The organism is Olsenella sp. DNF00959, assembly GCF_001553055.1.
Lineage (GTDB): Bacteria > Actinomycetota > Coriobacteriia > Coriobacteriales > Atopobiaceae > Olsenella_I > Olsenella_I phocaeensis.
Window position 1 is genome coordinate 139,409 of the sequence record NZ_KQ960127.1, and the last position, 56,485, is coordinate 195,893.

The 56,485-nt window shown below is 66.6% G+C and carries 48 protein-coding genes, 1 pseudogene and 1 riboswitch; of the genes and pseudogenes, 34 read left to right on the forward strand and 15 right to left on the reverse strand.

What is annotated here, in order from left to right; translation table 11 throughout:
* Positions 1–507 precede the first annotated feature (507 nt).
* The 6 genes and pseudogenes from HMPREF1868_RS04340 to HMPREF1868_RS04360 form a co-directional block, all read right to left on the reverse strand.
* The gene (locus tag HMPREF1868_RS04340; RefSeq protein ID WP_062530759.1) at positions 508–819 is read right to left on the reverse strand and encodes a type II toxin-antitoxin system RelE/ParE family toxin; all 312 of its coding nucleotides are present in this window, start codon (positions 817–819) and stop codon (positions 508–510) included.
* Positions 816–1,112, reverse strand: a complete 297-nt coding sequence (locus HMPREF1868_RS04345; RefSeq protein ID WP_062530947.1) for a type II toxin-antitoxin system Phd/YefM family antitoxin — start codon at positions 1,110–1,112, stop codon at positions 816–818. Before HMPREF1868_RS04345 ends, HMPREF1868_RS04340 begins: the two co-directional genes overlap by 4 nt.
* Positions 1,113–1,610: 498 nt before the next feature.
* Complete coding sequence (locus tag HMPREF1868_RS04350; protein WP_369817526.1) at positions 1,611–1,994, reverse strand: helix-turn-helix domain-containing protein; 384 nt, start codon at positions 1,992–1,994, stop codon at positions 1,611–1,613.
* A gap of 90 nt (positions 1,995–2,084) precedes the next feature.
* A pseudogene (locus HMPREF1868_RS10200) lies at positions 2,085–2,141 on the reverse strand (Fic family protein); the annotation flags it as partial.
* A 204-nt stretch (positions 2,142–2,345) separates the two neighbouring features.
* Positions 2,346–2,972 (reverse strand): NAD(P)-dependent oxidoreductase, encoded by a 627-nt coding sequence (locus tag HMPREF1868_RS04355; RefSeq protein ID WP_062530763.1) that lies wholly within the window; start codon positions 2,970–2,972, stop codon positions 2,346–2,348.
* Between the two features lie 596 nt (positions 2,973–3,568).
* On the reverse strand, positions 3,569–5,332 hold the full coding sequence (locus HMPREF1868_RS04360) for a class I mannose-6-phosphate isomerase (RefSeq protein ID WP_062530764.1): 1,764 nt from the start codon (positions 5,330–5,332) through the stop codon (positions 3,569–3,571).
* A 232-nt stretch (positions 5,333–5,564) separates the two neighbouring features.
* On the opposite strand from HMPREF1868_RS04360, the gene HMPREF1868_RS10205 reads away from it, so the two are divergent.
* Positions 5,565–5,810, forward strand: a complete 246-nt coding sequence (locus tag HMPREF1868_RS10205; protein ID WP_369817527.1) for a nucleotidyl transferase AbiEii/AbiGii toxin family protein — start codon at positions 5,565–5,567, stop codon at positions 5,808–5,810.
* A 343-nt stretch (positions 5,811–6,153) separates the two neighbouring features.
* Here HMPREF1868_RS10205 and HMPREF1868_RS04370 read toward each other — a convergent pair whose 3' ends face one another.
* On the reverse strand, positions 6,154–7,587 hold the full coding sequence (locus HMPREF1868_RS04370; RefSeq protein ID WP_062530768.1) for a tetratricopeptide repeat protein: 1,434 nt from the start codon (positions 7,585–7,587) through the stop codon (positions 6,154–6,156).
* A gap of 658 nt (positions 7,588–8,245) precedes the next feature.
* On the opposite strand from HMPREF1868_RS04370, the gene HMPREF1868_RS04375 reads away from it, so the two are divergent.
* From HMPREF1868_RS04375 to HMPREF1868_RS04440, 14 genes are all read left to right on the forward strand, one after another.
* Positions 8,246–9,436: a hypothetical protein gene (locus HMPREF1868_RS04375; RefSeq protein WP_062530770.1), complete on the forward strand. Its 1,191-nt coding sequence runs from the start codon at positions 8,246–8,248 to the stop codon at positions 9,434–9,436.
* 399 nt (positions 9,437–9,835) lie between these two features.
* On the forward strand, positions 9,836–10,483 hold the full coding sequence (locus HMPREF1868_RS04380; RefSeq protein ID WP_062530772.1) for a MarR family winged helix-turn-helix transcriptional regulator: 648 nt from the start codon (positions 9,836–9,838) through the stop codon (positions 10,481–10,483).
* Between the two features lies 1 nt (position 10,484).
* The gene (locus HMPREF1868_RS04385) at positions 10,485–11,504 is read left to right on the forward strand and encodes a beta-ketoacyl-ACP synthase III (RefSeq protein ID WP_062530774.1); all 1,020 of its coding nucleotides are present in this window, start codon (positions 10,485–10,487) and stop codon (positions 11,502–11,504) included.
* Between the two features lie 147 nt (positions 11,505–11,651).
* A complete protein-coding gene (locus HMPREF1868_RS04390) occupies positions 11,652–11,891 on the forward strand; it encodes an acyl carrier protein (RefSeq protein ID WP_009278871.1) in 240 nt (79 codons plus the stop codon).
* A gap of 6 nt (positions 11,892–11,897) precedes the next feature.
* A complete protein-coding gene (locus tag HMPREF1868_RS04395; protein WP_062530776.1) occupies positions 11,898–12,842 on the forward strand; it encodes a nitronate monooxygenase in 945 nt (314 codons plus the stop codon).
* Positions 12,830–13,762: an ACP S-malonyltransferase gene (locus HMPREF1868_RS04400; protein ID WP_062530778.1), complete on the forward strand. Its 933-nt coding sequence runs from the start codon at positions 12,830–12,832 to the stop codon at positions 13,760–13,762. The genes HMPREF1868_RS04395 and HMPREF1868_RS04400 overlap by 13 nt, the downstream gene beginning before the upstream one ends.
* 59 nt (positions 13,763–13,821) lie before the next feature.
* Complete coding sequence (gene fabG / locus HMPREF1868_RS04405) at positions 13,822–14,556, forward strand: 3-oxoacyl-[acyl-carrier-protein] reductase (protein ID WP_062530950.1); 735 nt, start codon at positions 13,822–13,824, stop codon at positions 14,554–14,556.
* A gap of 24 nt (positions 14,557–14,580) precedes the next feature.
* Positions 14,581–15,825 (forward strand): beta-ketoacyl-ACP synthase II, encoded by a 1,245-nt coding sequence (gene fabF, locus HMPREF1868_RS04410; RefSeq protein WP_062530779.1) that lies wholly within the window; start codon positions 14,581–14,583, stop codon positions 15,823–15,825.
* A 9-nt stretch (positions 15,826–15,834) separates the two neighbouring features.
* Positions 15,835–16,371, forward strand: coding sequence for an acetyl-CoA carboxylase biotin carboxyl carrier protein (gene accB, locus HMPREF1868_RS04415; RefSeq protein ID WP_082719541.1), 537 nt, complete (start codon positions 15,835–15,837; stop codon positions 16,369–16,371).
* A gap of 47 nt (positions 16,372–16,418) precedes the next feature.
* Positions 16,419–16,862: a 3-hydroxyacyl-ACP dehydratase FabZ family protein gene (locus HMPREF1868_RS04420; RefSeq protein ID WP_062530783.1), complete on the forward strand. Its 444-nt coding sequence runs from the start codon at positions 16,419–16,421 to the stop codon at positions 16,860–16,862.
* Positions 16,863–18,200 (forward strand): acetyl-CoA carboxylase biotin carboxylase subunit, encoded by a 1,338-nt coding sequence (locus tag HMPREF1868_RS04425; RefSeq protein ID WP_062530786.1) that lies wholly within the window; start codon positions 16,863–16,865, stop codon positions 18,198–18,200.
* A complete protein-coding gene (gene accD, locus HMPREF1868_RS09570; RefSeq protein WP_082719525.1) occupies positions 18,187–20,151 on the forward strand; it encodes an acetyl-CoA carboxylase, carboxyltransferase subunit beta in 1,965 nt (654 codons plus the stop codon). The genes HMPREF1868_RS04425 and accD overlap by 14 nt, the downstream gene beginning before the upstream one ends.
* Complete coding sequence (locus HMPREF1868_RS04435) at positions 20,139–21,125, forward strand: DegV family protein (protein ID WP_062530788.1); 987 nt, start codon at positions 20,139–20,141, stop codon at positions 21,123–21,125. The genes accD and HMPREF1868_RS04435 overlap by 13 nt, the downstream gene beginning before the upstream one ends.
* Complete coding sequence (locus HMPREF1868_RS04440; protein WP_159430806.1) at positions 21,112–22,257, forward strand: biotin--[acetyl-CoA-carboxylase] ligase; 1,146 nt, start codon at positions 21,112–21,114, stop codon at positions 22,255–22,257. The genes HMPREF1868_RS04435 and HMPREF1868_RS04440 overlap by 14 nt, the downstream gene beginning before the upstream one ends.
* A gap of 351 nt (positions 22,258–22,608) precedes the next feature.
* Here the strand turns inward: HMPREF1868_RS04440 and HMPREF1868_RS04445 are convergent, their stop codons facing one another.
* Positions 22,609–23,508, reverse strand: a complete 900-nt coding sequence (locus HMPREF1868_RS04445; protein WP_062530792.1) for a proline iminopeptidase-family hydrolase — start codon at positions 23,506–23,508, stop codon at positions 22,609–22,611.
* A 122-nt stretch (positions 23,509–23,630) separates the two neighbouring features.
* On the opposite strand from HMPREF1868_RS04445, the gene nagA reads away from it, so the two are divergent.
* The gene (gene nagA, locus HMPREF1868_RS04450) at positions 23,631–24,806 is read left to right on the forward strand and encodes an N-acetylglucosamine-6-phosphate deacetylase (protein WP_062530794.1); all 1,176 of its coding nucleotides are present in this window, start codon (positions 23,631–23,633) and stop codon (positions 24,804–24,806) included.
* Between the two features lie 151 nt (positions 24,807–24,957).
* Here the strand turns inward: nagA and HMPREF1868_RS04455 are convergent, their stop codons facing one another.
* Both HMPREF1868_RS04455 and HMPREF1868_RS10000 read right to left on the reverse strand, forming a co-directional pair.
* Positions 24,958–25,629: a pirin family protein gene (locus HMPREF1868_RS04455; RefSeq protein WP_369817528.1), complete on the reverse strand. Its 672-nt coding sequence runs from the start codon at positions 25,627–25,629 to the stop codon at positions 24,958–24,960.
* The gene (locus HMPREF1868_RS10000; protein WP_231782257.1) at positions 25,557–25,814 is read right to left on the reverse strand and encodes a hypothetical protein; all 258 of its coding nucleotides are present in this window, start codon (positions 25,812–25,814) and stop codon (positions 25,557–25,559) included. The genes HMPREF1868_RS04455 and HMPREF1868_RS10000 overlap by 73 nt, the downstream gene beginning before the upstream one ends.
* 263 nt (positions 25,815–26,077) lie before the next feature.
* Between HMPREF1868_RS10000 and HMPREF1868_RS04460 the strand changes: the two genes are divergently transcribed.
* The 7 genes from HMPREF1868_RS04460 to HMPREF1868_RS04490 all read left to right on the forward strand — a co-directional run bounded on the left by HMPREF1868_RS04460 (position 26,078) and on the right by HMPREF1868_RS04490 (position 31,428).
* Positions 26,078–26,323 (forward strand): hypothetical protein, encoded by a 246-nt coding sequence (locus HMPREF1868_RS04460; protein ID WP_062530796.1) that lies wholly within the window; start codon positions 26,078–26,080, stop codon positions 26,321–26,323.
* A 248-nt stretch (positions 26,324–26,571) separates the two neighbouring features.
* Positions 26,572–27,039: a Fur family transcriptional regulator gene (locus HMPREF1868_RS04465; RefSeq protein WP_062530797.1), complete on the forward strand. Its 468-nt coding sequence runs from the start codon at positions 26,572–26,574 to the stop codon at positions 27,037–27,039.
* Positions 27,032–27,397 (forward strand): hypothetical protein, encoded by a 366-nt coding sequence (locus HMPREF1868_RS04470; protein WP_062530799.1) that lies wholly within the window; start codon positions 27,032–27,034, stop codon positions 27,395–27,397. Before HMPREF1868_RS04465 ends, HMPREF1868_RS04470 begins: the two co-directional genes overlap by 8 nt.
* Before the next feature lie 54 nt (positions 27,398–27,451).
* Positions 27,452–28,465: a metal ABC transporter substrate-binding protein gene (locus tag HMPREF1868_RS04475; RefSeq protein ID WP_082719527.1), complete on the forward strand. Its 1,014-nt coding sequence runs from the start codon at positions 27,452–27,454 to the stop codon at positions 28,463–28,465.
* Complete coding sequence (locus HMPREF1868_RS04480) at positions 28,465–29,199, forward strand: metal ABC transporter ATP-binding protein (RefSeq protein WP_062530801.1); 735 nt, start codon at positions 28,465–28,467, stop codon at positions 29,197–29,199. The genes HMPREF1868_RS04475 and HMPREF1868_RS04480 overlap by 1 nt, the downstream gene beginning before the upstream one ends.
* Positions 29,199–29,999 carry a metal ABC transporter permease gene (locus tag HMPREF1868_RS04485; RefSeq protein ID WP_062530803.1) on the forward strand — a complete coding sequence of 267 codons (801 nt, stop codon included), beginning with the start codon at positions 29,199–29,201 and terminating at the stop codon, positions 29,997–29,999. The genes HMPREF1868_RS04480 and HMPREF1868_RS04485 overlap by 1 nt, the downstream gene beginning before the upstream one ends.
* A gap of 460 nt (positions 30,000–30,459) precedes the next feature.
* Positions 30,460–31,428: a hypothetical protein gene (locus HMPREF1868_RS04490; protein ID WP_062530805.1), complete on the forward strand. Its 969-nt coding sequence runs from the start codon at positions 30,460–30,462 to the stop codon at positions 31,426–31,428.
* A gap of 182 nt (positions 31,429–31,610) precedes the next feature.
* Here HMPREF1868_RS04490 and HMPREF1868_RS04495 read toward each other — a convergent pair whose 3' ends face one another.
* Together HMPREF1868_RS04495 and HMPREF1868_RS04500 are read right to left on the reverse strand one after the other, a co-directional pair.
* Complete coding sequence (locus tag HMPREF1868_RS04495; RefSeq protein ID WP_062530807.1) at positions 31,611–32,624, reverse strand: dipeptidase; 1,014 nt, start codon at positions 32,622–32,624, stop codon at positions 31,611–31,613.
* 88 nt (positions 32,625–32,712) lie between these two features.
* Positions 32,713–33,342, reverse strand: a complete 630-nt coding sequence (locus tag HMPREF1868_RS04500) for an HAD family hydrolase (protein WP_062530809.1) — start codon at positions 33,340–33,342, stop codon at positions 32,713–32,715.
* Between the two features lie 226 nt (positions 33,343–33,568).
* Between HMPREF1868_RS04500 and HMPREF1868_RS04505 the strand changes: the two genes are divergently transcribed.
* Positions 33,569–34,384: an HAD family hydrolase gene (locus HMPREF1868_RS04505; protein WP_062530811.1), complete on the forward strand. Its 816-nt coding sequence runs from the start codon at positions 33,569–33,571 to the stop codon at positions 34,382–34,384.
* A 28-nt stretch (positions 34,385–34,412) separates the two neighbouring features.
* Here the strand turns inward: HMPREF1868_RS04505 and HMPREF1868_RS04510 are convergent, their stop codons facing one another.
* Complete coding sequence (locus tag HMPREF1868_RS04510) at positions 34,413–35,639, reverse strand: ATP-binding protein (protein ID WP_062530813.1); 1,227 nt, start codon at positions 35,637–35,639, stop codon at positions 34,413–34,415.
* A 317-nt stretch (positions 35,640–35,956) separates the two neighbouring features.
* Positions 35,957–37,156: a GGDEF domain-containing protein gene (locus HMPREF1868_RS04515; protein WP_062530815.1), complete on the reverse strand. Its 1,200-nt coding sequence runs from the start codon at positions 37,154–37,156 to the stop codon at positions 35,957–35,959.
* Between the two features lie 214 nt (positions 37,157–37,370).
* Positions 37,371–37,444: riboswitch (cyclic di-GMP riboswitch) on the forward strand.
* Positions 37,445–37,597: 153 nt separating this feature from the next.
* Here HMPREF1868_RS04515 and HMPREF1868_RS04520 point away from each other — a divergent pair.
* The 10 genes from HMPREF1868_RS04520 (at position 37,598) to HMPREF1868_RS04565 (ending at position 54,716) form a co-directional block, all read left to right on the forward strand.
* Entirely contained in the window at positions 37,598–39,100 is a 1,503-nt protein-coding gene (locus HMPREF1868_RS04520; protein WP_231782258.1) for a SpaH/EbpB family LPXTG-anchored major pilin, read from the forward strand.
* 164 nt (positions 39,101–39,264) lie between these two features.
* Complete coding sequence (locus HMPREF1868_RS04525; RefSeq protein ID WP_231782259.1) at positions 39,265–40,170, forward strand: class C sortase; 906 nt, start codon at positions 39,265–39,267, stop codon at positions 40,168–40,170.
* Positions 40,171–40,258: 88 nt separating this feature from the next.
* Positions 40,259–41,266: a class C sortase gene (locus tag HMPREF1868_RS04530; protein WP_062530820.1), complete on the forward strand. Its 1,008-nt coding sequence runs from the start codon at positions 40,259–40,261 to the stop codon at positions 41,264–41,266.
* 54 nt (positions 41,267–41,320) lie between these two features.
* Positions 41,321–45,652: a SpaA isopeptide-forming pilin-related protein gene (locus tag HMPREF1868_RS04535; RefSeq protein WP_156439418.1), complete on the forward strand. Its 4,332-nt coding sequence runs from the start codon at positions 41,321–41,323 to the stop codon at positions 45,650–45,652.
* A gap of 255 nt (positions 45,653–45,907) precedes the next feature.
* The gene (locus tag HMPREF1868_RS04540) at positions 45,908–47,080 is read left to right on the forward strand and encodes a hypothetical protein (RefSeq protein ID WP_062530824.1); all 1,173 of its coding nucleotides are present in this window, start codon (positions 45,908–45,910) and stop codon (positions 47,078–47,080) included.
* An 85-nt stretch (positions 47,081–47,165) separates the two neighbouring features.
* Positions 47,166–48,413, forward strand: a complete 1,248-nt coding sequence (locus tag HMPREF1868_RS04545) for a DUF4013 domain-containing protein (protein ID WP_062530826.1) — start codon at positions 47,166–47,168, stop codon at positions 48,411–48,413.
* A gap of 456 nt (positions 48,414–48,869) precedes the next feature.
* Positions 48,870–49,937 carry a phenylalanine--tRNA ligase subunit alpha gene (gene pheS, locus HMPREF1868_RS04550; RefSeq protein ID WP_062530828.1) on the forward strand — a complete coding sequence of 356 codons (1,068 nt, stop codon included), beginning with the start codon at positions 48,870–48,872 and terminating at the stop codon, positions 49,935–49,937.
* 53 nt (positions 49,938–49,990) lie between these two features.
* On the forward strand, positions 49,991–52,456 hold the full coding sequence (pheT, locus tag HMPREF1868_RS04555; protein WP_062530830.1) for a phenylalanine--tRNA ligase subunit beta: 2,466 nt from the start codon (positions 49,991–49,993) through the stop codon (positions 52,454–52,456).
* An 813-nt stretch (positions 52,457–53,269) separates the two neighbouring features.
* Positions 53,270–53,962 carry a hypothetical protein gene (locus tag HMPREF1868_RS04560; protein ID WP_231782260.1) on the forward strand — a complete coding sequence of 231 codons (693 nt, stop codon included), beginning with the start codon at positions 53,270–53,272 and terminating at the stop codon, positions 53,960–53,962.
* Positions 53,946–54,716, forward strand: coding sequence for a GntR family transcriptional regulator (locus HMPREF1868_RS04565; protein ID WP_009278906.1), 771 nt, complete (start codon positions 53,946–53,948; stop codon positions 54,714–54,716). Before HMPREF1868_RS04560 ends, HMPREF1868_RS04565 begins: the two co-directional genes overlap by 17 nt.
* Before the next feature lie 375 nt (positions 54,717–55,091).
* Here HMPREF1868_RS04565 and HMPREF1868_RS04570 read toward each other — a convergent pair whose 3' ends face one another.
* A complete protein-coding gene (locus tag HMPREF1868_RS04570) occupies positions 55,092–56,462 on the reverse strand; it encodes an alpha-amylase family glycosyl hydrolase (protein ID WP_062530834.1) in 1,371 nt (456 codons plus the stop codon).
* Between the last annotated feature and the right edge of the window lie 23 nt (positions 56,463–56,485).

Genomic DNA, 56,485 nt, shown 5'->3' on the forward strand with positions numbered 1-56,485 from the left:
CGTCTCCTCAGGCCACGGCTGGTGTAGGTAAGGTTCTGCATCTCCACTTCCTTCCACTCGGTTTCCAACAGCCGTTTCTGACCGACATTGTGACCGCCAAATGACCGCCAAATGACCGCCAAAACGAGGTTGGAGATGCAGAAGAAGCAGATTCCTACAGAACGTTGGAGACGCGAAAAAACACAAAACGCCTGCCCAGCGCAATGCGTCCAGACGAGGTAGACGAGGGAGAATTTACGGAACCTCCAGCTTGACTCGCTCATAACCCGGAGGTCGTTGGTTCAAATCCAGCCCCCGCGACCAAAAACACGTTTCCGACCTGCGGAAACAGGCCGGGAATTTTTTTGACCGACACGTGACCGATACGTGACTGACATCGCTACCGACATCTTACCGACAAGTGCGAAAGCGCGCGGCGAGGCAAGGACGCGCGTCGATATTGCTGATCTCAGGGCGTGCGGGCAAACGCATATTCGCCATCCTCGGGCAGTCGGCTGCCTCCCGGCGTTACCAGCCCATGCGCGTGAAGTCGGACGAAACGTGACGGACGCGCCAGATCTCGACGAAACCCTCGGCGTCGTTCACCCAGTAGAAGACCTTGAACCGGCCGGAGTTCGCGCTGCGGTACTCGTGCACGAGACCGTGCTCCCCGTCGAACTGGTAGACGGGGAACCACAGGGGGTGCTCAGCGATCTCGCGTATCTTTGCGTCTATGTCGTCCGACACCTCGTCGGCGGCGCCGGCCCCGCGCGTCTCCGCGACCCAGTCCTCGATGCCGCAGAGATCGTTGTCCGCGAGTTCGGTGAGCCTGAACCTCATAGCGCGGCCGACCCGGGGCGGCGGGCGTCCTTGCGCGCCTGACGGCGTCTCTCGTACTCGTCCTCCGACACGAACGTGAGCTTGCCGGCGCGCTCAAGATCCTCAGCCTCGGCTAGGGCACGCGCGACGGAGCGCTCCTGCGAGGAGGCCGCCGCATTCCACTCGTCGTAGTCGACCATGGCCCAGCGGGGGCGGCCGTTCTGGGTGAGAACGACGACCTCGCCCTCGTCGGTGTAGCGGGACACGGAGCGAATGTCGGACCTGAAGTCGCTCACGGGGACTATCTGGGGCATGCCCTTCTCCAATCAGAAGAAATTTCTTCTGTCCAAGTGTATAACACGAGCGGTCTATGGGGACGCAGGCGTTGTTGACGCGCCACTTCTCTCTGGAACAATTGACCCCAGAACGCCCCGTGCATGTCCTTCGCATGCGCGGGGTGCGTGCCATCGCCCGCAAAGACGAACGATGTGCCGGTTTGGAGCAACGGCAATGGACATGCGCCGATATGTGGCGGACGGACGCATTCGCTGACAAGGTCTTCTCGGGGAACTCCGCTGCGACCTGCTGCGCGTGCTCGGCTTGGAAGAGGAGGTCCGCCCGCTTGAGCCAGACCTTGACCGTGCAAGCGGCTCGACGGATTGCTCCAGCACGTCACGACGACGGCTTCGGAGTACGACTGTGTATCCTGCTCGTTTGCACTGAAGCGCCGTAGCCGTTGGCTCTGGGTCCTGGATGCCGCGTCCCACGCGTTCGCCTGTGTTTCTTGCATGCGCATCAATGCGCGCAAGGCCCTATAGTGGCTCGCTCCCTTGTCTCAGGATGCTGAGATACTCCTCGTACTGGAACGTGCGATAGCGGCGCCTGCCAGCCTCACGCTGCACGAGAATCCCGAGCCTTTCGAATCCCTCCACTAGCTTGCTGGCAGTGGTTCGGGCGATGTCCAGCTTTTCGGTGACGTCGCTGATGCCCATGAAGGGACTTGCCTCGAGGAGGCCCAGCAGACGCTGACCATTCTGTACAGACGCCCCCGTTGCCTTGCCCAGCCTCTCTAGGTTGCGTCGGCGAAGCTCGACGAGCCGATTCAGCGATTCGATGGCGTCATCGGCGCTTTTGGTGAGGCACTTGCATAAGAATGCGACCCACTCTTCATGGGCTCCCCTCTGCCTCACATTCATGAGTCTTGTGTAGTACTCGGACCTGTTTAGCTTCAGGTAATACGAGGGATAGAACACGGCACCTGTCAGCACTCCATCGTTAAGCAGGGAGAGCGTAAGGAGCAGCCTTCCGAGCCTGCCGTTGCCATCCAAAAAGGGGTGGATGGTCTCTCAAATAGGCTCTAACGACGTTTTTCGGTCAAAAAAAGTCGTTAGAGCGACCCGAGTGGCTCTAACGACTTTTGGGTGACGTTACACATCCTGCACAGCATTTCGAAAACTGGGATAGCCAGGTCACGTGCAATTTGGGATATGAGAGGAGCCCTCCAGGCTTCTGGGGGCTCCTGCGCCATCGCCGGCTTGTCCTTCTCGCTACGGGTGCACGACGCTTACGCGCTCGCCGACGTGCTCGCCGGACTCGGCGAGGTCGACCATCGCGATGGCGTAGTCGGCGTAGGAGATGACGGGTCCCTGGGAGCCGACCATGAGCTCCTCCCCGCCCAGCTGGTAGGTGCCGGTCTTCTCACCCCCTGCCTGGAAGTCCGCGGCGGGGGAGAGGTAGGTCCACCTGACGTCGTCGCGCTGGCGAAGCTCGTCGAGCGCCTTCTGCATGGCGGCGGCCAGCGGCTGGAAGTCTGCGGGGAAGTCGGGCGTCTGGTTGAGGGTGGTGGTATGGTCTGCGTCCACGAAGAGGCTGCCTGCGCCACCGACGACGAGCAGGCGCACGCCCGTGCCGGAGAGGGCGTCGCACAGGTGCGCGAGGCTGGTGGAGTGCTGGGGAAGGACCTCGGGTGCCCAGGCGCCGAACGCGTCGATGACGGCATCGAAGCCAGCGAGGTCCTCTGCGTTGAGGTCGAAGAGGTCCTTGGCGAGGGTGGACTGCGTGACGGTCTTGTTCTCGCCGCGAACGACTGCGGTGACGTCGTGGCCGCGCGTGACTGCCTCCTTGACGATGAGCTGGCCGGCCTTGCCGTTCGCTGCGATTACTGCGATCTTCATGATGATGTCCTTTCTCTTTGCGCGGGCCTCTCCCGCGTCGGCTTCATCTTGCTGACCCACAATCTATGTCCTATGAGATCCTTATGGAAGTAAGCACTATAAAATGCTGTAGGCAACAAAAGGATACTAATGCAGATAGACCGGCGAATGTCGGCTCTTGCGTCTCCGCTTCTTCCCCATTGCACGCATGCGCTCCCGGCGCTGTGCCGCCCTGCTCGTTCTCTATGTCGTTCTCTGAAACCGGCCCGGCAAAAGGCCAGGTCAGGGAATCTCGGCTTCAGGAAACGGCATAGAGAACGGGGGACGGGGGCGGCAGGGTCAGGAAACGGCATAGAGAAGGCATGGAGGGACGGGGGCGGCAGGGTCAGGAGGGGGCGGATTCACAGCTCGTCCGAGATGGCGGGGATTCGTCAACTCGGGCGAGTTCTGCACGACCGACCGGCACGACCGGCCGGCTGTCACGAGCCTAGGATGGTCCTGTCGTACAGGGGAAGAGCTTGAGGGGCTGCATGGGGCTCTTCCTTCCGCCGTTGTGGACGGGCAAGGGACCTGCCGGCTGGGGCCTGGTCATTCCTGGCTGGGGACTAGGCCATCGCCTAAAGGTTCCGGACGAAGGCCTGGATGACGCCGATGCGCCGCGTGCGGTCGCCGGTGTTCTCGATGCGGTAGCGTTCCACGCTCTCGGGCACGATGAAGGTCTCGCCGTAGTAGACGTCGAAGGGCTCGAAGCCGCCGTCCAAGCTTACGACGCGGGTGCTCGTGCCCTCCACGAGGTTGAGCATGTTGACGCTCTGGTGGCAGTCGACCGTGGCGGCATCCGTGAACCAGTGGCGGTGCGTCTCGATGAACTCGAGCTCGTGGAGGCCGGTTCTCTCGACCACCACGCCCTCCTGGTCAGAGAGATTCTGGTGTGGGTCATCCGCGCGGTCGAGCAGCTGCGAGAGGGCATAGTCGGTGTCGCGGTCGAGCCTGATGTTGGGCGCGCCGTGGTCGATGTGCAGGGGGCGGGGGATGCCGTCGAGCCCCACGCGGCCCCAGTCCCACAGCTTGAAGGTGAAGATGTAGGGCGTCGCGCTGATCTCGAGCACCACGGTGTCAGGGCCGGCGCAGTGCACGGTGCCGGCGGGAATCATCACGTGGTCGTGCTTCCTCACGGGGAAGCGGTTCACGAAGCTCTCGTCGTGGAAGCGATCCTCGCCACGTTCGGCGCGCTTGAGGTCTGCCACCATCTCGTCGCGGCTCACGCCGGGTTTCACGCCCAGGTACACGCAGGAGTCCTCACTCGCGTCGAGGATGTAGTAGCTCTCGTCCTGCGTGTAGTGGATGCCAAACTTGTCCTGCGCATACTCCACCAGCGGATGAACCTGCAGGGACAGGTTCTGGCCGCCCATGGTGTCGAGGTAGTCGAAGCGAATGGGGAACTCGGCCCCGAAGCGGGCGTGGACCTTGGGTCCCAGGAGTGCGTCCGGCTCGCGCAGCACTATGTTGATGGCGGGGATTTCCAGGCGCACGCCATCGTAGTCGAGAATCACGCTGTTCTCCTCGGGCACGCCGTCGAAGGCCCAGCCAAAGTTGGGTGCGTCGGGGTCGAGCCCGAAGCGTTCCTGCATCCAGTGGCCGCCCCAGACGCTCGTATCGAAGTAGGGCACCAGGCGGAAGGGCTGGCGCGCGACCTGGGCGAGGCCCGCGCGGTAGGCGTCGCCCGGCACCATCTTGGGCTCGCCGGGCACGTTGGTCTCGAGCTCGAAGTCCACGCGGTCGAAGAGCGCCCGCTTGGTGAGGTCGGCCATGCGCCACTCGAAGAAGTAGCCGCGCTTGAACTTGCGCAGGGCGTCCTCGCCGGCGTTGTTCGCCTTCCAGTTGGGCATGCCGGCGCGCAGGCGCAGCTGGATCTCCCAGCGGGTGAGGTCTGCGTACAGCAGGAGGTCGGGGTCGGGGCAGATGACGGTGGCGCCGACGCCGTAGACCACGGCGAGCCCCGACGCAGACAAGACGTCGGCCCGGGCCCGTCCCACGCGATCGGCGTCGAAGAACTCGTCCTCGGTGTAGTGCGAGAGGATGCCAAACACGCGGTCGTCGGTGATCGTGTCGGCGATGCGCCCCTGCACGCGCGATGCGTCCCACGCGAAGTCGTCGGCCAGGAGGGTAACGTCGGCACCGAGCGGCTCCACGAGCCCCTCGCGCAGCTCGTCCACGTTGGTTCCCGGATAGCACTCGATGGCCAGCACGAGCCTGCCGCCCCTCTCGCCCGCAATCTTGCTCAGCCTCTGTCTGACGGCGTCCAGGACACCCGCCCAGCCGCAGACGGCAGCGCTGGCAGCGCCTACCTTGACCTCCGGACGCAGCCTGTAGTCGCTCATGAGCTTCCTTCCCCGTCGTGGCGCATCTGCCCTTCGGAGTCCCATCCGTTGGCCCAACATTAGCACCTGCCCTGACGCACCTGCCCTGACGGCGGGGCCGTGTCTTTTGTTATAACAATGATGTCGGCGGTGGGATGGAATACGCATTCGAGCGAATTGAGCCCATTCGCACGGATGACGATTGCGCAAACTGGCGAGCGCACTTGGGCGCTTCGCGTTGGATACGGGAAGATTGACGCCCGGTAAAGACGGACATCGCCACGGGAGACAAAATAGCCCCAGGCCATATCGAGTGCCGCTGCTCATGCTCGAGGAGGGCTTCGTGCGAGTGCAGTCGCATCCTCCCAAGACGTTGCTTGCCGAGAAGTTCGAGCCCGTGGTGTCGCGAGGGATAGCCAACAAGCGCAGACGCGACCACTACGACGTCCACACGCTTGTTCGTACGATGGGTTCGCAGCGCCTCTTTGCGCTGTCCTGAGATTCGAGCCCCCATCGACGCAGGTCTCGTCGATGGGGGCGTTGATGCCCGGGCCTCTCGTCAGGACAACCGCCAGCGCGACGCACGCGGCGCCGGCCGCGGCAAGCGCGCCGGGGACGGCGGGGCCGGCGGGGTCGCCGGTGCGCGGGAGGGCGTCCCGCTTCGCGGCGGCCGGCCTGGGGGCGTCCTGCATGGCGGCGGGGGCGGCGGAGCGCCGGCAGGGGTGCCGATGCAGAACTCGGTCGAGATGACAGGAATTCGTCAACTCGACCGAGTTCTGAGCGATTATCAGCTGCCTTCGCTCGTGTCCCGCCGCCTTCCGTCGGTCCCTGCGCTCCGCCTGCTACTCCGCCTCCAGCCGCCTCAGGCCCTCGCGGGCCCGGGCCAGCTGGCCCCTGTGCCAGGGCTCGTCCTGCTCGGCCCTCTGGAGTTCCGCCTCGGCCTCGAGGTAGAGCTCGCGGGCGCGGACGTGGTCCCTCTCGCACCCCCGGCCGTACTCGTGACATCCGGCCAAGGCCAGTGCGGCGTTGCCCCAGGTGGCGCTGTCTCCCTCGTCCCTCGCGCGCTTGTAGGCCATCTGGTAGTAGAAGCGGGCCTGCCCGTCGTCCCTCTGCACGCCATGGCCCCGCCACAGCAGGTCGCCGTACTTGTAGGCCGCCTCTGCGCTGCCCAGCACGGCTGCCTTGCGGAACCACTTCGCCGCGGTGTCGTAGTCCCTCTCGCCCAGGCGGCCGTAGGAGTAGACGTAGCCCAGGTCGCATATGGCCCGGACGTTTCCGCGCTCGGCGGAGACCTGGTAGAAGTGCTCGGCCAGCTCGAAGCAGCTCGTGCGATGGGTGCCCTCGCTGACCATGCCCTCCTGGTAGTAGCGCTCCCCGATGGCAAGGGAGAGGCCCCCGTCCTCCTTGGCGTCGAGCTCGGGACGGTAGTCCTCCACGCCGATGGTCGGCGCGGCGGTCGCGTAGATGCCGATGACCTCGCCGGACTCCTCGTCGCGGGCGACGCCCAGCCAGAGCCTGCTTCCCGGCTGGAGGGTCGGGGCGGCAGGGGATGTGACGGGCGCGCCGGGCGTGACGGACGTGCCGGGCGTGCCGGGCGCGGCGGGCGAGACGGGCGCGCCGGGTGCGACCTCCCCGTCGGGGATCACCGCCGCGAGCGTCGCCTCCCAGTAGGGGACCTCCGGCTCGTCCGGGTCCAGCGCGCAGCGCTCGACCCGCGCGAAGACGCGCTGCGGACGGGTGCCGTCCGCCTGCTCCGCCGGGAAGAGGACGGCGCTCACGATGTCGGGGTACAGGGGGTCGCGCCAGGGGTCGAGCCGCTCGTCCGCCCTCGCCTCGGCCACGCCCGGCATCTCCACGAAGAGCCTGCCGAGCCACTGCGTGTGGGCCTTGAGCGGCTCGGGCATGCTGTCCCAGTCCAGGATGTCGACGAGCTCGACGTCCGGGGCGTCGTGGTCCACGACGCGCTCGAGCGTCAGGCCGAAGGCGTTGAATAGGTCGTGCTCGGTCTGGATCTGGTGCGTGGCAGTCTTGCATGGGCAGAGGGGATAGAGGCAGATGCCGTCGTCGTGGTCCACGCGCGGCCAGGCCAGGGTTGCGTCGGACGAGAAGTCCCAGTGTCCGGGCAGGGCCTCCAGTGCCTCGGGAGGGAGCTGCTGCTCGGGGGCTGCCGCGATCTGCTGCGCCAGGCCCCTGAGGTCCTGGGGCTTGATCGTGAGGTTGACGATGACGGGATGGCCCAGGTATGCGCGGAACGGCAGCTCGGACAGCTTTTGCATGGGGCCTCCTGCGTGCGTGGGGGGTGGGTGGTAGGCGAGCCGGTCCCGTGGGCGAGCGACGGCTCGGCGCGTGCACCCATTCTAGGGGAGGCGCACGGGCCGCGCGGGCTGCCGGTGGCTTGCGCTGGGCGCAGGTGGTGGGGGAGCGGGCGGTGGGCGCGTTCCCCGAGTCGGGCGCGTTCCCCGTGTCGGGCGATAGCAGCGAGCACGCGGTTGCGCACGTCCCTGGCGGCGAGCACGCGGTTGCGCACAGCGGCCCCTCTCGCCAACAGCGGAAACGCGAAGCCATCTGTGCGCAAGCGCGTGCTGGATGAGAGCGGTGTGCGCAAGCGCGTGCTGGACGCGTGGCAGGCGAGAACGGAGCGTTCCTCTCGCCCGGAACTGACGGTGGGCGCGCATTTCAATTCTGGATTGCGCGCCTCTCTTCGCTGACCAGGGGTTTTGCAGCGTTGGCGCGCATTTCAGATTTAGAATGCGCGCGTTTGCGTCGCCCCGCATCCGCCCCACCCCACCCCGCCCTGCGTCAGCTCTCTTACAGACGACTTGCTACCCCCCCGACTAGTTAGCTGCCAGCTAACGACATGCCCTTCCCGAGCTTGCAAGATGTAGCTTGCGGGCCGACGCCCGCGCTCCTGCAACCGAACGAAGGGGAAGTCTGATGAACGAGAGGGAAGAGGGATTCGAGCCGGCTTCGAGCCTCGCGCCAGGGGAGGTTCCGTCCGCCATCGCGGGGGCGACCCCGGCCGCGGGGGCTCCTTCGCCCGAGGCACTCGCCGCCGCCGACGGCTCCGTGGCGGCCGTCGTCCCCGCCAAGTCCGGCCACCTGAGCCGGCGCGTCCTGGGCATGGAGCTCGGTGGCCTGCTTATGGTCGCTGCCGCACTGGTTGCCGCCATCGTCTCGGCGACGGTGCTGGCCGACCACTTCTCGAGTCCCGACGCCTGGACTTCGCAGATTGCCTCCCTCAATGCCCGCGCCGAGACGGCGACCGGACTGGTCACGGTGGCCATGGCACTCTCGGCCGGCATCTCGCTCATCCCGGGGGACTTCGGTGCGCCCATCGCGGAGAAGCTCGTCGAGCTCAGCGTCGACCTGGGCATCGTCCTTGCTGCCATCTACCTTGAGAAGTACCTTCTCACCATCTTCAGCCTGGCAGCGTTCAGGCTGCTCATCCCACTGAGCTGCGCTCTCGCCGTCGCCGCCGTGGTCACGAGCGGACGCCTGCGCTGGAGCCAGAACGCCGGGCTGCAGACGCTGTTCCGCAGCTTCGCCCTGCGTCTGGCCGTCTTTGCGGTCGCGGGATTCCTGGTGGTCCCGGCGAGCGTGATGGTGTCCGATGTCGTGCAGGCGACGTACAAGGCGGACGTCGAGTCGGTGACCGCGGCCGTGACGTCCGCGCCGGAGGAGTCTCCCATCGAGGAGCCCCAGGTGGAGGAGGCGGCCCCGGAGCCCGAGGCGAGCGAGCAGACCCAGGAGGACAGGAACGTCCTGGATAACTTCATAAGCTGGGTACAGGACCGGGCGAACGACGCGACCACCGTCGCGACCAACGTCGTGGATGCCGCCGGCAACGCCGTCCAAGCGGTGACGGATGGCGCGAAGTCGTTCATCGAGTCCGCGAAGAACGTCCTCAACCGCATGATCGAGGCCTTTGCCGTCATGGTGGTGACCTGCTGCGTGATTCCCATCGTCACGCTGCTGTTCTTCGTGTGGCTCGCCAACACCATCCTGGGCCTGGGCATCAACATGCCTGACGCCCGCGGCCTGCGCAAGCCCGGGCAGTCTGTCGCCTCCAAGCTGCTGAGCCGCAAGGGCTCTGCTGCGGGAGAGGGGGAGCTGGCCGCGCAGTAGGTGGCCGGGATCACCTGCGAGTTGGGAGTTGGCGCCGCGTGGCCGAGGGGCTGCGCGGCACCTTCTGGTTCGGCACGTGCGTGCGGCGGGCACGGTCTTGGCTGCGAGCACGCTGTTGCGCACGCCCCTGGCGGCGGGCACGCGGTTGCGCACATCGGCGGCCCCCATTAACTGGGCAAACGCGAGCTGCGTCGTGCGTTCGCGCGTGGTGGACGAAAAGCGCGTGCGCTCGCGCGTGCTGGGCATATGGCGGGCGAGAGATGCGGGCGCAATTCTGCGCGTCCAGGTCCCATGTGTCAGTCGTGTGACGCTTTTCTCGCGCTCCCACCATTTCCAGATTAGTTAGTTAGTCTAACTAACTAAATTTCACGCCATGTGGGGGAAGGAAAGTCACCCAACATGGCCCGGACTTGGATCGGCGGTGGCTTGGTGGACGCGTTTGACGAGCTCAGAGGCGGCGGCAAGACTGGCATGGCGCCCGCTGACGGCCCTGCGGCCGATGGTCGGACCACCTTTGACGTCGCCCCCGCCGCGGGCGCGACGGCCGACGGCCAGCCCGTCACCCCCACTCCCGACGCCAAGGCCGCCGAGCGCATCACCGTCGAGATCAGCGAGCTCCTCGTCTCCATCTACAACTCGGTCGACACGGTCGAGAGCAAGATGTTCAAGCGGGTCCGCGGCCTGGGCGTGACCATGAGCGAGGCGCGCATCATCCAGATCGTGGGGGACGAGACCTTCCACACCGACAGGCAGATAAGCGTGAGCCAGATCGCCACCGAGGCGATGGTCAGGATCCCCTCGATGACCGCGGGAGTCAACCGCCTGGTCGACCGTGGCTTCCTCATCAAGGAGCGCGACGAGAGCGACGGCCGACGCGTCAACGTGGCCCTCACCAGGAAGGGCGAGGAGGTCTACCGCCTCCACACGATCTTCCACATGCGCATGGCCGCCGCGATCATGGAGGGCATGTCCCTCGAGGACATGGAGAAGTTCCATGCGGGCATAGAGCGCCTCGCCGCCTTCTACAGGGCAGAGGAGGAGAAGTAGCATGGGCCTTCGCATCCTCGGGACGGGCAGCGCCCTCCCTGCCAGGCGCGTCACCAACGAGGAGCTGTCGGGCTTCCTCGACACCTCCGACGAGTGGATCAGCCAGCGCACGGGCATCCGCGCCCGCCGGGTGTGCACCACCGAGACCCTCGACGACCTGGCGACCCAGGCGTCGCGGCGCGCCCTGGAGTCCGCGGGCGTCGACGCGTCCGAGCTCGGCGCCGTCATCTGCACCACCACCTCCCCCGACCACGTGATGCCCGCCGAGGCGAGCGTCGTGCAGGGGCGCATCGGGGCCTCCTGCCCCTCGTTCGACCTCGCCGCAGCCTGCGCGGGCTTCGTCTTCGCCCTCGACGTGGCGGACGGCCTCTTCGCGCGGGACAGGGCGCGGCGCGTGCTCGTGGTCTCGGCCGAGAGATGCACGCGCTACCTCGACTGGACCGACCGCGCCACCTGCGTGCTCTTCGGCGACGGTGCCGCGGCGGCGGTGCTCGGTGCGGAGGGGGAGGGGCTCCTCTCCCTCAGGCTGTCGACCCAGCCTGACACGGGCGCCCTGGACCTCCCCGGCATCCCGGGGAGCAGCCCCTTCGACAAGACCGTCCGCGGCCCGCAACTGCTCTCCATGCGCGGCCGCGAGATCTTCAAGTTCGGCGTCACTTCCATCGAACGAGAGGTGCGCGCCCTCGCGGCAGACGCGGGCATGGAGGTGGCGGACATCGACCACTTCGTGTTCCACCAGGCCAACGGTCGCATCCTCGACTCGGCTGCGTCGCGCCTGGGCATCGACGCCTCGCGCGTCGTGCGGACGCTGGCCGAGACGGGCAACCTCTCCAGCGCCTGCATTCCCCACGCGCTCGACCACCTCGTGAGGTCGGGCGGCCTGGCGGCAGGGCAGACCGTCGCGATCGTGGGCTTCGGGGCGGGGCTCTCCGTGGGCTCCTGCCTGATCAGGTGGGAGGAGGGGGCCGCCGGGACGGGCCCGGCCCTTCCGCACGCGGCCGCCAGGGCACCACTGACGTGACCGCCGAGAGGGGCCACGAGCCGCCGTCGGGAGCGACGGCGGGCGAACCAGGGCATCACCGGGCGGAGGCTCGCCCGTGACCATAGGGGCCATCGCCCCGCAAGGACAAGGGAAGAACAGGTCAAGACGGACAGAAGGAGGGCCATCATGGCCAAGGAGACCACGTTCGAGCACATCTGCGACATCCTCCGCGAGCAGGACGGCATCACCGGCGAGCTCACGCCCGAGACGAGCTTCGAGGAGATCGGCCTCGACTCGCTCTCCATCGTGGAGGCGGTCATGGCCTGCGAGGGCGACTTCGACATCGAGATCGACGCCGAGGCCAACCCCAAGACGATCGGCGAGTTCGTCTCGCTGGTCGACGGCCTCGTCGCCCAGAAGGGCTAGCACCAGATGATCCGCACACCCATTTGCGACGTCGTCGGCATCGAGAAGCCCGTCTTCCAGGGTGGCATGGCCTGGATTGCCGATGCCTCCCTCGCCTCGGCCGTCTCGAACGCAGGCGGCCTGGGCGTCATCTCGGCGATGAACGCCGACGCGGAGTGGCTCCGCGGTCAGATTCGCGCCTGCCGCGAGCTCACGGACAGGCCGTTCGGCGTGAACATCATGCTCCAGAGCCCCTTCGTGGACGAGGTCGCCCAGGTGGTCGTCGACGAGCACGTCCCCGTCGTCATTACGGGGGCGGGCACGCCCAACAAGTACATGAAGTCGTGGGTACCCGCCGGCATCAAGGTGATCCCCGTGGTCGCTTCCGTGGCGCTCGCGCGCCTCGTGGAGCGGGCCGGCGCCGTGGCCGTGGTCGCCGAGGGCGGCGAGTCGGGCGGGCACGTGGGCGACCTCACCACCATGACGCTGGTGCCGCAGGTGGTCGACGCGGTGGACGTCCCCGTGGTCGCCGCCGGCGGGATCGCCGACGGCAGGGGGGTGGCCGCGGCCCTCATGCTGGGCGCCGTGGGCGTCCAGGTGGGCACGCGCTTCCTCGTGGCCGACGAGTGCACGGTGAGCGAGGAGTACAAGGAGCGCATCCTCAAGGCCAACGACATCGCCACCATGGTGACGGGCCGCAGGGACGACGGCGCCGTGCGCTGCCTCAAGACGCCCTTCTCGCGCAGGTACGCGAAGCTCGAGCGGGAGGGCGCCTCCAAGGAGGAGCTCGCCGAGCTGGGCCGCGGCTCCCTGCGCAAGGCCGCCGTGGACGGCAACTACGAGGAGGGCAGCTTCATGGCCGGCCAGTCCGCCGGCCTGGTGACCAGGTGCCAGCCCGCGGCCGACATCGTCGACGACCTGCTCCGCGATGCGGAGGAAGTGCTCCGGGAGGCGACGAGATGGGTAAGGTAGCCTTCCTCTTCGCAGGCCAGGGCGCCCAGCACCCCGGCATGGCCGACGACCTCGTCGCGCGCGAGCCCGCCGCACGGCAGACCTTCGAGCTGCTCGAGGCCCGCATGCCCGGCCTGGGCAGGCTCTGCCGCGAGGGCTCCCGTGAGGAGCTCGTGCAGACGCGCAACACGCAGCCCGCCGTCTTCGCCTGCGACCTGGCGGCCGCCCGCGCGCTCGCCTCGCATGGCGTGCGGCCCGACGCCGTGGCGGGCTTCTCGCTCGGGGAGCTGTCCGCACTAGCGTTTGCGGGGGCCTTCTCGCCCGAGGACGCCTTCGACCTGGTGCTACGTCGCGCCGAGCTCATGGACTCCGCCTCGGGGAGGAATCCCGGGGGCATGAGGGCCGTGCTGAGGCTTCCGGCCGGGCGCGTGGAGGCCCTCGCCGCAAAGGCCGGCGACGCCTGGCCCGTCAACTACAACAGCGTGGAACAGACCGTGGTGGCGGGGACCGAGGAGGCCCTCGGGCGGCTTGACGCCCTGGTGCGCGAGGCGGGCGGGCGCTGCATGCGCCTGGCGGTCTCGGGCGCCTTCCACAGCCCGCTCATGGCACCCGCCTCCGACGGGCTGCGGGAGTGGCTGGCGCGCACGCTTCCCGTCCCCACGACCGTCCCCGTGTGGGCCAACGCCACGGCGCGGCCCTACCCCGACGACCCCGTCGCCATGGCTGAGCTCCTGGCGCGGCAGGCGTCGAGTCCCGTGCGCTGGCAGCAGACCGTGGAGGGTCTGGTGGGCCTCGGGGTCGACACCTTCGTCGAGGTCGGTTCGGGCAGCACGCTCACCAAGCTCGTGGGCAGGATCGCGCGGGGGGCCACCGCACTCCCCTGCGAGACGCCCGAGCAGCTCGACGCCGTGCTGGCACATCTCGAGGGGAGAGAGTCATGAGCGACGCGATTGCAGGCACGTCCGCGGCCGGAGTGTCCACGGGACCAGCCGAGGCCCCCGTGCGCAGGGTGGCCCTCGTCACGGGCGGCTCGCGCGGGATCGGCAGGGCGACGTCGATCGCCCTCGCGAGGGACGGGTTCGACGTTGCCGTGGTCTACGCCGGAAACGACGAGGCGGCCTGCAGGACGGTGGCGGAGCTCGAGTCCCTGGGCGCCACGGCGCGGAGCTACCGCTGCGACGTGGCCGACGGGGACGAGGCGACCGCTTGCGTGAAGCGGGTCCTGGCCGACTTCGGCTCCGTCTGGGCCCTCGTGAACAACGCGGGCGTCACCCGTGACGGGCTCCTGGCGCGCATGTCCGACGAGGACTTCGACACGGTCCTCTCCGTGAACCTCAAGGGCGCCTTCCACATGACGCGCGCCCTCTGCCGCACCCTCATGCGCCAGCGCGGGGGCCGCATCGTCAACGTGAGCTCCGTCGTGGGCGTCATGGGCAACGCGGGCCAGGCCAACTACGCAGCCTCGAAGGCGGGCCTCATCGGCCTCACCAAGTCCGTGGCGCGCGAGCTGGCGGGCCGTGGTGTCACCTGCAACGCCGTGGCTCCCGGCTTCGTTCGGACGGACATGACGGCGAAGCTGCCGGATGCGGTGAGGGAGAGGTACGAGGGGCAGATTCCCCTGGGCCACCTGTGCGAGCCGGAGGACGTGGCGGAGGCCATCGCCTTCCTCGCGAGCGACGCGGCGGCCTACGTCACCGGGGCCGTCCTGCCCGTCGACGGCGGAATGGGCATGTAGAGAATGGGGAGCGTGAGTTCGCACATGGAGCACAGGGTAGCCATCACCGGCCTGGGGGCCATCTCGCCCGTGGGCAACACCGCGGCCGAGACCTGGGACTCCCTCAGGGCGGGACGCGTGGGCATCGGTCCCATAAGCAAGTTCGATGCGAGCGGCAGCAAGGTCAAGGTCGCCGCGGAGGTCAAGAGCTTCGACGCCCGCGAGGCCTTCGGCGTGGCTGAGGCCCGCCGGAGCGACCCCTTCGTGCTCTATGCGCTCGTCGCGGCGGACCAGGCCATGGCGGACTCCGGCCTCGACCGCGAGGGCGCCGTGGACCACGAGCGCCTGGGCGTCTACGTGGGCTCGGGCATCGGTGGGATCCAGACCACCGTGGCGAACGAGGACGTGCTGAGGGGCTCGGGCCCCGGCAGGGTCTCTCCCTTCCTGGTGCCGGCGATGATCGCCAACATGGCATCGGGGCAGGTGGCCATCAGGCACAGGTGCTACGGCCCCACGCTTCCCGTGGTGACGGCCTGCGCCACCTCGTCCCACGCCATCGGCGAGGCGTTCCGCGCCATCAGGCACGGCTACGCCGACGCCATCCTGGCCGGCGGCTCGGAGGCGGCCATCATGGAGCTCGCCGTGGCCGGCTTCGCCAACGCCAAGGCCCTCACGCGCAACCCCGACCCCGTGACCGCCTGCCGGCCCTTCGACCGCGGGCGCGACGGCTTCGTGATGGGGGAGGGAGCCGCGGTCCTCGTGCTCGAGGAGCTCGACCACGCCCTGGCCCGCGGGGCCCACGTCTACGCCGAGGTCATGGGCTATGGCAACACCTGCGACGCCTACCACATGACGAGCCCCGACCCGGAGGCCTCGGGCATCTCGCGCGCCATTGGGCAGGCGGCTGCGGAGGCGGGCCTGGACGCCGCCGAGGGCCTCTACGTCAACGCGCACGGCACCTCGACCAAGCTCAACGACCTCTCGGAGACGCGCGGGCTCAAGGCCGCGCTCGGCGAGGGGGCGGCGCGCTCGGCCAAGGTGTCGTCGACCAAGTCGATGACGGGGCACATGCTGGGGGCCGCGGGGGCCATCGAGGCCCTGGCCTGCGCGAAGGCCCTGGAGGAGGGGGTCGTGCCGCCCACGATGGGGCTCACCGACCCCGACCCGGACTGCGACCTCGACTACACGCCGCTGGTGGCCGCCGAGTTCCGGGCGCGCTGGGCGCTCTCCACCTCGCTCGGCTTCGGCGGACACAACGCGGCCCTGGTGCTGCGCTCCTTCGAGGGATAGGTGGTCGTGATGATCGATGCGAAGAGGGTCGACGACCTGGCTCGGGTGCTCAGGTCCAACGGGCTCACGCGCCTGCGCCTCGAGGAGGCTGGCGAGGTCATAGAGCTCGAGTGCGCGCCCGTCGTCGCGGCGACGTCCGCCTCCGCGCCATTGCCGGCGGGCGTGGCGGGCGTTGCTGATGCCACGTTGCCGGGGGCACCCTCCGTCGCGGATGCGGTGGCCCTCTCGCCTGCGGACGAGGGCGCGATGGCGGCTACGATTCCGGGCGAGGACGGCCTGGACCCGGACCAGCGGCCGCTCGACCTCTCCAAGGTGGCCACGGTGACCGCCCCCATGGTGGGCGTGTTCTATGCTGCCCCCTCGCCCGGGGCGGAGCCCTTCGTGCACGTGGGATCCAAGGTGCGCAAGGGCGACACGCTCTGTGTCATCGAGGCGATGAAGCTCATGAACGAGGTCGTGGCCGAGCGCGACGGCGAGGTCATCGACGTGTGCGTGGGCGACGGCGAGCTGGTGGAGTTCGGCTGCACGCTCATGAAGCTGTGCTAGGCGGCAGCTGACGCGGACGGCCGACGGGCCTGCGAGGGAGACGAGCCATGAACAGGGAAGAGATCAAGGGGCTGCTGCCCCATCGCGAGCCCATGCTGCTCCTGGACGACGCCGAGGTCGTCGGGGACGAGGCCGTGGGGCACGTGACGGTCACGGGCGACGAGTTCTTCGTGCGGGGGCACTTCCCCGGCGACCCCGTAGTGCCCGGCGTGATCCTGTGCGAGATGCTCGCGCAGAACTGCTGCGTCCTCCTGGGTGAGGCGATGTCGGGCGAGGGGAGGGTCCCCCTCTACACGAGCCTGGACAAGGTGCGCTTCAGGCACCCCGTGAGGCCGGGCGACACCGTGGAGCTGCGCTGCCGCATCACGCGCGAGCACGGGGCCTTCCACTTCGCCCACGGCGAGGCGCTCGTGGGGGACATGCCCTGCTGTAGCGCGGACATGTCGTTCGCCCTGGTGCCAGCCGCCGGCGTGGCCGACGGGGGGCGCTAGGTGTTCGAGAAGATCCTCGTCGCCAACCGTGGCGAGGTCGCCGTCCGCGTGATACGCGCCTGCAAGGAGATGGGCGTGAAGACCGTCGCCGTCTACTCCACGGCCGACGCCGGCGCCTTCCACGCCCAGATTGCCGACGAGGCCTACTGCATAGGCGGGCCGCGCCCGCAGGAGAGCTACCTCAACGCCGATGCCATCCTCACCGTCGCTCTGGAGAGCGGGGCCACGGCCATCCATCCCGGCTACGGCTTCCTCTCGGAGTCCGCCCCCTTCGCGCGCGAGTGCCGCGACTGCGGCATCGTGTTCGTCGGTCCCTCTCCCGAGGTGATCGAGCGCATGGGCGACAAGGACGAGGCCCGCCGGACGGCGCGCGCGGCGGGGGTGCCCGTGGTGGAGGGCTCGGACCTCCTGCGCGACGAGGCGGACGCGCAGGAGCAGGCCCGCCGCATAGGCTTCCCGCTCCTGGTCAAGGCACGTGCCGGTGGCGGCGGCAGGGGCATCCGCAAGGTGACGGGCCCCGAGGGCGTCGCTTCGGCCTTCCTGGCCGCGAGCTCCGAGGCCCAGGCGGCCTTCGGCGACGGCGGCTGCTACATGGAGCGCTTCATCCATCCCGCCCACCACGTGGAGGTCCAGGTCCTGGCGGACGCGCGGGGCAACGTGGTCTCGCTGGGCGAGCGCGAGTGCTCGGTGCAGCGCCACAACCAGAAGCTCCTGGAGGAGAGCCCCAGCCCCTCGGTCACGCCCGAGGTCCGCGAGCGCATGCACGCCGCCGCGCGCGACCTCGCCCGGGCCGTGGGCTACGTGGGCGTGGGCACCATCGAGTACCTCTACTCCGACGACGGCACCTTCGCCTTCATGGAGATGAATACCCGCCTGCAGGTGGAGCATCCCGTGACCGAGATGGTCACGGGAGTGGACCTGGTGAAGTGGCAGCTGCGCGTGGCGTCCGGGGTGGAGCTGCCCTTCTCCCAGGACGACGTCCGCGTGGACGGCCACGCCATCGAGTGCCGCATCAACGCCGAGACCCCCGAGTTCCTCCCCTCGTGCGGCACGGTGTCCATGCTGCACGTCCCGGGCGGCCCCTGGGTCCGCTTCGACACGGCCCTCTTCCAGGGGGTGTCCGTGCCTCCCTACTACGACTCGATGCTGGGCAAGCTCGTCATCTCGTCCCCCTCGCGCGAGGAGGCCATACGCAAGATGCGCTCCGCCCTGGGCGAGCTGGTGATCGAGGGGGTGGCGGAGAACTCCGAGCTGCAGCTCGACATACTCTCGAACCCCGAGTTCGTCTCGGGCGTCTACCACACCGACCTCATGGAGCACCTCTATGGCGACGAATAGGAAGAAGACCAAGAGCGTGAACGTGCTCGAGGGGGCCGTGACCGAGGTCCCCGTCGAGCTGCCGTCGCGCCACGTGTTCGTGAAGTGCCCCAGCTGCCGTCGCGTGACGGACGCCGACGTCCTGGCCGACAACCTGGACGTGTGCCCGCGCTGCGGCCATCCCATGCGGCTGGGGGCCCGCCGCCGCCTCGCGATGACGGTGGACGCGGGGAGCTTCGAGGAGATGGACGCCGAGCTCAGGGTGAGGGACTTTCTCCGCTTCCCGGGATACGAGGAGAAGCTCCGCAGCGCCCGCCTGCGCACGGGCGAGAACGACGCCGTCCTCACCGGCGTGGCCTCCATCGGCGGCTGCCCCACCGGCGTCTTCGTGATGGACGGCGAGTTCATGATGGGTTCCATGGGCGCCGTGGTGGGCGAGAAGCTCTGCCGCCTCTTCGAGAGGGCCCTCGAGCTGCGCATCCCCGTGGTGGGCTTCACCGTGTCGGGCGGGGCGCGCATGCAGGAGGGGACCACGTCGCTCGTGCAGATGGCCAAGGTCTCCGCTGCGGTGCGCAGGCACTCCGAGGCGGGGCTGCTCTACGTGGTGGTGCTGACGGACCCGACCTCGGGCGGCGTCACGGCGAGCTTCGCGATGGAGGGCGACGTCACCCTGGCCGAGCCTGGGGCGCTCGTTGCCTTCGCCGGGCCGCGCGTGGTGGAGCAGACCACCCACAAGCGCCTGCCCGCGGGGTTCCAGCGCTCCGAGTTCCTCCTGGAGCACGGCTTCGTGGACCGCATCGTGGAGCGCAGGGACCTCCCCTCGATGCTGGGCAGGCTGCTGGCCCTGCACGAGGGCGGCGCCTACCGCGCGCCCGACGGGGCCGACGTGCCCGAGGTCCGCGCCGCGGCCGACGTGCTGGGGGAGCCTTCCGGCGCCGTAAGCGCGGGTGCGGACGGCGGCGACGGCGCCTCGGGCGTCGCGCTGTCGGCTGGCGGGGACGGGGGCGGTGCGGTTCGCGAGGCCGCGCGGGACCAGAAGGGCAAACGCGTGCGTCTCTCCACCGAAGGCGTCGGTGCGGCTCGCGAGGGCTCGCGAGGCCAGGAGGGCACGCCTCTCTCGCCTGATGTCGGACGGGAAGGCGTGGCGCCGACCAAGGGCTCACCATCGGCCACGCCCGCTCCCTCGGCGTACGAGCTGCTCTCGCGCGTGCGCGGCGGCGAGCGCGGGACGGTCCTCCCCCTGATGGAGCAGGTCTTCGACGGCTTCCTCGAGCTGCACGGGGATCGGCTCTTCGGCGACGACGCGGCCATCGTGGGCGGCATCGCGCTGCTGGGGAACCGGCCCGTGACGGTGATAGGCACCGAGCGCGGCCGCGACACCAAGGAACGCATCGCGCGCAACTTCGGCTCGGCCAACCCCGAGGGCTATCGCAAGGCCCAGCGCCTCATGCGCGAGGCCGAGAAGTTCGGCCGTCCCGTGGTATGCCTCGTCGACACCTCGGGCGCCTACTGCGGGGTCGGCGCGGAGGAGCGCGGCCAGGGCGAGGCCATCGCTTCGAGTCTGGTGGAGATGGGCGGGCTCAGGGTGCCCGTCGTCTCGGTCATCGTGGGCGAGGGCGGTTCTGGTGGGGCGCTCGCCCTGGCCGCAGGCGACCGGACGCTCATGCTCTCGGGTGCCGTGTACTCGGTCGTGAGCCCGGAGGGCGCTGCGTCCATCCTCTGGAAGGACACGTCGCGCGCCGCGGAGGCGGCGGAGGCCCTGCGCGTCACGGCGCGCGACCTCGTCGAGCTGGGAATCGTGGACGACGTGGTGGACGACGCGGGCCTGGGCGGCGAGGGGTTCGCCCGGTCCCTCTCCGCGCGGCTCGCCGAGGAGGTCGACGCCCTGGCTGGTCTGGACGTGGACGAGTTGCTCGAGCGCCGCTACGACCGCTTCCGCCGCATGGGAGGAGACGCGCTATGCCGGGAATAGCCATCGTCACGGACTCCACCTGCTGCCTCACGCGCCAGGAGGCGCGTGAGCTGGGGTGCACCGTGCTGCCCATGACCTACGTCGCACGCGGCGAGCGCCGGCCGGAGCTGCCCCAAGGTGAGAACGGCGACTACGAGGCGATCCTGCGCGAGGACCCCTTCGTGGGGACCGAGTCGGTCTACCAGCGCGACTTCGCGCGGGCCTTCGAGCGGTTGCTCGACTCGGGCCGGGACGTGCTGTGCGTGACGATGTCGGCGAGGCTGTCTGGCGCGCACCGCGCCGCCCGCGAGGCGGCTGCGGCCCTTGACCGGGAGTGGACCGGCGTCGGCGGGCGCGTGCAGGTCGTTGACTCGTGGGCCACGGCCTCGGGGCTCGAGCTCGTCGTGCGTCAGGCCCGGGCCCTCGCGGACGCGGGCCTCTCGCTCACGGAGGTCGCGGACGGCGTGCGCGAGTTCCGCGGACGCGTGGGCATACGCTTTGCCGTCCCGGACATGAGGCCCCTGCGCCGCAGCGGCCGGCTCGGGGCGACGCGGCGCTCCGTGGCGGGGATGCTGGGGCGCTACCCGGTCTTCTGCCTGCGTGAGGGCGCCATCGAGACGGTCGAGGTCGTCCGCGGGGGGATCTCTGCCGCGCGCGAGCTCGTGGGGCCCGTTCCCGCGGACGTGGGGACGGTCATCGTGTCCCACTTCGGGCATGCCGACGAGCTGGCGCGCTTCGCCCTCGTCGAGCTGCGTCGCCGTCGCCCCAAGGCGAGGGTGCTCGTGAAGGACGGTGGGCCCGTGCTCACGTCGAGGCTGGGGGTCGGGTCGCTGGCCCTAGGCTGGGCCGACGCGTCGGGTGGCGGTTCTGGCGTGGCGGGTGGCGAAGCGTCGGGCGGTGGCGAGGCGACGGGTGGCGCCGACGTGGCCAATGGCGTCGACGTGGCGGCAGACGGTTCCGGCGCGGGCGGGGCGGATGGCCTTGGCGGCCGTTGAGGACACCTCTGCTGCGACGGTCGTCAACGTCGACGGAGGACTTGGCCGCGACGCGGGACGCGACGCGGGTCGTGACGCAGGTCGTGACGCAGGTCGTGATGACCTCCCCCTCTCCCGACAGGCCTGCGACGAGCTGGTGCATGTCGCCACCTGCGGGTCGACCAACGATCTTGCGCGAAGGCTCTATCCCAGCCTGGGGAGCCTGCCCGTGTCCGCGGGTTTTGGAGACGCTGCGGACGGGTGGCGCGGTCGTCCCTGGCGAGGAGTAGACCGCGTTCCCGCCTGCCTCGTGGTCGCCGACGAGCAGACCCAGGGCAGAGGCAGACTTGGCCGCTCGTGGCGGAGCGGCGTGGGCGATTCGCTCACGGCATCCTTCGTGCTCGCGCTCCCCGCCTCCCTCATGCGGGGCTCGGACTCGGGACTGCTCACCCTTGCCGCGGGCCTTGCCGTGCTCGACGCCCTGCGCGATGTGGTCGTCGGTGCTGGTGGCCTCGGTGTCGCGGGTGATCTCGGTGTCGCGGGCAATGCCGGTGGCGCAGCGCACGCTGTCGATGGTGCCGGAACCGCGGTCGCCGCTAGACCCGCCCAGCTGCTCGGACTCAAGTGGCCCAATGACGTCTACCTGGCCGGACGCAAGCTTGCTGGCATCCTCTCGGAGGTGGCGTTCTCGGATGCGGACGACGTGGGGGTGGTCGTCGGCGTCGGGGCCAACCTCCTCGTCGCGGCCGACCGGCTGCCTACGCCCCTCTCCACGTCGCTTCAGCTGCACTTCGACGGGCTGCCGCCCTTCGCCGAGCTGCGCGACCGCCTGTGTGCCGGCATCGCGCGTGGCCTGCGCCGGCAGATGGGCGCGCTCGCGTTTGGCGGCGAGACAGCGCGGGACGAGCTCGTCTCTCGCGTGAACGTGGAGAACGTCCTTCGCGGGCATCCCGTCACGGTCGAGCTTGCCGCAGGTCGCAGGGTGGAGGGCGTCGCGGGGGACGTGCGCGCGGACGGATCGCTCGAGGTGCTTCCAGCGGATGGCAACGGCTCTTCCAGCGACGGCTCCTCCGGCGACGGCTCGTGGCCGGTTCGCGTGACTGCCGGCGACGTGCTTCTCCGCCGCGATTGCGCTGCACCGAGCACGCGATAGCGCGCGCCCACGGGCGTCGAGCAAGCGGCAACGCACGCGTGCGGATGCCGTGCACGCTGAAGCGCACGCGTGCGAACGCCTTGCACGCCATTGCGCACAGCTCTGGCATCGAACACGCGGTTGCGCACAACGGCCCCCCTCGCCATCTGCGGAAACGCGAAGCCTGATGTGCGCTTGCGCGTGCAGGATGAAAAGCGTGTGCGCTTACGCGTGCAAGGCGAGAGGTGCGTGCGTTTGCGCGTGCGGGATGTGCGCATTGGACGAGAACGGCGTTCGCCTGTGCGTGCGCGACGCGACGGCCTCGGGGCAGCCGTCGCGCTCGTCGTCGCCCACCGCGCCTGCCGCCGCCAGCTAGTCGTTCTCGTCCAGCCACTCCCGAAGCATGGCCAGGTAGCGCGGCGTGTCCTCCACGAAGCAGGCGTGCCGGCAGCCCTCGAAGAGCTCCCAACGCGCCCCGGGGATGCCGTCCGCGAGCTGCTTGGCGACCAGCGGGGAGCAGAGGTCCTGGGTCCCGCTCACCACCAGTGCGGGGCAGCGCACCTCTTTCAGGCGCCCCGCGTACTCGAAGCCGGCGAGTGTGCCACTCGGCATGAGCTCGTTGTCTCCCCACGCCGCGAGGTAGGACTCGCGGCCGGTGCGCTTGGGCCTCCTCAGGCACTCCGGGCTCGACTCGTCCGGCTCTCCGGCGCAGAAGAGCTCCAGGTAGCGGGCCTCGGCGGCGCGAAACTCCGGCGTGTCGAAGCGCCCACCCCTCTCCGCCTCCTCCATGGCCCTGCGCTCGTCCGCGCCCAGGTAGCGAAGCCGCCGGTGTCCCTCGCTGCCCCAGAGGCTCGCCGATGCCAGCGTGCTGCTGAGCACCATCGACCTCACGCCCACGCCCCCGCGGTCCAGGAGGTGCATGAGCGCCAGCATCCCGCCCCATGACTGCCCCAGGAGGTGGATGCGCTCCAGCCCAAGCCCCGCGCGCAGGGCGTCGAGCTCGTCCAGCCAGGTGTTCGCGCGCCAGAGCTCGTCATGTCCCGCCAGCCCGTCGTCCCACGAGAGACCGCAGCCCAGCTGGTCGTACATGACCAGCCTCCTGCCGTCGAGGTCGGCCAGGCCGTCCAGCACCTCGAAGTAGTTGTGCGTCGACCCCGGTCCGCCGTGCAGGAGCACGAGCGGCGCACGGCCGGGCAGCTCCTCGTCTGGCTCGACGACGCGCCAATGGGTCTGGTGGCCCAAGAAGGGCAGGTATCCTTCGCTGATGTGCATCTTGCCGGCCTTCTGTCGCAGCTGTGTTGGTGGCCTTTCTCCCCCAGCCTATACTCAGGGAGAAACCAAGGGGAGAGCGACCCCGCGTCCGGGGCCGTCGCTCCCGCCCAAGAGGAGGAACCATGGACCAGAACGGCTTCTTCGTCAAGTCCGACCACATCGTGCTGGCGGGCGGCGTCGTGGCTTCGGGCTACCTGCCCGTGGCGGACGGCGCGTTCAGGCCCGTAGTGCAGGAGCTGCCCGAGGGGGCAGAGGTCCTGGACTGCACGGGCAAGTGGGTGACGCCGGGCTTTGTGGACACGCACATCCACGGCTTTTTGGGACACGACGTGATGGACTGCGACCCCGAAGGCATCAACGCCGCGAGCATCGAGCTCGCGCGCCACGGCACGACCTCGTGGACGCCCACCACGCTGACCCAGCCTGCCGAGCAGATCGGCGAGGCCTGCGCGAGCATCTGGCAGGCGGACCAGCTGCGCGGCGACGACTTTGTGGGCGCACGCATCGAGGGCATATTCCTGGAGGGTCCCTTCTTCACCGCCGAGCACGCTGGCGCGCAGAATCCCGCGCACATGAGCGACCCCTCCGTGGAGCAGGTCTGCGCCTGGCAGGACGAGGCGCACGGTCTCATCTGCAGGGCGTCCCTGGCGCCCGAGCGCCCGGGCAGTGCCGAGTTCTGCGCTGAGATGTCGCTGATGGGCGTCGCGACCGCGCTCGGCCACTCCAATGCCAGCTACGAGGAGGGCATCGCCGCCGTGGGCTCGGGCGCGACCTCCTTCGTGCACACGTACAACGCGATGACCGGCCTGGGCCACCGCGCGCCTGGCCTGGTGGGCGCGGCCATGACCACGAGCGAGACCTACGCCGAGCTCATCTGCGACGGCATCCACGTGCAGGCGCCCGCCGCGCGCGCGATGATCAACGCCAAGGGCTGGCAGCACGTGGCGCTGGTGTCCGACTGCCTGCGCTGCGGGGGCATGCCCGACGGCGACTACGAGCTGGGGGACTTCCCGATCCGCCTGCAGGACGGCGTGGCGCACCTGCTGGACGCCGACGGCAGCATGGGCAACATCGCCGGCTCCGTGCTCACGCTGGCCCGTGCGGTCAAAAACGTCGTCGACTGGAACGCCGCGACGGCCGAGCAGGCCATCCGCATGGCGAGCGAGATTCCCGCGCGCATGTCCGGCGTCGACGACTGCTGCGGCGTGATCCAGGCGTGCCGTGCGGCCGACTTCAACGTGATGGGCGCCGACCTCGAGCTCGAGGCGACCTACGTGGGCGGCGTGCTGGTGAGGTAGGGAGGTCGCGGGCCCCGGCCGGTGCCAGCGTAGCAAGAAGGCCTCGGGGCCTCGGCCGGCGCGAGCGCAACTGCAGCAAGAAGGCCGCGACTCGCTTCCCTGGGGAGACGGGCCGCGGCCTTCGCCGTGCTGGAACCGGAGCCACTTGCGCCTAGTCCCTGAGCGAGCCCTCCTTGAGGAAGCTCCCGTCCTCGAGCTCGCGGAACGCGTCCATGAGCTCCTCGCGGGTGCTCATCACGATGGGTCCGCCCCAGGCCACGGGCTCGTCGAGCCTCTTGGAGCTCATGAGCAGGACCTGCGCCCGTTCGTCCTTGCCCTCGATCACGACGCGGTCGCCGCCCTCCAGACGCACGGCCGTCTTGGGGCCCACGGGCAGTCCGCCGACGCGCGCGGAGCCCTCCAGGGTGAAGGCCAGCACCGAGCGGTCCTCGTCCACGTCGATCGCCACGGTCTTGCCGGGCTCCACGCCCAGATCGTAGTAGTCGAGGGGAAGGTGCTCGCCCTGGTAGCCCACGTGGAGCCTGCCCTCGGCGTCGACGTAGCGGCCGGCGAGCAGGCGCAGCTCCCCGCCCTCGATCCTGATGGTCTCTATGTCGGCGCCCCTGATGGCGTGGTAGTGCGGTCGAGTCATCTTCTCGGCGGCGGGCATGTTGAGCCAGAGCTGCACGCCCAAGAGGCGCTTCGCGGCGGGGATGGTCTCCTCGTGCATCACGCCGGAGCCCGCGCACATCCACTGCACGCCGCCGTCGCTCACCGTGTCCTCGTAGCCCATGCTGTCGCGGTGGTGCATGCCGCCCTGGCGGACGTAGGTGATGGTCTCGATGCCGCGGTGCGGGTGGAAGGGGAAGCCGGCGGTGTAGTCGTCGGGGTCGTGCTGTCAAACGAGTCGAGCATCAGGAAGGGGTCGAAGGCGTCGGCGGTCTGGTTGCCCAGCACGCGGACGAGGCTCACCCCGCCGCCGTCGATGGTCCTGAATCCCTTCACCACGTTGGTTGCATGCCTGTCCATGCCTGCCTCCTTCTTATGGCGTCGTCGGCGGGCCCCAGAGGTGTGGACCTACAGGTCGCCGACGTCGCACGCTTTGCGATGCTGCTTGTATACCGTTCGCACGGGGTGACTAGACACACGATCCACTTGCTGTGACGATTCTATGTGCGCGATTAAATAGCGCACTATAAAATGTCGAGGCGGACCTAAGATGCGATGCGCAAGCAGGGGAGAGGGACGTAAGCGACCCAGCCGCAACGCCCCGCCACAGAGAGGAAACGACCATGGCAGTCAACAAGGACGCGGCGAAGAAGATCCTGGACCTGGTTCCTGAGGAGTACGTCAAGCGCATCCCCGCGTTTGTCCGCGCGCACGCGACTGGCAAGACCATCGAGAAGATCGCGGCCGAGCATCCCGAGCTCTATGCCATCGCCGAGCAGGACGGTCCGCTGACCGGGGAGGCCAAGGAGCAGCTCAGCGCCATCGTGAACGGAATCTTCGAGCAGAAGATGGCCAAGCACAACCTGTAGGCCCGGGCCTGGCTGCATCGATCCCGCTACGCGGCCGCCCGCCCGTCGTCGAGCCCCGCCCGGATGTGACGAAAGCGTGTGGATGCGACAGATGTCCCGGCCGCTGCTCCATCGTCCTTCTCGCTTTCTAAAATGAAATCCGAATCCAAATGTCGGATTCGCAAGGGGAGACGAGCGATGCCGCCAGCGTGCGGTGAGGCGAGACCCGCAAGGCGACGGGGTCGGGCGGCGACGGGAGGCGAGAGCGGATGCCAGCGGTCAGGCACGGCTACAACACCAGGCAGAGGCAGGCGGTCTTCGACTTCCTCTCGCGCCACGCCGACCACTACCTCAGCGTGGACGACGTCTTCGGGAGCCTGCGCGAGGAGGGCTCCAAGGTGGGCCGCACTACCGCCTACCGCACGCTCGAGGCGCTCGCGCGCGACGGGGCCGTTGCCAAGGTCGTCTCGCCGGGCGGGGGAGAGTCGCGCTATCGCCTGATTGACCCCGAGCGTCCCGACGAGGGCCAGCTGGTGTGCCTGGGCTGCGGCAAGGTGCTCACCCTGGACTGCCACATGCTGGACGACCTGCACGAGCACGTGCGTAGCGACCACGGCTTCGCGATCGAGTTCTCGCGCACCGTGCTCTATGGCTACTGCGACGACTGCCAGGCGGCCCATCCCGGTGCCTCGTCCGCCGACGCGGCTTCCGCGGGGGAGAGTGGCGCCCATGCCTAGCACCGCGTCGCGGCCCGTCCCGCACGGCCGCGCGCCTTTCGCCTCGTGGCGCGACGCCAGGCACGGCGCAGGCCGCATCGCCGCGTTCGCGCTCTGCCTCGTGCTCGCCCTGCAGCTGGGCCTCTCCGCCCTGTGGCTTGCGCGCGAGTCTCACCACGAGTGCCAGGGCGAGGGCTGCCCCATCTGCCGCACCATGGCCCAGGTGGCGCGCGTCGCCGGCAGGGGAGCGCTGCCGGCCGGCCCCGCGCCGCGACCTGTGGGGCTACCCGCTCCCGCGAGCGTCCTCGCGATCGTGGCGTGCTGCGTCACTCTCGCCCGGAAGACGCCCATCGACCTGGGGGTCCGCCTCGACATCTGAGCACCGTGCCAGAACGAGCCCACGAAGCGGAGACGAACCACAGGAGGAACAAGCATGAACCAGTCCATCAGCAAGAACTTCGGCACCAACCTGACGCGCCGCGGCCTGCTCGCCGCTGCCGCAATCGGCGCGGGCACGCTGCTCGCCGGCTGCTCGAAGCCCGCGGGCCAGGACGGCACTGCCACCGTGCCCGCCGACTCCGGCAAGCTCAAGGTCGTCGCGAGCTTCTATGCCATGTACGACTTCGCCAAGAAGGTCGCCGGCGACCGCGCCGAGGTCAGCTGCCTCGTGCCCGCCGGCACCGAGCCCCACGACTGGGAGCCCTCCACCGCCGACCTGCGCAGCCTCGAGGAGGCTGACGTGCTGGTGTACAACGGAGCCGGCATGGAGCACTGGGTGGACGACACCCTGAAGAGCCTCTCGAACTCCAAGCTGGTCACGGTCGAGGCCAGCAAGGACGTCGACCTGCTCGAGCTCAGCGCCGAGGCGCTCGAGGAGGAGAAGGCCGAGCATGCGGAGCACGGCGAGGACCCGAGCGAGGTCTCGACCACCGACCCGCACTGCTGGCTCTCGCCCACAAACGCGGCGATCCAGATGCGCGCCATCGCGGACGGCCTGATCTCTGCCGACCCCGACGGCAAGGACGCCTACGAGGCCAACTACGACAAGTGGTCGGCCGAGGCCGCCAAGCTCGACGGCGAGTTCTCGCAGGCGATCGAGAAGCTGCCCAAGCGCGACATCGTGGTGAGCCACGAGGCCTTCGGCTACCTCTGCCACCAGTACGGCCTCAACCAGATGGCCATCGAGGGCATCGAGGCCGACGCCGAGCCCGACGCCCAGACCATGGCAAAGATCGTCGAGTTCGTGAAGCAGCACGACGTGAAGTACATCTTCAGCGAGGAGCTGGTGAGTCCCAAGGTGGCGCAGGCCATCGCCGAGGCCTCCGGCGCCCAGGTGGAGGAGCTCAACCCGCTCGAGGGGCTCTCCGACGAGGAGCTGGCTGCAGGCGCGGACTACTTCTCGACCATGCGCAAGAACCTCGAGGCGCTCAAGAAGGCGCTGGCCTGATGAGCGCGGGCTCGAGGCCGGTCACGCTGCAGGACGTCCGCTTCTCGTACCGGGGCACCGAGGTGCTGCGGGGGGTCGACCTCGAGCTCGACGACGGGCAGATCTGTGCCCTCGTGGGGGACAACGGTGCGGGCAAGTCCACGATCGCGCGCCTGGTCGTGGGCGAGCTCGCGCCGGACTCCGGTTCGGTGCGGCTCTTCGGCCAGAGCCCGGCGCGCTTCCGCGACTGGGGGCTGGTGGGCTACGTGCCGCAGCTCCCCCCGGAGGCAATCTCGCGCTTCCCGGCCAGTGTGCTCGAGCTGGTGGACGCGAGTCAGTACTCGCTGGGACGTCGCGCGAGCGGACGCGAGCGGCGTGCCCGGAGCGAGGAGGCACTGGCCCGCGTGGGCCTCGCCGCCTACGGGAGGCGGATCATCCGCGAGCTCTCTGGCGGGCAGCTCCAGCGCGTGAGGCTGGCCTGCGCCCTGGTGGGGGACCCGCGTCTGCTGGTGCTGGACGAGCCCACCAACGGCCTGGACAGGGAGAGTCGCAGCATCTTCTACCAGCTGGTGGCGGACGCCCACGACGAGAGGGGCCTCGCGGTCCTGCTCGTGACCCACGACCTGGCCCCGCTCGGCGAGCTGGGCTGCCGCGTGGTGGAGATCGCCGACGGCGTGGCCGTCGAGCGCGGCGGGGGAGACGGGCGCGGTGGGGCTGGCGGCGACGTCGCCGGACGTTCGGGAGGTGCGGCCTGATGCTCGCTTACGTATTCATGCAGCGCGGCCTGGCAGTGGGCGTTCTCCTGGGAATCGTGATCCCCCTGGTGGGGGTCACGGTCGTCCTCAAGCGCCTCTCGATGATCGGCGACGCGCTCTCGCACACCTCGCTTGCCGGCGTGGCCGCGGGCCTGGTCGGCGGCCTCAGCCCGGTGGGCGGCGCCATTCTCGCCTGCCTGACGGGAGCCCTCTGCATCGAGGGAATCCGCCGGCGCTTCCGCGACCAGTCCGAGCTCGCCGTGGCCGTGGTCATGGCGGCCGGGATCGGGCTCGCCGGCGTGCTCTCGGGCTTCGTGCCCAACGCCTCGAGCTTCAACAGCTTCATGTTTGGCAGCATCCTCACCGTGAGCGCGGAGGAGACCGCGACCATCGCCGTCATCAGCGCGCTGGCCGTGCTCGTCTGCCTGCTCATGCGCCGGGAGCTCTTCCTGATGTCCTTCGACGAGCGCCACGCGCGCGCCGTGGGGGTGCCCGTCTCGGCCGCGAACTTCGCCTTCGTGGTCGTGGTCGCGCTGGTCGTGGCCGTGGCGTCGAGGACGGTCGGCTCGCTGATCGTCTCGTCGATGATGGTGGTGCCCGTGGCCTGCGCGCTGCAGCTGGCTCGGAGCTGGAGGCAGACCTGCGTCATCTCCAGCATAGTGGGCGTCGTGACCACGGTGGGCGGGCTGGTCGTCTCGTACTACTTCGGGCTCAAGCCGGGCGGCACCATCGTGCTCATGGCGGTGGCCCTGCTGCTGGTCATCCTCGCCGGGAAGAAGCTCGCCTCCCTGCTGCGCTAGGCCCGCTTCCTGCTGCGATGGGCCCGAGGATTGGACGGGGTCGTGATCGTACGACCCCGGAGTCGTACGATCACGGAGTCGGGCGGGGCTTGGGGTCATACGGGGCTGGAGTCGACAGCATTTCTCACAAAATGCTGTCGTTTTTCTCTGCCAACAGGTCAAACGCAAAATTTGACAGCAAATCTCACAGAATGCTGTTTTTTGCCATGGCCGTCTTGGCAGCCGACGCCCCGGGCGGAATTGTGGCCGACTGGTCAAGGCGCACATCACTGGCAGCTAGCTGCACGCGCGGTATTTTTGCCCTCGCTACAATCCGTCCATGGACATTGTCTTCTCGCATAGGACCTCACTTGCGCTCATCCGCGCTTGGCGCCGGAGCCATCCGACACACGACCGTCCGCGGCCGTGTCCCTTCCCCCTGAAGCGGGGTGCTGGAGAACGGATCAAGAGGCAGGACCTTATGTCCCGGCTGCGCGTCCTTGGCATTGACGGAGAGGCCTACCTGGCAAAGTGGGGCAAGCTCGACTGCCTCTGCCATCCCGATACAAGGCGTTCGAGCAATGCGTTCCTCAAGGGGAAGGCATACGCGGGCGAGCCCGAGTTCCCTGCATTCTTGTGTTTGGGAGAAGGAGTCTACGCCTGCAGTGCCGCCCTCACGCTCATGCAGCTCTCTTCCTCGCTCGAGCTTGGCCTGCTGTCAAGCGTCGCATCCGAGCTGGAGGGGACGTTCGCGCGCGACCCGGTCGACCCCGTCAGGGGGGAGGTGGCTTTTGGGCTTGCCCCCTTCGCGGAGACGGACGAGCTGCTTTGGGAGCTCGCTCGGCTTCCTTCCTCCAGTGCCACGTCACGCGTGGGGCGTGCCCTGGGGCTTTCGGGTCCGAACGCCTGGTCGCCCCTCGAGGCCGTGCTTGCGACGCTCCTTGCGCTTCCCGGCGGGGAGGGCGGCTACGACCTGGGTCCCATCATGCTCAACAGACGCGTGCAGGCTGGGGCTGGCTTGCCCATGACTCGCACGTCGAGGGTTCCCGACATCGAGTTCAGGCAGGCACCCGTCTGCTTGAATTATGACGGGGAGGGACACCTTGACCTGCGTGGCCTAGAATCGGCGGCAATGGACCTCGGATCCCGTCCCGGAGACGCCGGTCTGGATCGCAGCCTTCGGTCCCTCAGGCTGCAGCTGAGGCGAAAGTACGTGGATGACCGGCGCCGCGAGAGGGATCTGGCTGCGAGCGGCCGGGCGACCCTCGTGGTGACCAAGGAGGACCTGCTCGAGCGCGGGGCCATGGACCTGCTTGCGCAGCAGCTGATAATCTTGCTGGAGAGGTCGACCCGCCAGAGCCTCATGCTGCCACGGCAAGCCCTTGCGGACGAAGGGTTGCGGGCAAGGCGAGAGAAGCTTCTCTCTACGCTGCTGTTCGAGCATCCGTAGGGGCAAGGTGGCGCTGCCGGGGGTAATGATGCCATCCCCGGGGAGGCCGACAGCATTTTGTGAGAATTGCTGTCTTCGATTCCCACCAACAGGCCAAACGTGAAAATCGACAGCATTTCGTGAGATTTGCTGTCTTTGCTTGCCTTCGACGACGGGCGACGCGCCCCTTGCTCCCCGCGGGCTCAGCCCAGCGTGCGCAGGAAGAACGCGTGGGCGTTGGCGAAGAAGACCTTCTCGCATAGCTCGTCGCCAAAGCGGGTGGCCATGCGCTCGTGGAAGGCCGGAAGCCTCTGGCAGCCGTCAAGCCAATCCGGCACCTCCGAGCCGTCGTAGTCGCTGCCCAGGGCGACGGCGTCCTCCCCGCCCAGGTCGAGGAAGTGCTCGACGTGGGCCGCGAGCTCGTCGAAGCTCACCTCGGGCGTGGGATGGCCCGCCGCCATCGCGCCCTCGGCCTCCGCCCGCTCGGTGACGAAGGCGCGGAAGTAGTTGAGGCCCACGAGGCCCCCGCGTTCCACGATCGCGCGGAACTGGTCATCGGTCAGGTTGCGGGGGTGCCCACAGACGGCGCGGCTGTTGGAGTGCGACGCCACGAACGGGGCGTCAGAACACGCGAGCAGGTCGGCGAAGCCCTCGTCGTTGAGGTGGCTCGCGTCCACGACCATCCCCAGCTCCCCCATGCGCCGAACTGCCTGGCGGCCAAGCGCGCTCAGGCCGTCGCAGGTCTCGTGCCCGCTGGCCAGGGCATTCCTGCCGTTCCAGCAGAGGGTGACCATGCGCACCCCGTCCTCGTGTAGCCGCTCGAGGTAGCCGAGCTCCCCTTCCATGGGGGAGGCGCCCTCGAGGGTCAGGAAGGCTGCCACGCGCCCGGAGGCGACGACGGCGTCTGCCTCGCCCATGTTGCGCGTCTGCGCCACGAGGTCCGCGTGCAGTCGGACCTGCTCTTCGAAGTAGTCCCGGGCCTGCTCATAGGCGGCACGAGGCGAGAAGGGCGTCCCCTCCAGGACCTCGGGCACCCAGATGGCGAAGCACTGGCACCAGCCGTCGCCCGCGACCTGTCGCATGCGCGTAAGGTCCAGGGCGAGGCGGTTGTGCAGCAGGTCATCGTCTTCGAGGGGGCCGAGGACGCTGCCTATGGCGTCCACCTCGCGCAGGGCGAGGGCGTCGATCGTGTCGCAGTGCAGGTCAAACACGCGCATGTGTGCCTCCATTGGGCGGGGGAAGGAATCGGGGGAGAGTGACGTCCGCACGTTGCCGCATCGGCGTCGTGACGGGTGGGACAGCTGCCTACCCCGCGAGCAGGAAGTCCTCGAGCTCGCGGAAGTCCCGTGCGACGAAGTCCGCGCCAGCGTCTGCGGGTCGCGTGCCATCCCAGTCCACGAGGCACGACGCGAACCCCGCAGCGCGGGCGGCCTGGACGTCCGTGGGCTGATCCCCCACGTAGGCGCAGCGCGTGGGGTCGGCGCCGGCGAGCCGGGCGAAGTGCAGAAGGGGGTCGGGCTCGGGCTTGTGGCGCTCGGTCGCGTCGGCGAGGACGACGTGGTCCATCAGGCCTTCAAGCCCGAACCTGCCAAAGTACATCCCGTACTCGTCTCTCTCGCGGGAGGTGACGGCGCCCAGGCCCAGCCCGTGGCCGCGCAGGTCGCGCAGGAGCTCGCGAGCGCCGGGGAAGTACTCCGTCTCGTCGGCGAAGGCGGCGTAGTCGTCGTTCCAGCGCCGGACGAACTCGTCGGGGTCGACGTCCAGCCCCAGGTGCCCGAGCGCGTCCACGGTCGTGATGCCAAAGGCGACGCGGAAGTTGTCGAGCGGCAGGTCGAGCCCATAGCCATGGGCCGTGCGCTGCCAGGTCCTGAGCAAAGGCGGGTCGGTGTCGATGAGGGTGCCGTCCAGGTCGAAGGCGACGTGGGTGAATCTCATGGGAGCTCCGTTCGTTTCGGCGCGGGCAGGCCCCTCGCAACGTAGGCAGGCCCCTCTCAGCGCGGGCAGGCCCCTCGCGGCGCGGGAAAGCCTCCGCAACTATACTCGTGGACGAACCGCGCGTTCGCGGACGGACCGCATGCGACGACGGAAGTCACCCGTGCGCCACACGAGCCGTCCGCCCATCACGCGAATCGAGGAAGCCCAGAGGCAGGGGAGAAGGCCCATGGCCACCGACGTGCGACTCATTCTGACCGACATCGACGGCACGATCCTGCCCTACGGACAGAAGGTCGTGGGACGACGCACGCTCGCCGCCTTCCACCGCGCGCTGGACGCGGGCCTGCGCATCGGGCCCGCCAGCGGCCGAGGCCACCAGTGGATCGCCCCCCTGCTCGGCGGGGACGAGGCCTGCTGCGCCACGGCGCTGGCCTCCAACGGCATGCAGGTCTACCTGGACGGGGAGCTCGTGCACGAGGAACTCCTGACCCAGGGGCCGCTCCGTCGGCTCGCGCGCGCGGTGGGGGACATCAAGGGAGCCGGCGCGGTGGTCTTCGACGACGCGACGCCGCTGCTGGTCCAGGGCTCGCTCGACGACCTCGAGGCCTGCTTTCCCTCGTACGCCGCGCGCTGCCGCGTGGTGGACGACGTCCCGGTGGCCTCCGCGGTCAAGGCGAACGTCTTCCTCGACGGAGACCTCGCCGCCATGCACGAGCTTGCGGACCGCCTGGCCTCCGAGCTGCCCGAGCTGGCCTTCGACGTGCCGCAGCCGGGCTGGATCAACGTGATGACGGCGGGCTGGGGCAAGGGCCCGGCCATCGACGTGCTCTGCGAGCGGCTGGGGGTCGGCCTCGACCAGGTCGCGGTGTTCGGCGACGGTGGCAACGACGTGAGCATGCTCGAGCACGTGCCGCTCTCGTTCGCGGTTGAGGGCGCGGCGCCGGAGGCGAAGGCAGCGGCGAGCCGGCAGCTGGGCCGCGTGGAGGACGAGGCGGTGGCCGACGCCGTCGACGCCCTCGTCAGGGGAGAGATGCCTCGCTAGGCCTTGTTAGGCCTCGCAAGAGGCCCTGCTAGAGGTCGGCGTCCGAAGCCATCAGCTCCGCGATGTTGAGGTGCGTGACGCCGTCCCGCGTCGTGGGGAGGGGGTCTAGGGTGAGCAGGTAGCGCGGCCACCCATCCCTGATTAGCGAGAACGGACGGAACTCCCGTTCCTCCACATTCTGGTCGACGATGCTCATCGACACCTGAACATAAACGTAGCGCTGGTCCTTCCGTGCGATGAAATCCACCTCCAACCTGCCAACGCGTCCCACGCTGACCGTCCATCCGTGGCGCCTCAGATATTGGTAGACCACGTTCTCGAGGGCTGGGCCGTAGCTGACCTGGTTGTCCGTGTTGAGCGCGTAGTAAAGAGAGAGGTCAGCGAGGTAGTGCTTCTCGCCTCCGTGAAGGCTCCTCCTGCTCTTGAGGTCGAACGTGGGGCAGCGATAGAGCACCTTGGCGGCCTCCAGGTAGCCTGCGTAGCGTGAGACCGTCCTCGCGAGGACGGGCGTCCCTTGAGCCTCGCGGAGCTCCTCGGCGATGTTGGCGAAGTTCGTAGGTGCCGCGTAGTTGGAGACCATGTATGTCATGACGCGTCGGAACGCTTCGGCATTGCGGACCTTGCCGGCGCGTCTGCTGACGTCCTTCTCGATGACCTGGGCGATGACGTCCGCTACGTAAGCGGAGCGTGCCGCAGGGTTGGGGAGCCGCACGGCGCCGGGCATGCCGCCTTCGCGCAGATATCGCTCGAACTCCGCTGCCGTAGGGCCGATCTCTTCGCCGAGTGCCTCCCTCATGCCGAGCCACTCGGGGAATGCCAAGGTAAAGAGCTCAAGCTCGACGTAGCGCCCAGTGAGCTTTGTGGCGAGCTCCCCAGAGAGGAGGTAGGAGTTGGAGCCCGTGATGAAAATCGAGACGCCTTCGAGCCTCCATGCTTCGACGACTTCCTCGAAGCCCTCCACATTCTGGACCTCGTCGACGAAAAGGTAGCTGCCGCGCGGGTCCTCCCCTATGGCCGCCTCGATGGCCTTGTCAAAGGTGTCGGGATCCCTCACGCGCCGGTACCTCCTCGCGTCGAGGTCGAGGTAGGTGATGCGGTCCTCGCCGACCCCACGCTCGCGCAGCTCCTCCATCACGGTCTGCATGAGGCAGGACTTGCCGCAGCGTCTCATGCCCGTCACGACCTTGATGAGGTCAGTGTCGTAGAAAGGCCTTAGCCGTTCGAGGTACAGCTCACGTCTGAAGAGTTCCGCCATGGATCTTGCCTCCTTGAAAAATGCTCGTTTAAGGATACATAACTTGTAAAAAAATGCAAAGTATGTATCCTTAACGACCACTTTCCCGGTGGTGCCTCTGGCAGTGTCTGCGGCACCGCTGCACTATTGCATGGGTCGCATTGATCATTTTGCATGGGGATGGCTGACGGTCTGACATGGGTCACTTCGCCAGCGCGAGACTTGGTCCATCGCCATCATTTCGCTGTTCGAAGAGCGGGCGCCTTGCGGGCAAAGGCAGGCGGATCTACTGACTGGGGTCGTTGCTGTTGGGCTTGGCGCGAGCGCTCAACGCCCTGCTAGCCCCCGAGTTCGACCTCCACGGAGTCACGTCGCGCGTGACGCTTCCGCTTCTCCTCGTACATCGCCCTGTCGGCTTCGCGCATGAGGCGCTGCACGTCCTCGGTGCTGCTGACCAGGTCCTCGGCGATGCCGATGGAGAAGCCCAGGGGGTGACCCTGCGCTTCGAGGCCATTCTGGCTCGCCCTCGTCTGGAACGATGCCCTGCCATGCTCGATGTACGCACGAAGTCCCTCTTTTCCCAGGCTCGACGAGACCAGCGCGAACTCGTCCCCTCCCATGCGGTAGATGCGGGTGTGCTCGTCGAGGTTGATGGACATCCCCGAGGCAAGAAGGGACAGGATGCGGTCTCCCATGAGGTGTCCGAAGGCGTCGTTGTAGTGCTTGAAGTTGTCGATGTCGATGATCGCGAAGGCGATCCGCTTTCCCACCCACCTCGCGTGGTCCTGCTGCAGTGCTCGGGTGTTGTGCAGCCCCGTGAGCTCGTCGTGATACGAGTAACGCGCCAGCCGCTCGCGCGTTTGCGCCCCCCGCACGTACTTGTAGTGCTTAATGCAGCAGGAGGTCATAAGTGTGAGGCAGAGTATCTGCAGATTGACGGTGCTACCATGGGTCAGTGCGCCCGCTTCATTTGCGGCGTGGAGCATGAAGCTGAAGGTGCCGAACAGTATTGGGATAAAGATGAAAGGCTTGACGACAAAGATGCAGACGATGCTGACCATCTGGGTGAGAAACGCGTACATGCCGTTGCTGCGCGCGATGTCTCCGAGTGAGATGTAAATCCCGAACGCGATGCATATTACGATGAACTGGATGATAGCGGCACGCGAGAGTAGCTCGTTGCACGGCCTTTTTCTGCAATTACGTACGGCGAGGGTACAGGCAATGAGGAACAGGGCGCTCAGCATCTGGATGGCATAAGCAGCGCTGTGCTGGGCGATCCAGCTCATTCCCATTTTTTCGACCACTTGGGGGTTGCTAGACATCCTGGCGCTGTTCTGCAGCATGTAGCATTCCAGCACGGCCACGATCGAGGACAGGATGGCGCCATAGTTCAGGTTGGCGTTGGTGATGAAGCTCCTCTCGAAGGGGGTTTGTCGCCTGAACCCGAAAGAGACCTGCAGCACCTCTCTGACAGATAGCGGGTGGGGCCCACCTACACTCTCGATGCTTATGTCGTATCCCATCCCATTGTTCATCTGTACCTACTTCAACGAACTAGCTCCCTTATTTTTGCACGATGCGGCTTTGCTGGATACTCTGAAAAACGATGGTCTCGACGAACGAGCGCAAGAGCTGCCGGACACGGGGTCGGAAGCTGCGGGTCAACAGGTCGCACCTTCTGATCCTCTCTATTTTGAAATTCAGCTTGAAGCTATCCCTACTCTTCCTTTAAAATCGCCTTAAGCAAAAAATTAAACTTGGCAAACCTGCCGAAAGGCAGCGACGCAAAGCTATAGGGCCTTAACTGGTAGCCAGCTGCATTCTCCGCAAGGGGGGCAGCCGGCTGTTTTTTGCGCGAAGTCGTCGGACGAGCACACATAGCTGGGAGGACGGCACACCAATTATCCCAAAGCCGGCGTCAGCCGGATGAATAGGGAGCGAAGGTAGTACGTGGCAATAGAGAGGAGCACCATATGATGCACGGTATTTCTATGGAGGGACGGTTCAAGGCATTGCTATCCACGCTGTTTGCGATGGTGCTTGCTCTGGGCGTCTTCTTCCCGTCTGCAGCGCTTGCAGAGACGACGGGTGTGACTGCCGCCAACCAGGGTACGGCAACCGGCAAGCTCACCGTCACCGGTCTGACGGATGGAGACAAGGTTGACATCTACAAGATCGTCAACACCACCATCCAGGGAGACAATACCCTCAAGCACGAGTTCGCCGCCGACTATGGCATCTCATTCGACGCTTACAAGGTCTATGCCTCCGACAGCGTGGAGATGAAGAAGGCGGCCGAGACCATCGGTTCGAGCGCCAATCTCGGTGCGGTGGCCCAGCCCCAGAAGACCGCGACCGGCACTTCCGTCGAGTTCACCGGCCTTTCCGCGGGCGAGTACCTGGTGAAGGTCACCCCTGCCAGCGGCAAGGTCGTTTATCAGTGGTCCATCGCCAAGCTCGAGTACACGGCTGAGACCGGCGGTGTCTCGTACAAGCTGAACGACGGCAGCATCGCCGTGAAGAACACCCCGGTCACCATCGACAAGAAGGCTACCGGCGAGGACGCCGACACCCACAACACCTCCCAGTACTCCGTGGGTCAGGTCATCCCCTATACCGCTGAGGTGACCATCCCTCAGTATCCCAGCAACGCCACCAACAGGAAGTTCAAGGTTACCGATACCATGACCGCGGGCCTCACCTACATGAAGGCCGTGGGCTTCTCCATCATGGTTGGCTCGACCGATGTTTCCGGGAGCTTCGATATCACGCATAATGCAGATGGTTTCGTCGCTGAGATCAAGTCCGATGCAGCCGCAGCGTTCTTCTCGACCTACAATGCTGGTCAGAAGCTGACCATCAAGTATGGCGGCAAGATCAACTCCAGCGCCGTGGTGAACACCCCCGACGTGAACACCATCACGCTCGAGTTCGCCAACAACCCCTATGACGAGCATTCCAACGACACGGTCACGGATCACGTCGACAACAGCACCTTCGGACTCAAGCTCGTCAAGGTGGACAACGATACCGCCTCGCCCAAGCCCCTCCAGGGTGCCGAGTTCACCGTGTACACCGATTCGGCCTGCGAGCATCCGATGGTCGACGAGAACGGTAGCGTCATCAAGCTGACCACCAACGCTCAGGGCATCGGCACCGCCAAGGGCTTCGGCGAGGGCACCTTCTATGTCAAGGAGACCAAGGCTCCCGCTGGCTATACTCCCTCCAGTGATATCAAAACCGTCACCTTCAAGGCAACCAAGACCTCGAACCCCGGTGGCGGCTACACCATCACCATCGAGCATGAGGGTACCGGCGAGTACCTCAACTTCTACGACGCCGGCAGCATCGTCAACGTTCCCCAGCCTGGACTGCCCGTCACGGGTGGCGCTGGCACCGTGGCTCTGACGGTCGTTGGCGTTGGCCTGATGGCCGCCGCTGGTGTGATCGTTGCTCGCAGCCGCAAGAACGAGGCGTAGGTGCTCGTTTCCTAGGATGCGTTCGCCTCTCCGGGAACCGCCTTATCTGAGGCGGTTCCCGCGAGGCAATCGGGAATGTGATTGCGCGAGAAGGTCTGTCCTTCTCGCTCCAACAACAGGTGATGGGAGCTGCATTGGGAGGGACCGTGAGGAAAAGGCCAATCATGGTCCTTGCCGTCCTGATTTTCGTGGGCGGTGCCTCCCTCGTTGCCTATCCCTATGTAAGCGACTTCTTCTATAAGCGGGCTCAGGCCCAGGTGAGTTGGAATCAGGACCAAGCCGTTTCGTCCCTCCACCAAGAGGACCTCAGCACGCAGAAACAGGACGCCTACGACTACAACGATCGTCTCCTTGCTGGCAAGACCGTGGTCACAGACCCCTTTGACCCCTCCCAAAAGGCTGTCAGCGAGGGGGAGTACGGTTCCCTTCTCAACGTGCTGGGTGATGGCATGATGGGCTCCATCTCCATTCCAAAGCTCGGTCTCGATAGAGTTCCCATATATCACGGGACCGACGACGAGGTTCTTCAGAAGGGTGCCGGTCACTTGCAGGGTACGTCACTGCCTATAGGAGGTGATTCTTCGCATAGTGTCCTGGCAGGGCATACGGGATTGCCATCGGTCAGGATTTTTGATGGCCTGGACAGGCTTGCGGTCGGGGACTACTTCGTGATTCAGGTGTTGGGCGAGGATCATGCCTACCGGGTCTATTCGGTCGAGACAGTGCTGCCCGAGGAGACTAGCTCGCTTGTGATAGAGCCAGGTCGCGACCTCTGCACCCTGGTCACCTGCACTCCCTACGGAGTCAACACCCATCGGCTCCTCGTGCATGCGGAGCGCTGCGACGTCCCCCAGGAATGGATCGACCTCCAGTCCAGACCGGCCTCGCTGAACGGCCTGATACGCAACGTGCAGGAGAACTCGCTCCTCGTCTATTCGCTCATGGGGCTTGCGGTTACTGTTGGAGTGGGAATAGGCATCTTTGTTCTTAGACGCCGCAAGGGCACCTCAGGTGACGTTGCCAGCAAGGTGGTAGATGACGGACGAAGGGGACGTCACTTCAGAAGCTAGCTCGGCGGCAGTACGGGATGCACGGTGTTTCCACGTGAGGCACAACGCACGGTAGGACAGGTCACGACGTATCCGAGAGGAGGCAAACATGGCGAATGGAAAGAGGAAAGTCGCATCGACCGCCCTTGGTGTTGCCGTGTTTCTTCTCGGATCTGCCGTGCTTCTGTACCCCGAAATCGACTCCTGCGTCGCACAGAGATCGGCCAGCGAAATGGTGAGCGATGCTATGGCAAAGGATGCCAGGGATGCTGACGCGCAGGCGACGGAAGGCAACGGGCGTGCCAAGAGTGGCGATCCTGCCTACAGGTACCTCTTGCATTACAACGAGAAGGTAAGGAACGGGAACGGGGGAGCCATCAACGACCCCTGGGGCATAGGCGTCGACGTCTCCGGCCTCGAGGGAATGGGGCTGGAAGAGGACGTCATCGGGTCCATAACCATTCCTCGCCTGGACGAGACCCTTCCGCTCCTGCTGAACGCAACGACGGACCACATGGCAGTGGGTGCCACTGTTATTTCGGGCACCTCGGCCCCCCTTGGCGGACAGGGGGACAACTGCGTCATAGCTGCGCACAGGAGCGTATGGCATGGGCTGCGGATGTTCCGTGACATAGAGGACATGGAACTGGGTGACCTGCTCACCATCGACACTCTGTGGGACAGTCTCACGTATCGGGTCGTCGAGACGAAGGTCATATCTTCCGACGATGCCGACGCGCTGCGTCCCCAGGCCGGACGCGATCTGGTCACCCTGTTCACCTGTCACCCCTACAGGCATAACTACCAGCGCTATCTTGTCATCTGCGAGCGCGTGCAAGAGGGGGGTACGCAGGAGGTGCCCAGGGGCATTGCAAGGCTCGTCGTCCAGGCTGCCAATCCCAGCGACTCTCCCGACCTCGTGATGGAGCGTTGGATTCGCGTGGGAGGCCTTCTGATGATGCTTGTGATGGTGACTGCAGGAGTCGTCGTCCTAGTCGGCAGCAGCTTGCGCGGCAGACGTGGAAAGGTCCTTGCTGGGCACGCCCGCGGCAATGGGCATGCCAAAGGGATGGGCAAGGGTCGTCCCCCTGCCCGGGCTGGTGGTTCTGGTGATTGATGGCATCGGTCGGGCCGGTGCCCCTGAGCAAGACTTCGTTGGTTGGAGGGTGTCGTGAAGAAATTGAACTCATCAATGCTTGGCAGGGTGCTCGTGCTGTTGCTGGCATTGTCTATGGCCGTTCCCTCCGATGGAGTCTGGGCCATGAGCCGCGCCTTCGCCGCAGAGAGCGGGGAAGAAGTCGCAGTCGCGGGCGACACGTCTGCCCCGTCAGCGAGCACGGGCGCGGGTGAGGATGGGTCAGATAGTGCGGCTGACTCACGCGTCGAGAGGCGGACCCTCGACGTGGCCGTCTTCGAGGACGAGTCCCTGAGCAGGCCCCTTGAGGACGCACCCAAGGTCACCATCACGGGCGAGCTTCCCGCGGACGCCGAGGCAAAGGCTTACGTTGATGACATCACCGACAAAATCGAGGGAGTCGACGACTCCGCCGTCGGCCTCACGCAGGAGGACGAGGAGCGGCGTGCCAAGGAGTATGCCAGTGACGGCGAGACGGACCCCTTGAAGGATGACTCGAAATCCGTCACGATTGCCTCCCTCAACCTTGCCCTCTACGACGAGGCGGGTACAGCCATGGACGCAAACCTCCTGAAGGGTGAGGTCGAGGTTGGTGTCGGCTCAGACAAGTTGCCTGATGGTGAGAATGCAAAACTCAAGGTTTATTCGATAGGCAACACCGAGAAAGAATCAAGTGCAGGAGCCGAGAGCGCTGAGGAACTCGATGGCGCCAAGTTTTCTGATTCGAATGACTCGGTCAAGTTCAATGTCACCGGAGCGGGGACCTATGCAGTGGTACGCGGCGCGAAACTCCTACGTCGCGACCAGCCGCTGAATACAGGCTTCAGCGCGCGTGACCTGGGCATCCAGACAGACTTCTTCGACTACTACGGTGATGTTGTGAATGGCAATCCATTCGATAGCGGTGCCAATAGGTTTGCGAAGCCCAACACCACAGGTATCAACTCCAATGGTCATCGCCTTCAGTTCTATGGATACGGAAGCGTCAAAAAGGACGACCCAAATAACATTAACCACAATATTTCCATCAACAACTACACTTATGGCGCTACTCCGCTCTCCGATACTGGCGAAGACGCCATCCAACGTTCCTCGGCTCTGCAGGGGATCGTCCAGAACAAGCTTGGCGAGGACGGCTACCCGGTCCTTGCTCCTGGATTGCGCTGGAAGTATGACACGGATGACCGGACTGACGGAACCGAGAGCCTCAGTTACCTGTTTGATGGGTCGGTCCAAGCTGGCAAGAAGTCCTATATGGGTCTTGACGGCTTCATCCAGAAGGGTCGCATCGACCCTGCAAACAACCAGTTCATCCGTGATGAGAACGGCAGCTACTACGGATACAACAGCAACGAGACCTATGCCTATTACAACAAGGAACAGGGCAATGGTGGCTATGTCACTCTCTACGATGACACGTACCCAAAGGCCGGCGCCTCGTCCTACATGATTGGTTTCTTCCCCTTCGATAACTATGATTCCTCAAGAAACAACGTAGGCAGTTGGGATCCGCACAGCAACCCGAACCCTCTCAACCACCACAACGGCGTGACGATGAGCGCTACCTTTACCCTCCCGCCTGATGGCCAGGTGTCAAATGCTGACGGTACCAAGAGCGATATGCTTTTCTCCTTTTCGGGAGACGACGACGTCTGGGTGTATATCGATGGCGTGCTCGTGCTCGACATAGGTGGCATCCATCAGCCCGCGCAGGGTACGATAAACTTTCATACGGGCGAGACGACCATGGGCGGTGACCGTTTCCTCGGTCGCACTGCGTATACGGAAGATGTATATGATGCTGGTGCCGGGACTACTCTTGGCAAGAACAGCTCCATAGCGCAGGCGTTTGAAAAAGCAGGCAAGACGTTCGATAGTAGTCCGTATTCCACGCACACCATCAAGTTCTTCTATCTGGAACGCGGTGGCGTGGACTCGAACTGCATGCTTGCCATGAACCTCGCGTTCACTAAGGCAACCGAGCTGACCGTCGATAAGGATTGGGCGGACGGCGACAGGCTCCACACTGACAGCGACGACTCCGTGTATGTCCAGCTGTACCGTCAGGTTGACGGTGGCGAGCGCGAGGCCGTTGATGAACCCGTAAAGCTGGATAAGGACTCGAAGGACAAGTACGGCATCGGCCCCTTCCGCCACACCTTCGACAACCTGCCGGTGCGTGACGAGCTCAACCACGAGATTAAGTACACGGTGGAGGAGGGGACGCTCGAGGGAGGCGCGTTCGTCCCCAAAGAGGCGGGGATACAAACCAGTGGCAAGGTGTATACGCTCGACAAGATCGAGTATCGGTATGCGAAGGGAGCCCATGGTGCCGATCCCAAGGTGGAGACATATCGTCCAGACGATCCCTCGACCTTCGGTGCAGCATTCCACAACGGTAACGAGGATCCCCAGATTGGCACCGCAGTCATCACAAACAAGCCGAGCATGAAGCTGACGGTCGAGAAGCAGTGGAGGGATGACTCGGGGAATGCTCCCGACCCCGCCTCGTATGAAAACGATTCCGTATGGGTTCAGCTCTACAAGCTTCGCAAGTCAGGAGGCTCGTTCCCCAGTGAGGATCAGGCGACGGCTGTGGGCAGCCCCATCGAGCTCAAGGCATCCAATAGCTGGCGGGGAGAGTTCGATATCGTCGAAGAAGGAGAGGACGTAAAGTATATCGTCCGCGAAGGGACCTACGATGGGTCTACCTTTACACCCTCAGATGTGATTTACGCTGCGAAGGCAGACGCTGCTGATGCCGGCCAACCCTATCAGCGCGTCTCGACCACATACACAGTTGACGAGCTCAAGCAAAACTACAAGACTGAAGTGGTCCCGACTCCAGGGGGCGGCGCTTCTCAGCAGATCGTCAACTCTTTGAGCTACAGGCTGCATTACGGACGAGTCGGAGGCATCCTCCATCGATACATCGGAACCTATCTCACAGGCGAGCTCGATGACGGAATCATTGACCCCTTTGCACAGAAGGGGGTAGGTGGAGAAAGCGGTGGGCTCAATGACTTCTGGTGGAGCACGCGTGATCTTGTTCCTGTTACCTTCGCCATACCCGAGAATGCCAAGACCTTCAAGGTGATGGGTGCCGTGCATGGGAATGACTTCCACATTTTCCAGCAAGATGGAAGGGTGGTGCGACTGAGTGAGAGCGCCGTGGGGGCGGGCTACACGACGACCGTCACTGGTGACCAGTTCACCATCCAATTCGACGAGAGCTATGTGGCAAGCCACAAGGGGCAGACCCAGACCATTCTTGTGCCCGCGGGCGTGAAGCGTACCGCACAGAACCACTATGCAATGCTCACCTGGCTCAATGGTTTCAACAGGCATGGATATATCGACCTGCAGATGAGGGGAACCACCCTCGGCGGCTCCTCCACGACCGTGCAGACGGTGCCGGATGGCGACCCATGGGTCGAGAACGGCAACGCTTCCGATGGCGGCGTCCAGTTCCTCACGGAGCATGAGACAAGTGCGACCCAAAGGAAGACCACCATTGCTGGACACACTGTCATCGCAAACAAGCCGCTCAAGACTCAGATTGCGATTCTCAAGCAGGATGCGGACACGAATGAGGCTATGAACGGAGTCACGTTCACGCTCTACAGGTCCAATGCGAGCTGGTCAAAGGGAGAGAAGATCTCGAGTCAGACCACGGACATCGATGGCGGTGCGATTTTCGCATCCATCAATGATGGCTACTACGTGCTCGAAGAGGAGAGGGGTTCTGCCAACTCCACCTATGCGCTTCCCGGGGGATTCTGGAAGGTTCAGATAAAGGGTGCGCAGGTGAAGCAATTCCTCGATCCGTCTGGCGCAAGTGTCCAGGCTTCTGACAGCATAGGCCAGTATGTCCTCAAGAACACAAAGGTCAAGACGGAGCTCGAGGTCTTGAAGACGGACGGAGCGAGCAGCACGGCTCTTCAGGGAGCCTGCTTTACGGTGAGCACTGAGGGTGGGAAGTATGTCCAGGCAGATGGATCTCTGAGCGGAAGCGCTTACGAGTTCATGACAAATTCCAGCGGAAAGATTGTCATCCGGAACCTTACGGCGGGCACCTACTGGCTCTCAGAGACCAAGGCTCCTGCGGGTTATCAGAAGCTGGGGAACGACATTCGAATACAGATCAACAACGATGGCACACAAGCACTATTCTACGAGGGTGCTGCTCAGCAGAATGTGAGCATCCTGAACCATAAGGTCTCTATGACGGTGAAGAACAGCAAGGCCCCCGACCTTCCGTTTGCCGGCGCAACGCCGCGCGACTTCCTTTTCGTGGGCCTTGCGATTGCCGCCCTCGGCGCCGTTCTGATGGCGTTCACGATGAGGCGCAGGGACGTTTGGGAGTAGGGGGTTGTTCGGTGCTCCGTCCAGCATGTAGGGCAGTTCGTTGATTTGTGGCGGTGGCTAGGTTTCGTCGCGACCTGGCCACCGCCTGGCCTACTTAACGTGGACCTCACGGTGGGCTGCAGGAGGGTTTCGTAACCATTACCCATTTGTGCTGCGCTGGTCCGTCGGGCACGAGTTCGGATAAGCTGACTCCATTCGCGGCCGTGCCCCGATTCCGGCCGATGTATTGATTCCCGTACCAACAAGGAGGAACGCATGACACTGGAGGACAAGGACGCCTCCGAGCCTTCGTCTGTCGAGGCATCGGAAGCCGTAACAGAAGTCACCGCGACGGCCGTCAGGCCCGCCGCACCCACCCAGGAGGCGCCCGCGCGTACCGGTGCCCCCGTGCCGCCGGAGGGGCTGGGGGAGGCCGTGGCCTCCACCGCCTCTGGCGCCAGCGCATCCACGCCTGATGAGTCCGCACCCAAGAAGCCAGTGAACAAGAAGGTTGTGATTGGCATCGTCGCCGCGGCAGTCGTGCTCGTCGGCGTAGGCGCCTTCCTCTTCGCGCGAGGTCAGGCTGCGAACGCGGGTCGTCTCGCCATCCACGAGTCTGCCGAGAAGATCGTCTCCGCAGACCAGGAGCTCGTCGACCTTGACCGGTATGCCGACCTCGAATACTTCTCCCTCGCGTTGAGCGATCCCTCCGACGCCGACGACACCTTCTCGTCCGCGACGGACTCCCTCGACGCGGCGCAGAAGGAGCTCGGCGAGGCGAAGTCCAGCGAATGGGCGCTCGACGGCGCCGACAAGGACGCGATCGCCGCTCTGCAGAGCTCCGTCGACGCGCGCAGGAACATGGTCGAGACGGGCCGCAAGGTCGTCGACTCCCTCGGTGGCGCCTACACCGCGAGCAGCAGCATCACTTCCTACTACTCCGACCTCAGCAACTTCCAGACCAGCGTCGGCGACGCGATCAGCGTGGTCAACGCCGCGTCCGATGTCGCATCGATAGACTCGGCTCGCTTCTCGACCGACGTCGAGGGCGCGAAGCAGCATGCGAGCTCCCTCTCCGCCGACGTCAGCGCCGCAAAGGCGGCCGTCCCGTCTGCGGACTTCTCCAAGTTCCAGGACGTCGTGGACAAGAGCGTCGCGCTGGCAGACCTCCTGAGCCAGCTCTCCGGTGCCATCTCGTCCGGTGACACGTCCTCCGTCAACTCAATTGCGCAGACGTTCAACTCGGACAAGAACGACCTCATCGACGCCATGGGGAAGACGGAGGAGCTCTCTGACCTCGCGGACCTGCTGGTGACGGACGAGGACAAGAGCCTTGCGGCCGACTACCAGTCCGCCCGCGACGCCGCTGTCGCCTCCCTGGAGCCCCTGAGCTCTTACACTGGTATTGACCTGAGCGACCTGACCAAGGGTTCGAGCCTGCTCGACTAGGAAGGCCGTCGCATCGCGCGCCCGAACGCCACAGCTGCGGCAGACGGGTGGCATGCGTCCGACACATCTACGAAAGGATTTGCAAATGGCAGAAGGCAAGGGATATTTCTCGCGCTCCTGGGCGCTCATAGGCAAGGAGCCCGGCTGGTACAAGGTGCCGCTCGTCATGGGCATCGCCAACTTCGTCCCCATCGCAGGTCCGCTCGGGACCTCGGGCTACGTGCTCGAGTGGTCGCGATTGATTGCCTGGGGTGCCGATGCCGCGCCGAAGCGACACGGCGTCAGGGTGGGCGAGTGCATCAAGAGCGGATGGCGTGGCTTCGCGTCCACGATTGGCTGGGGCGTGCTGCTGGGAATCATCATGTCGCTGGTCGCGAGCGTTAGCCACGGCGGCGTGGTGCCGTTCCTCCTGTCGCTCGTCATCGGGGTGTTCGGCGGCACGATTCTGGCGGTCTGCTGCGTGAGGGCGGCCATCTACCAGAACTTCAAAGCGGGCTACAGGGCCGACCGCATCTTCGAGATGCTCAAGAGGGACTTCGGCGGCATCGCCAGGATCGCGGGCCTCTGCATCCTGATCTCGCTGATCATCACGCTGGCCATGTACCTGATTGCGCTCGTCGCGTTCATTCCCCTGATTACGAAGCTGGTCAGTATGGCCGCCTACACCAGCGCTCATGCCTATTCGTCGTACGCGGGTGACTCGTACTACGTCTACAGCGAGATCATCTCGACACTTATGGGCATGATCCCGGTGCTGCTGGTGATTGGCTATCTGGGGTCGGTCGCGACCTCGTTCGCAAGCCTCGTGGAGTACGCGGCGGTTGGTTTGTGGATGAGGCAGTTCAACGTCCCTGCATGGGGCGCGAGCGGAGACCCCCTGCCTCAGGACCTGATGCTGCCCGGCGCCACGGCGGACCCCGTCGTTCCGGTGGACCCGACCGCAGGCGACGGCAGTGTCGTGGACGCCACGCCGGTCGACACCGCCGACTCTGCCGCTGAGGTCGTCACGCCTCTGGACGTGCCAGCTGCGGCGGTTGCCACGGAGGTCACGGAGGACGTGGACGGGACGGCATCCGTGGAGGCCACGGATGCCGCGGACGAGGCGGCTCCTGTGGTCGAAGAGCTCGCCGCGGACGCGCCGACGGTTGCAGCGCCGACGATGCCGGCGGACGGCGTGACCGGCGAGGTTGCTGGGACGACGCCCGACGAGCCTGCTGTCGAGGACGCGGACGAGGATTCCGACGAGGATTCCGACGAGGATTCCGACGCGGACTCCGATACGGGTGCCGGCATGGCCTCCGACGAGACCAAGGACGAGGACCCGACCCTCTAGGTCTCTCCGTCGAATTGTCCGATGCTTCAGTGACGCCCGGGGTCGCATGGCGCGGTCCCGGGCGTTGCAGAATGGTGGCGACCTGGTATAGCCGTTCCTCTCGCCCCCCCGATGTGCTACCATACGCCGAAGGCAATGACGGAGAGGTTCGCAGCCCGCGTCGCCAGCGGAGAAGAGAGGGCACCCACCGGCTGAGAGGTGCCTCCAAGGCTGGGCTGCGAAGTTCACTCCACCAGCCGCGACCTCAACGCAGCGCTCGCCGCCGCAAGTAGGGAAGCCGTAGGCCCCACGGCACGGGGCGGAAGAGCGGGCGCTCGCGAGAGAAAACGCGACGCCAATCAAGGTGGTACCGCGGAATCATTCCGTCCTTGGGCTTGTGGGCCCGAGGACGGTTTTTCGTTCTTGGGCAGGAGGGCGCCGGCAGCCTGCCGGCGGCGACGAGAGGGGTTTCCAAACATGGCAATGTCCGACGACCTGAGGGCCATCCAGGATCAGGTGGAGGAGGGGCTCAAGGAGGCCACCACCCTCGACGCCCTGGAGCAGATTCGCATCGCCGCCCTGGGCAAGAAGGGTTCCCTGACCGCGCTCATGCACATGATGGGCAAGGTCCCCCCCGAGGAGCGCCCCGCCATGGGCAAGCTCGCCAACACCGTGCGCGCCAACGTTGACGCCGCCATCGCCGGTCGCAAAGAGCAGCTGGCCCGGGCCGTGCTCGACGCGCGCATCCAGGCCGAGGCCGTGGACGTGACCCTGCCGGGCCGCCGCCTGACCCCGGGCACCCAGCACCTCATCAGCCAGATCCGCGAGGAGATCGAGGACATCTTCGTGGGGCTCGGCTACACCGTCGAGGACGGTCCCTTCGTGGAGACCACCTACTACAACTTCACGGCGCTCAACGCCCCCGAGGACCACCCCAGCCGCTCGGCCAAGGACACCTTCTACGTGGAGGACCGCGCGCCCGAGGGCAAGGCCCAGCACGTCCTGGGGGAGTCGGACGTCCTCCTGCGCACCCAGACCTCCGGCGTCCAGGTGCATGTGATGGAGGAGAAGAAGCCTCCCATCTACATGATCTGCCCGGGCACGGTGTTCCGCCCCGACACCGCCGACGCCAACCACCTGCCACAGTTCACCCAGGTGGAGGGCCTGGTCGTGGACGAGGGCATCACCTTCGGCGACCTCAAGGGCACGCTGGACTACTTCTGCCGCGAGATCTTCGGCAAGGACCGCGCGACCCGCTACCGCCCGCACTTCTTCCCCTTCACCGAGCCCAGCTGCGAGGTGGACGTGTCCTGCGGTGTCTGTCACGGCAAGGGCTGCCGCTTCTGCAAGAACACCGGCTGGCTCGAGATCCTGGGCTGCGGCATGGTCGACCCCAACGTCTTCGACTACGTGGGCATCGACCCCGAGAGGTACTCGGGCTTCGCTTTCGGCATCGGCGTGGAGCGCGTGGCCGCGCTGCGCTACGACCTGCCCGACCTGCGCATGCTCATGACCGGCGACATGCGCTTCTTGAGGCAGTTCTAAGTCCGCAGACCCCGCGCCACCAAGACTTCCGCGCGACCAAGAAGGAGAATTCCATGCGCGTCTCTTACGAATGGCTCAAGACCATGGTCGACCTGCCCGACGACCCCCAGGAGCTGGTGCGCGAGTTCGTCCGCACCGGCACCGAGGTCGAGGCCGTCGAGCGCGTCGGCGCCGACATCACCAAGGTGGTCACCTCCCAGGTGCTCGAGAAGGTCCCCCATCCCGATTCTGACCACATGTACGTGTGCAAGATGGACGTGGGCGCGCATAACCTGGGCGCCGACGGCAAGCCCGAACCCCTGCAGGTGGTCTGTGGCGCCCAGAACTTCGAACAGGGAGACAAGACCGTGACCGCCCTCGTGGGTGCCACGCTCCCTGGTGGCGTCACCATCAAGAAGGGCAAGCTGCGCGGCGTCGAGTCGCGTGGCATGAACTGCTCCAGCCGTGAGCTGGGCCTGGATGGCGACCACAGGGGCATCATGATCCTGCCTGCGGACACGCCCGTGGGCGTGGACTTCACCGAGTACATGGGGCTCAGCGACACGGTGATCGACTGCGAGATCACGCCCAACCGTCCCGACTGCCTCTCCATGCTGGGCATGGCCTCTGAGGTCAGCGCCATGCTGGACGAGCCGACCCACGTCGAGCTTCCCCAGATCAGGCACGAGAGCGCCGACTTCGGTCGCAGCTCCGACCTGGTGGACGTGCGCATCGACGACAACGAGCTCTGCGGTCGCTACACCGCGCGCGTGGTGCGCAACGTGAAGATCGGTCCCAGCCCCGAGTGGCTGGCCCGTCGCGTCATCGCCGCCGGCAGTCGTCCCATCAACAACGTGGTGGACGTGACCAACTACGTCATGTACCTCACCGGGCAGCCCCTGCACGCCTTCGACCTGGGCAAGCTCACCGAACGCGACGGCAAGCGCCACGTCGTGGTGCGCGCGGCGGCCGATGGCGAGAAGGTCGTGACCCTGGACGGCGTGGAGCGCGAGCTCACCAGCGACATGATCGTGATCACGGACGACGGCAAGGCCCCCGTGGCCTTGGCTGGCGTCATGGGCGGTCTCGACTCCGACATCGACGAGGGCACGGTGGACGTCCTTCTCGAGAGCGCCGTGTTCGAGAAGGGCCACATCAGCCGCACGAGCCGCAACCTCGACCTCATGAGCGAGGCGTCGATCCGCTACGAGCGCCAGGTGGACGGTGCTGGCTGTGCCCGCGTCTCCGACGTGGCCGCCGCCCTCTTCGAGGAGTGCTGCGGCGCCCAGGTCTGCGAGGGCAGGGTGGACGAGTACCCCGCCCCCGTGGCCGCGTCCCGACTCACGCTGCGCCCGGAGCGCGTGCGCTCGCTCTGCGGTGCGCCCATCGAGGACGAGTTCATGGCCTCTCGCCTGCGCCTGCTCGGCTGTGACGTGGTGGTGGGGGAGGACGGTGCCCTCGAGGTGACGGCCCCCACCAACCGTCCCGACCTCACCCGCGAGGTCGACCTGGTGGAGGAGGTGCTGCGCCTCTGGGGCGAGGGCGACGTGGAGCCCACCCTGCCTGCGGCCCGCAACCACGCCGGCGGCCTGACCGAGGAGCAGCGGACGCTCCGCAAGATCGGCTCGACCCTGCGCGCCGCCGGCCTGAGCGAGACCTCCACCTACAACTTCGCCGACCCCCAGGAGCTCGAGCTCCTGGGCATGGGCGAGACGGGCAAGGGCGTGCCCGTGCGCATCCTGCGACCGCTTGTCGCCGACCAGAGCGAGATGCGTCGCGACATGCTGCCCGCCCTCCTGCGCTCCGTCGCCTACAACCGCGACCACGGCGTGAAGAATGTCCACCTGTACGAGGTCGGCCGCGTCTTCTACGGCCACGAGCACAGGAGCCAGCCCGACGAGCCCAGCATGGTGGCCGGCGTGCTGAGCGGCTCCTGGGCGGACGACGCCTGGAACCAGAAGACGGGCGAGCTGGACTTCTTCGACGCCAAGGGCGTGGTCGAGACCCTGCTCGAGGCCCTGCGCATCACCAAGGTCCGCTTCCGCGCGGCCGACCCCGAGTCCTACGGCTGGCTGCAGCCGGGCCGCTCCGCCGAGGTGCTGGCCCAGGGAGAACTCATCGGCTGGGTGGGCAACGTGCACCCGCGCTCGCTCGAGGCCTTCGGCATCGACGACGCCGTGGTGGCCTTCGAGCTGAGCGTGGCCGCGCTGCTGAGGCTGGCCAAGGACGAGCTGCCCTACGAGGACGTGCCCACGCTGCCCGGCGTCTCCATCGACCTGGCGCTGGTGGTGGACGAGGGTCTGAGCTACGAGCAGGTCATGCAGCGCATCAGGAGCGCCGGTGGCAAGCTCCTGGCCAGCGCGGAGCTCTTCGACGTGTACCGCGACCCCGTGAGGGTGGGCGTGGGCAAGAAGTCGATGGCCTTCTCGCTCGAGTATCGCGCGGCAGACCACACGCTGACCTCCGAGGAGGTGGAGAAGGCGCACGGCAAGCTGGTGGCCAAGGTGACTAAGTCCACCGGGGGAGAGGTACGCGGCTAGGGGGCGCCGGGGCGCCGGACTGGGGCGCCGGGCGCTGCGCGGCGTGGTGCTGCGTGGCGTGCAAGCGGCGCCGTCGTGACGGCCACACCGCTTCGTGCTGCGCGGGTGGCTACGAAGTGGTGGCGCTTCGGCGCTTCGTAGTGCGAGAGTGGTAAAGAATCGTCTGGATGTCGGCCGGTGGCTCCGAGTGGGCCGCCGGCCGCCTTCTCGCTGCGTTTGGACGCCTACCACGACGTCGTGTGTGGGCAACTCTCGTCCGTGACAACGTCCAACGCGTGCTTGATTTCACCGACTGCGCCCAACGTGTGCGTCCTCGCCATCCACAACGTCCAACGTGCGCTCGGCTTCGCCGACAACGTCAAATGCGTGCGACTTTCGCTCCAAAGCGTCCAATGCGTCCGAGGACCCTGCGTTTGCCCAGTTGCTGCATCCGCTTCAGACGCGTTCGACGTAATCGACGTATTGCGGGACGCGTTGGACGTTGCTGATGCATCGGCAGACGCGTTCGACGTAGTTACCGCTTCGGGAGACGCGATGGACGTTATGGCTGCGCCGTGAGACGCGATCGACGTTTTCGATGCGAGAGGAGACGTGTGCGGCGTAGTCAGTGGAGAGGGACGCACGATTGACGTAGTGGGCGGGGGAGAGGCGCGTGTCTGACGTTGCTGGTACGGAGAAGCGCGCGGCGTGCGCGAGGCCGCTCGCGTCAGACGTCGCCCCGTCCGCTCGCGTCAGGCATCGCCCCCGTCGGCGCGGCGTGCGCAAACGTCCTATGATGTTCCAATGCCGAGCTGGAACATTCATAGCGCCCACGTGGAAGCCCTCCTGAAGAAGTGGAGCCCCCAGGAACTGGGGATACGTGACGTCAACGCCTTTCTCTTCGGCAACTTCCTGCCCGACGTCTACGTGGGCTACATGGTCAAGCCCACCACGCGCATCATCGTCTACAACGACACGCACTTCGCGGACCCAAACTTCGTGCCCGAGCCCCGCTACTGGGAGTTCTGGCGCCGCTTCGGCCTGCCCAGCGCCGATGCCGACGGTCGCGTGTCGGACCTCGTGCTGGGTACCTGGTGCCACCTCGTGGCAGACAACGCCTACAACCACGACGTGAACGCCTTCATCGAGGGCATGGGCATCCGTCCGGGCGAGACGACCCGCATCCGCAAGCAGGGGGACTTCGACCTCTTTGGCCGCACCCTCGACCTGCGTCTCGAGTGCCGCCTGGATGACGAGCTCGTCCGACAGGCCCACGCCTTCCCGCAGTACCCTGTGCTCGAGCCCGACCTCAGGGCGAGCGTCGCTGCCGCTTCCGCCATCGTGCGCGACAACCGCCTGCATCACGTGGACGGAACGCCCGCCTACAGCATGCTCACGCCAGAGCTCTTTTCCAACATGTTCGAGGAGGTCCAGCAGCGCATGCTCGAGGGCCTCCTGGCCTACGCCGAGCAAGGCGCCTCGGCGGAGCCCCTCAGAAGGGAGGGCCCCCGTGCCCGACGCCGCTAGCAACAGCGCACCGAGCGCCCCCGTGTTCGGCAAGCAGGGAGGAGAGCTGCTCTACGTGCAGGTCTCCGACTTCGTGAGGGAGAAGATCTACTCCAAGGACTGGGGCGTGGACGAGCCCATCCCCTCGGAGCACGAGCTCATGGACATGCTCCACCTCTCGCGCGGGACGGTGCAGAAGGGCGTCCGCCAGCTGGTGGACGAGGGCCTGCTCGTGCAGCAGCGCGGCCGCGGGACCTTCGTGGTGCAGCCGGTCATGGCGCGTCCGTCGTCCAACCGCCTGCTATCGTTTGGCGAGTCGATGGGGCATCAGGGAATCGACTTCACCACCCGCGTCATAGAGTGCGAGGTGCGCGCCGCCGGTCCCCTCTGCGCCGAGAACCTGCAGATCGAACCGGGCAGCGACTACCTATACCTGAGCCGCGTGCGCTACGTGCGCAAGCGCGCGGTCATGTTCATCGAGAGCCACCTCAACCTGGGCGTTTGTCCGGGGCTCGAGGGGGCCGACTTCACGCGAGAGGGGCTCTTCGCCGCCGTGCAGCGCACGAGCGGTCACGAGATCGGCCGCTCCGAGATGGTCTACACGGCCCGCACCGCCGGCAAGGTGCGCGGCGGCCACCTGGAGTGCGACGAGCACGCGCCGGTGCTCGAGCTCGACCAGCTGGTGCGCCTGGACGACGGAACTCCCTTCGAGTGGGGCAGCGTCTGGCTGCCGGCGAACCGCTGCGTCATCAGCAACGAGACCCGCCGCGCGTAGGAGTCGCCTGCGCCGTTCGTGCAGCCAATCGCGCTCGAACGCTCGTCTCGCTTGGCACGCACGAGTGCTGCCAGCGTGCGTCGCGCACGCCGAAGCGCACGGCTTTCTCAACTTGCACGTCGAAACGCACGTCCTGCCCAACGCGCACGCCGAAGCGCACGCTCCGCTCAACGTGCACGCTGAAGCGCACGCTCCGCTCAACGCGCACGCCGAAGCGCACGGTCGCATCTGCGTTTGCCCAGTTGGCGGGAGAGGCGTCTGTGTGTTCGAGCGTGGTGGATGAGAACGGCGTGCGCAATGGCGTGATGGGCGAGAACCGCGCGTGCAACAGCGTGCCCAGGCGAGAGGAGCCGCGCCCGTGCCAGCCTAGCCAGCCTAGCGCTCGCAGAGCCAGTAGCGCACGCTCAGCGGCGGGACCTCCGAGCCTCCGCCGAAGTCGTGGTCCTCTCCCGTGATGACGTCCACGGCGCGACCGCAGCGCGCGTCGAAGTGGAAGGTGTGGGGCTCGTCCGCCGCGTTGACGGCTACGATGAGCCGCTCGTGCTCGCTCTGGCGCTGGAAGAGGAGCTGGCGCGGCTGGCAGTCGAGCTGGGCGTAGTCTCCCCAGGCGAGCGCCTCGGCGCCGGGGTGCCCGGGCCTTCTGCAGGCGGCGAGCGACGCGACCCAGCTCGTGAGGTCGTTCCACTCCGGGGCGTCCAGGGCGGGGCGCAGCTCGTAGTCGCCGAAGTGCTGCTCGCCCTCGATGCCCCACTCGCTGCCGTAGTACACGCAGGGGACTCCGGGCATGGCGAAGAGCAGCCCGTAGAGGGCGGGGAGCTGCCTGGGGTCATCCAGGCGCGTGGCGATGCGCGGCACGTCGTGGTTGTCCACGAAGTTGAGCAGGTGCCTGCCAGTGTAGAGGTCCCAAGGATGGCTGCCGCTCTGGCGCTCGAGCGCATAGGCGACCTCGTGCATGTTCGCCGCGTTGAGCGAGGACCAGAGGCCCTTGTACGCCTCGTAGTTGGTGACCGAGTGGCAGAGCTCGTCGCCCATCCACTGCCTGTAGTCGCCAAACATGGTCTCGCCCACGAGGACGAACTCGGCGTCCCTCTCGCCCAGCCGCCCCCTGCGCGCCTCGGTGAGCTCGTTGGTGATTCGCCGCAGGTAGGCGAGGTAGCCGCGGTCAAGGCAGTAGGCCACGTCCAGGCGCAGCCCGTCCACGTCGAACTCGCGCTCCCACTGGCGGATGACGTCGGCGAGGTAGTCGTTGAGCGCGAAGTCGGAGTGGTTGAGCTTGACGAGGTAGGGGACGCCCTGCCAGCACTCGTAGCTCAGGCCGTCGTCCCACTCGTCGTTTCCGCCCCAGTCGATGTTGAACCAGCCTGCATAGGGGCTTGCCTCCCGGTTCTGGAGCACGTCGCGGAAGGCCCAGAAGTCGCGGCCCACGTGGTTGAGCACGGCGTCCAGGAGCACCTTGATCCCCGCCTCGTGGCAGGCGTCGACGAGCGCGCGGAGGTCGTCGTTGGTGCCGAGCCTGCGGTCCAGCGTGAGGTAGTCAATGGTGTCATAGCCGTGGCTCGAGCTCTGGAAGACGGGGTTGAGCATGAGGCAGCTCGCGCCCAGCCTGGACATGTGGTCCACCCAACCGTCGTCGACCAGGCGGTGCAGGCGCCTCTCGGGCTCGGACGCGCCGTCGTTCTGGTGCGGCGCCCCGCAGAGGCCCAGGGGGTACACCTGGTAGACGACCGACTCCTCGTACCAAGACATGGCAGGCTCCCCTCTGCTCCGGC

What these genes read in the sequence shown, in the direction of transcription:
- HMPREF1868_RS04470 (WP_062530799.1), top strand. Translation starts at nt 27,032, where the DNA reads ATGCCTAGCACCGCGTCGCGGCCCGTCCCGCACGGCCGCGCGCCTTTC.
- pheS (WP_062530828.1), top strand. Translation starts at nt 48,870, where the DNA reads ATGGCAATGTCCGACGACCTGAGGGCCATCCAGGATCAGGTGGAGGAG.
- HMPREF1868_RS04375 (WP_062530770.1), top strand. Translation starts at nt 8,246, where the DNA reads ATGAACGAGAGGGAAGAGGGATTCGAGCCGGCTTCGAGCCTCGCGCCA.
- HMPREF1868_RS04340 (WP_062530759.1), bottom strand. Translation starts at nt 819, where the DNA reads ATGAGGTTCAGGCTCACCGAACTCGCGGACAACGATCTCTGCGGCATC.
- HMPREF1868_RS04370 (WP_062530768.1), bottom strand. Translation starts at nt 7,587, where the DNA reads ATGCAAAAGCTGTCCGAGCTGCCGTTCCGCGCATACCTGGGCCATCCC.
- HMPREF1868_RS04360 (WP_062530764.1), bottom strand. Translation starts at nt 5,332, where the DNA reads ATGAGCGACTACAGGCTGCGTCCGGAGGTCAAGGTAGGCGCTGCCAGC.
- HMPREF1868_RS04400 (WP_062530778.1), top strand. Translation starts at nt 12,830, where the DNA reads ATGGGTAAGGTAGCCTTCCTCTTCGCAGGCCAGGGCGCCCAGCACCCC.
- HMPREF1868_RS04420 (WP_062530783.1), top strand. Translation starts at nt 16,419, where the DNA reads ATGAACAGGGAAGAGATCAAGGGGCTGCTGCCCCATCGCGAGCCCATG.
- HMPREF1868_RS04350 (WP_369817526.1), bottom strand. Translation starts at nt 1,994, where the DNA reads ATGAATGTGAGGCAGAGGGGAGCCCATGAAGAGTGGGTCGCATTCTTA.
- HMPREF1868_RS04355 (WP_062530763.1), bottom strand. Translation starts at nt 2,972, where the DNA reads ATGAAGATCGCAGTAATCGCAGCGAACGGCAAGGCCGGCCAGCTCATC.
- HMPREF1868_RS04445 (WP_062530792.1), bottom strand. Translation starts at nt 23,508, where the DNA reads ATGCACATCAGCGAAGGATACCTGCCCTTCTTGGGCCACCAGACCCAT.
- HMPREF1868_RS04495 (WP_062530807.1), bottom strand. Translation starts at nt 32,624, where the DNA reads ATGCGCGTGTTTGACCTGCACTGCGACACGATCGACGCCCTCGCCCTG.
- accB (WP_082719541.1), top strand. Translation starts at nt 15,835, where the DNA reads ATGATCGATGCGAAGAGGGTCGACGACCTGGCTCGGGTGCTCAGGTCC.
- HMPREF1868_RS04390 (WP_009278871.1), top strand. Translation starts at nt 11,652, where the DNA reads ATGGCCAAGGAGACCACGTTCGAGCACATCTGCGACATCCTCCGCGAG.
- HMPREF1868_RS04435 (WP_062530788.1), top strand. Translation starts at nt 20,139, where the DNA reads ATGCCGGGAATAGCCATCGTCACGGACTCCACCTGCTGCCTCACGCGC.
- HMPREF1868_RS04545 (WP_062530826.1), top strand. Translation starts at nt 47,166, where the DNA reads ATGGCAGAAGGCAAGGGATATTTCTCGCGCTCCTGGGCGCTCATAGGC.
- accD (WP_082719525.1), top strand. Translation starts at nt 18,187, where the DNA reads ATGGCGACGAATAGGAAGAAGACCAAGAGCGTGAACGTGCTCGAGGGG.
- HMPREF1868_RS04570 (WP_062530834.1), bottom strand. Translation starts at nt 56,462, where the DNA reads ATGTCTTGGTACGAGGAGTCGGTCGTCTACCAGGTGTACCCCCTGGGC.
- HMPREF1868_RS04530 (WP_062530820.1), top strand. Translation starts at nt 40,259, where the DNA reads ATGGCGAATGGAAAGAGGAAAGTCGCATCGACCGCCCTTGGTGTTGCC.
- HMPREF1868_RS04540 (WP_062530824.1), top strand. Translation starts at nt 45,908, where the DNA reads ATGACACTGGAGGACAAGGACGCCTCCGAGCCTTCGTCTGTCGAGGCA.
- HMPREF1868_RS04380 (WP_062530772.1), top strand. Translation starts at nt 9,836, where the DNA reads ATGGCCCGGACTTGGATCGGCGGTGGCTTGGTGGACGCGTTTGACGAG.
- HMPREF1868_RS04395 (WP_062530776.1), top strand. Translation starts at nt 11,898, where the DNA reads ATGATCCGCACACCCATTTGCGACGTCGTCGGCATCGAGAAGCCCGTC.
- HMPREF1868_RS04460 (WP_062530796.1), top strand. Translation starts at nt 26,078, where the DNA reads ATGGCAGTCAACAAGGACGCGGCGAAGAAGATCCTGGACCTGGTTCCT.
- HMPREF1868_RS04345 (WP_062530947.1), bottom strand. Translation starts at nt 1,112, where the DNA reads ATGCCCCAGATAGTCCCCGTGAGCGACTTCAGGTCCGACATTCGCTCC.
- HMPREF1868_RS04465 (WP_062530797.1), top strand. Translation starts at nt 26,572, where the DNA reads ATGCCAGCGGTCAGGCACGGCTACAACACCAGGCAGAGGCAGGCGGTC.
- HMPREF1868_RS10000 (WP_231782257.1), bottom strand. Translation starts at nt 25,814, where the DNA reads ATGGACAGGCATGCAACCAACGTGGTGAAGGGATTCAGGACCATCGAC.
- HMPREF1868_RS04515 (WP_062530815.1), bottom strand. Translation starts at nt 37,156, where the DNA reads ATGAACAATGGGATGGGATACGACATAAGCATCGAGAGTGTAGGTGGG.
- HMPREF1868_RS04485 (WP_062530803.1), top strand. Translation starts at nt 29,199, where the DNA reads ATGCTCGCTTACGTATTCATGCAGCGCGGCCTGGCAGTGGGCGTTCTC.
- HMPREF1868_RS04475 (WP_082719527.1), top strand. Translation starts at nt 27,452, where the DNA reads ATGAACCAGTCCATCAGCAAGAACTTCGGCACCAACCTGACGCGCCGC.
- HMPREF1868_RS04490 (WP_062530805.1), top strand. Translation starts at nt 30,460, where the DNA reads ATGTCCCGGCTGCGCGTCCTTGGCATTGACGGAGAGGCCTACCTGGCA.
- pheT (WP_062530830.1), top strand. Translation starts at nt 49,991, where the DNA reads ATGCGCGTCTCTTACGAATGGCTCAAGACCATGGTCGACCTGCCCGAC.
- HMPREF1868_RS04385 (WP_062530774.1), top strand. Translation starts at nt 10,485, where the DNA reads ATGGGCCTTCGCATCCTCGGGACGGGCAGCGCCCTCCCTGCCAGGCGC.
- HMPREF1868_RS04480 (WP_062530801.1), top strand. Translation starts at nt 28,465, where the DNA reads ATGAGCGCGGGCTCGAGGCCGGTCACGCTGCAGGACGTCCGCTTCTCG.
- HMPREF1868_RS04510 (WP_062530813.1), bottom strand. Translation starts at nt 35,639, where the DNA reads ATGGCGGAACTCTTCAGACGTGAGCTGTACCTCGAACGGCTAAGGCCT.
- fabF (WP_062530779.1), top strand. Translation starts at nt 14,581, where the DNA reads ATGGAGCACAGGGTAGCCATCACCGGCCTGGGGGCCATCTCGCCCGTG.
- HMPREF1868_RS04505 (WP_062530811.1), top strand. Translation starts at nt 33,569, where the DNA reads ATGGCCACCGACGTGCGACTCATTCTGACCGACATCGACGGCACGATC.
- HMPREF1868_RS04525 (WP_231782259.1), top strand. Translation starts at nt 39,265, where the DNA reads ATGGTCCTTGCCGTCCTGATTTTCGTGGGCGGTGCCTCCCTCGTTGCC.
- HMPREF1868_RS04500 (WP_062530809.1), bottom strand. Translation starts at nt 33,342, where the DNA reads ATGAGATTCACCCACGTCGCCTTCGACCTGGACGGCACCCTCATCGAC.
- HMPREF1868_RS04520 (WP_231782258.1), top strand. Translation starts at nt 37,598, where the DNA reads ATGCACGGTATTTCTATGGAGGGACGGTTCAAGGCATTGCTATCCACG.
- nagA (WP_062530794.1), top strand. Translation starts at nt 23,631, where the DNA reads ATGGACCAGAACGGCTTCTTCGTCAAGTCCGACCACATCGTGCTGGCG.